Origin of the sequence: Paenibacillus cucumis (ex Kampfer et al. 2016) (assembly GCF_019748695.1) — a bacterium.
Classification (GTDB): domain Bacteria; phylum Bacillota; class Bacilli; order Paenibacillales; family Paenibacillaceae; genus Paenibacillus; species Paenibacillus polysaccharolyticus.
The window spans coordinates 1-57,671 of sequence record NZ_JACLIC010000010.1 but is presented as its reverse complement, the minus strand read 5'-3'; the positions used below and the strand labels follow the sequence as shown (position 1 = coordinate 57,671).

Below are 57,671 nucleotides of genomic sequence, written 5' to 3'. Positions count from 1 at the left end.
AACCTGTTACAATCATTGAAAATCATGAATAATGGCATTGATGTCTTCACACGGTATGCTGTCGAAGAGATGGAGGCCAATCGTGAGCGTTGCGAGTTGATTATGAAACAAAGCTTCAGTGTCGTGACTGCTCTGAACCCGCATCTTGGTTATAATGTAGCGGCTTCGATTGTAAAAGAAGCATTGAAAACTGGCATGACCCTGCAGGAAATCATCTTGGAGCGAGGTTTGCTGACTCCAGAAGAATTGGAAGAGATTTTACATCCAGAACAGATGACCACGCCGGGGATTGCCGGAGAACATTTCCTGCGTAACATGGAGCGCATGTAAACCACTGATCTTATGAGTTCAGATTAAAAATTCTAAAGAAGCCCCGTTATCCGTTAGTCAACGGATAACGGGGCTATTTGAAGTATAATTCGATACGATAAATTTCAGATTTATAAAGAGTCGTTCAGACTTAACGTGATAAGACGTATACACTTCAAGCCCAGCGTTTTCGTTCCAGGGATGACAGAATTCGAAGCTCCTCCCTGTATTTCGCAACGGTTCTTCGAGAAATGATGATGCCCTCGCCTTCAAGGAGAGCAGATAATTGGCTATCTGAGTACGGCTTGTTTAGTTGCTCGGTTCGAATGATTTCCTTCAGCCGCCGTTTGACAGCCGATGCAGACGTCTGCTCTCCAGACACGGTCGTAATACCGGAATCGAAAAAAGCCTTAACCTCGTAAACCCCATACGGAGTGTATATATATTTTCCGTTCACGGCCCGGCTAACTGTTGATTCATGCATCTGTACTTTCTCAGCAATCGCAGCCAGATTAAGCGGCACCAGTGCAGCGGGGCCCTCACTTAAAAAGCGCTTTTGCTCTTCCATAATGGCCGTCATCACACGTAACAATGTCCTGCGCCGCTGTTGCACACCGCGTATAACGGCTCTCGCCTCAGCTGCCCGAGTCACCCAGATCTCACCGGGAGACGACTCCTGTATCCAGTTGTTGCAAGCTTCATTTACGGTTACGCGTGGATTGCCTGTTGCAAGCAGCTTGAGCACCATTTCCCCATGAACCATATCCACAGTAGCATCGGGGACGATATAATGTGCACGTTCATTACAGCCTATCGATCGACAAGGCTTAGGGTCAAGACGAGTAATATACTCGTATGCTGCTTGTGCTTCCCGCGAAGTTATACCATACTTGCCTGCTGTCCGCCCGGGATGAAAAGGAACCAACACCTCCAGCCCTGCCCGCACGATACGCTCGGCATAAGGAATCGCTGCTGGGTCACGCTGAATCTGCAACAGCAAACATTCTTGCAGATTTCGCGCCCCTACACCCGGAGGGTCCAGGGACTGCAACAAATCAATTCCTGCGTTCAGTTCGCTCATGGACAATCCGAGTTCAACCTGTACTTCAGATAGCTCAACCTTCAAGTAACCATCAGCATTCACACATCCAGCCAAATAGACCGCCACTTTCTCCAGCCTATGCGGAATTTTCATCGTGCGAATTTGCGAAGCAAGGATTTGTTCCAGCGTAGGCGCTGTTCCTTTGGCTTGAAGCAGAGGGTCATAGGAAGGATACACCTGCTGATTGTTTCTTCTTGATGGCTTAAAAGAATAAACGGACTGCTCTTCCAATTCAAGAAGCGGATTATCCGCTGCGACATCCTGCAAATAACGAATCAGTTCCTGACCGGACAAGGTCAGCAAATGAAAGGACTGCTTCATTTCCGGCGTGATGGACAGCCGGAAGCGCTGTTCCTGCACCAACTGAACACCTAACATCCGATGCCCTCCTTATGTCAAGCTGGATACTATTCATTGCAACACTGGGATTTGCAGGAATAATACCATACAGTTCAGCCCTTGTCAGCATGTCAATACATACATGCGGTCTCAAACGCCATTTAATATTTTTCAGACACCAGCTTCGCTTGAGTAAACAGCAACAGATAATCCCTGCCTCCTGCTTTGGAATCGGTACCCGACATATTAAATCCACCAAATGGATGTGTCCCTACCAAAGCTCCCGTACACTTGCGGTTGAAATACAGATTACCTGCAAAATACTCATGTCTTGCCTGCTCCAGATGTGCCCGATTGCGCGAGATAACCGCACCTGTCAGGCCATAATCTGTATTGTTGGCAATATCCAGCGCATCCTGGAATGAATCGGCTTTGATGAAAGCCAGCACCGGGCCAAAGATCTCCTCTTGCGAAATCCGGGCATGCGGTTCCACATCTGCAATAATGGTCGGCTCGATGAAAAATCCTGCCGGATCTCCGGTACCTCCCCCATGAACCAGACGTCCTTCCCCTTTGCCAATCTCGATATATTCGGTGATCTTTGCATACGCCTTATCATCAATGACAGGTCCCATGTAATTTCCCACTTCAAGCGGACTGCCCATCGTCAGCTTCTTCGTACGCTCCAGCACCTTTTGTAATACTTCATCATATACATCCTTATGGATAATGGCACGAGAGCACGCTGAACATTTTTGTCCCGAGAAACCAAAAGCCGAAGCTGTGATCGACTCGGCTGCCAGTTCCAGATCACTGTCACTGTCAACCACAATGGAATCCTTGCCACCCATCTCGGCGATCACACGTTTGATCCACTTCTGACCCGGAGCGGTGCGTGCTGCACGTTCATTGATCCGCAGACCGACATCGCGGGAACCTGTGAAACTGATAAAACGTGTCAGTGCATGATCGACAAGATAATCCCCCACCTCACTGCCTGGCCCTGGCAAGAAGTTGACTACTCCATCTGGCAGACCCACTTCTTCCAGCAGTTCCACGAACTTTGCAGCGATGACCGGTGTAGTGCTTGCCGGTTTTAGCACCACCGTGTTGCCTGAAACTAACGCAGCCGAGGTCATGCCTGCCATAATCGCCAGCGGGAAATTCCACGGCGGAATCACCACGCCAACACCAAGCGGAATGTAAGTCAATTCATTATCTTCACCAACAATCCGTACAAGCGGCTGCGGCTCACTGAGACGTTGCATTTCCCTTGCATAAAACTCCATAAAATCAATCGCTTCAGCCGTATCTGCATCTGCTTCAGACCAGGTTTTGCCCGCCTCATAGACCATCCAGGCGGAGAACTCATGCTTGCGGCGGCGCATGATTGCCGCTGCTTTGTAGAGATAACGGGCCCGTTCATTCGGGTCCGTATGTTTCCAGGTATGGAACGTTTCCGCAGCCGTTTGGATGGCCTTCTCGGCCAGCTCCCGATCCGCTTGATGAATCGTTCCAATCACCTGGTCCTTAGCAGCCGGGTTCACGGAAGTTAACGTGCGGTTGCTCGTTATTTTTTTTCCACCGATAATCATCGGATATTCCTGTCCCAGTTCGGATTTCACCTTATGGAGCGCTTCCTCAAAGGCTTCCCGGTTCGCTTGCACCGTAAAAGCTGTAAATGGTTCGTTAACAAAAGGGATATTCATCAATGATTCCTCCTTCAGGATGTGGTTTCTACTCACTTTATAAGTCTCACAAAGATAATTTACACGAGCACTCCGAGGACAGAATAACCTTCCATTCGCTGTTATCCCCAGATTTTTTGGATTCCCTTCTCCTAAGGGAAAAATCCGGTGATAAATGCGACCGCTTCGCTTTTCCAGGTTTTTTCTGTCCTTTCCGTTATTTGTGTAAAAAAATGTTCAACTTATATCGATCGCTGCTCGGATTCACGCAGCACTTACGTCTCATTCAAATATATGAAGCAAGAAGCGTGCCAACTCCGCTAGAACATGAAATATTTTTTTGTTTCACGGAGATAAAAATGTTCATAAAAATAAATTAGGGCATCAGCAATCGCATTCAACAGATTTTGGCACGATTTTTGCTAGATATGTAAATATACAATCATGAATATTTAGGGAGGAACCACAATGAGTGTCGGAACGGAACTATATCGCAAAACGTTGTTAACCGTAGCTGGCAATAAAGCCGTAGAGAACCTGTCTCTCAAATACGGCAAAAAGCTGGCTGGCAAGTTCATAGCTGGTAATACGCTGGAAGAGGCGCTGGAAGAAATTCGCGTTTTAAATAGCAAAGGCATTATGGCAACACTGGATCATCTGGGAGAGGGCATCACCCATCTGCGCGAGGCGGCACTTTACAGAGATGAATACGTGAGGTTAGTTGAAGGTATAGCGCATAGCGGTGTGGACTCCAATGTTTCACTGAAACCGACCCAGATGGGGCTGGCACTTGATCCGGAAGAAGGGTACCAGAATATTCGTGCGGTCGCCGCCCGAGCGAAGGAACATGAACTGTTCGTCCGGATTGATATGGAGGACAGTCCGTTCACCCAAGCAACCATTGATATCGTACGTAGACTGCATGCGGAAGGGCTGGATAACTCAGGTACCGTATTGCAGGCTTATCTGCATCGAACGGAAGAGGATACCCGCGATATGATTCGGGAAGGTGTTCGGCTGCGTTTGGTCAAAGGAGCGTATAAAGAACCTGCAAGCGTCGCATATCAAAATACGTCCGAGGTCATTCACCAGTTCAAAACGATGATTCGTCATCATCTGGATCAAGGTGTTTATACCGCTGTGGCCTCCCATGATGATCACATCATTAACTGGACGAAACAATACGCGAAGGATCGGGATATCTCTCCTGAAGCCTTTGAATTCCAGATGTTATACGGTCTGCGTATGAGTGAACAGGAGCGTCTGGCACAAGAAGGTTATCGCATCCGTTGTTATGTCCCTTATGGCACGATGTGGTACCCGTACTATACCCGCCGTCTGGCAGAGAAACCTGCGAATCTCTGGATGGTTGTGAAGAACATGTTTCGCTAGAATTGATGTAAGAGATAGCCCTTCACGCCATGCAACCCAGTCATTCTGGAGTGCATGGTTTTTCCTTTTTCCGATGATGCAGCACTGCCAAACTTAAACGTTCACTCTAAACAAGAATATATGTCTAAAAAATAAGAATACACAAAATTTAATGTACAAAATTTTAGACAAATTCTACACTAATCATCTTGTATCTTACCCTCACATCGGTCTCCATCTTTACATATTTTCTTATATTTATACATTTTCACAAATAATGAGCGTTATATAAATTGACACAAAAATAAATAAAAAAACTGAAATAAGTTAGAAAATGTAGCTAAATCAACATTTTTTCATATCTTCAACTAAAGAAAACGTATACATAAAAACTACAAAATGGGTGAGCGTTATTAAAACAAAACAATCGAACAATCGATGTCAAAAAATATATACACAACTCTGTTGGAGCGATATAATAGTACTAATTCCAATCACTTTAATCCGTATGTTGTAATCGAGGTGATCCTGATGAGACATTTACTACCTACTCTAAAAGAACTGACACGAACAGACATGCACATTTACGATGAATCCTCCGTTCAGGAAAAGCTTCTTCCACGCCCGTATACGGATTCAGATATCAACGTAACTCGACCTGTTTTTGTACGTTCTGGTACAGGAAGCGCTTATCTCTATTGCTCCTTCCTGGATCAACCAAACTTGCCTGATGAGAAAGGCCTGCCTTCCGCATCTTCTGCTAAATCAACAGATCCCGACCCTTTTCCGGTTACCCCATCGTTCTTTGTCCCTGTCCCTTTGATCTCACTTTCTATGGAACTGGCACAAGTTATTCCATTGTTTTCCAAGAGCTCTGTTCTCATCATCAAAAATGATCGTGACGAATGGATCGGCTATATCACGGCATCCGATATCATGAACTCAATTCATCAAGCCTACCGACTGATGGAAGCCTATCTGGAAACTACGCTTGAGACAGTCGGTTCCGCATTATCTTTAATCGATGAAGAAGCCAAGGTGGCGTACTGGACATCCGGTGCGGAGAATATATTTTCTATTCGCAAAACCGATATTATCGGTCAGCCTGCCGCCAACTTTTTTCCACCCGAAAGACTTCAATCACTTAAAACGTTATATTCCGGTGAATCGGTCTACCGCAAACAGCATCAACCCAGGTCTGATCTGTTCGCTCTAATCAATGCCCGCCCTGTCAGGCTGGATGGTCGTATTGTTGGTGCAGTCGCTGCGGAGGTCGATATCACAACTGAAATTCGTCTTCACCAGGAATTATTGCATATGTCCTCCAAAATTCAGCATTTGGAAAAAGCCGTTGCCCGGCTTCATCCCGAGACCGATCCTTTTGCGCGTATCAAAGGTAGCAGTCCAATTATCCGGCAATGTCTGGAGACTATTCGCAAGATCAGCACCACCCCTGCTACGGTACTCATTATGGGGGAAAGTGGCACGGGCAAGGAACTCTTCGCAAAAGCCATCCATGATCTTCGTGAACCAGAGACTGCTCCTTTTATCGCGATTAACTGCGGGGCCATTCCCGCTTCATTGTTTGAGAGCGAGTTGTTTGGCTACGAGAAAGGCGCTTTCTCCGGGGCAGACCCTAAGGGGAAAAAGGGGAAAATCGAGCTGGCTGAGGGTGGCACTCTTTTTCTGGATGAGATTGGGGAGATGCCTTTTGAACTGCAAGTCAAGCTGCTTCGTGTGTTGCAGGAACGAAGTTATTTTCCGGTTGGGGGTACCCGCACCAAACAAGCTAACTGCCGAATCATTGCTGCAACCAATCAAGACCTTCCTGCCATGATTACGCGTAATCAATTCCGGGAGGATCTCTACTATCGACTGAATGTCATCAATCTGATTATTCCGCCGCTCCGGCTGCGTAAAGAAGATATCTATGAGCTCACCCAGACTTTTCTGCAAGAATTCTCGCTACTCTACAATCGTCATATTGAAGTGATTCCTCCAGAATTGTTCAAACATTTATTCGAGTACGATTGGCCGGGGAATGTCCGGGAACTGCGCAACGTGATTGAGCGCCTGACGATTCTAACGATGGATGGTGAGATCAAGCCGGAATACTTGCCTGATTCGCTGACATCAGCGAAAGTAAACGTACCTTCTGAGCCGGAACAGACAGTAGCCAACCTCAAGTCTGCGGGAAAAGAAGTAGCGCATGACCCCAATGTGACAGACTCTCTACAAAAGAGTCACGGACCTGACCATCTTGCAGCGGTTGCTCGGGAAGCGGCTAACCCAAGTGTTACATTCCCCGAACAAAGTTCCGGCTCCTCTTATCAGCAACAGATGGATGCGTATGAGGCTCGGCTTTTGCTTCAATACCTGAAGGCCGCAGGCGGCAACAAACGAACACTCGCCAAACAACTTGGCATCTCCAGAGCTACACTCTACAACCGTATGAATCGGCTTGGTATATAACCTATAACTCCCGCGGTGATTACCGCTTTCTTTTACAGTTGAACATAATGCACGGCTAGCAAACGAAGAACATTCCACCCTTGCCGTTGCAGGCGATAGAATACAGAGAATTTGAGGAAAAATCAGAGAAAGCTCAGCGCCGAGAGCAGAAACCAGCAAATAAGGTTTCTGGCGACTCTAACGATCACCACAAGCCTTATTTGCCCATTTAGGCGTGGTTTCAAAATCTAACGATCTCCAGTGACGCTATTCAGCTAATGTCCTGCTGAAAATGGGATGAAATGGGCAAATTGCTCGAAATAGCGTCCGTACGGATCGTTAGAATTTCAACATGGCGATTTTGTGCAAAATAAGGTTTCTCCTGATCGTTAGAGTTTGCGGGGATGCTACTTATGAACAGCTAGATGAATCAGCTAGAAAAACCCGCAGTTACGGATCTTTCCCGTTTTACTGCGGGTTTATTGTTTATTGGTTGTTGCTTTTCATTTTTGTTTTGGTTTTCATTTTTGCCTTGTTCTTGTTCTTGTTATTTCAACCGATGGCTTCTGCTATTTCTGTGCGACCATCTTTCTTCACCCTTTACAATATTCTCGCTAAACGAATCAGTGCAGTTCTAATATGACGATAAAAAGTAGCCCTGCTCATCGAACACACCTGCGCTGCGGCAGTCGGATTGCCAGCATGGGTCCAGTAAGCCGCATGTAACAGTTTCTGATCCTGGGGAGACACTCCATGTATCCTGCCTTCCAACAGATCCAGAACATATAATTGTAACTGAATGCCGTCCCTCACACCTGTAATTCTGTCTGCGTACTCTTGTAACTCTCCCGGTGAGCGAAGGTGTCCGAGCATTTTACGAACTTCCTGTTCAGACCAAACCCTGTTATTGGATCCCGTTATCTGGGGCTGTATTGCATTAGCTGGGAGGTCTGGATGCAAAAGGGACATCACCCAGGCACCGAATTGTCCGCTACGCAGATCAAGTTCCAGCACATCCGCCTGATCTTCATATCGATCACACGCACGTGTGGACGTTCTCCGCATCTGAAAGCCGATACTCCGCAGAAACAGCTTCAGATGTGGATTGGTCGCAACAAGAATGGCTCTCGCCCCATCTCCCAGGAGCGACAAACGATCCAGTGTCATATATCCGACAAGTTCCTCACGTGTATATCCAGGCACATCATCTCTCGCCGCAGCCAGCAATGCGAAGTGTGTATCACTCTCATCCGGATCATTCTGTAATTCCTCTGGCATAAAGCACTCTTTCATCTCATTCGGAAAATATTTCAAAAGTAAATCACTGATCTCCCGATGCACCAACACGGTAATAAACATCGCAATCGTTTCGCCTTTCATATCCCGCTTTATTACAATGCCTTCAGGATATCGGAGAGCCAGTTCATCCAGGAAGGGGCCATAGTTCACGGCCTGCCAGGGCTCAACGCTGTATTCACACCATTGCTCTAGCAGCTTGTGAAGAGATGGTAGGTCAGCCTGCTTCATTGGTTCAAGCGGCGAGAACAAAGAATCGCGTGAGACGTCAGCATACTTGCGAAACTGGAGCATAGATTCCTGACAGAGTAACAGCATCTTTCTCGCAATTTGACGCTTCCCAAGCGCACATGCCTGTTCATGGAGTGGTTTCAGCAACTCTGCAATCCGAATCCGCATGGACTGCATACGATGCGGCTCGCGTTGCCGGAAATCCCGCATCAAATGTACCCGGGCCATATCGTGCAAGGCCAGACCGTCCGGCGCGGAACGAATGAAAGACATCCGTCTCAGCATGTGATATTCTTCTTGTTTAACGGGTACATTCAGTACCGTGGATAAGAGTTCCTGGTTTGCTGTCTCCAGCAAGGTTAACACCTCCACCATCGGATGCAGACGTGGCGTGGTGAGTTCAAGTAACAGCCGGGCACTGATCATATGTGACAGTTCAGCCCACTCGGCATGAGGAAGATTCCGCTCCTGATCAGCCGCTTCCACTGCAAGAGCAAGTCCCAGCGGATGTCCATCCGTCATTCTCGTAATAACTCCAGCCATACTCGGCTTTAATGAACCTGCGGTTGCAATATACTCCGTAATCTCATCCGCGGTAAAATGTTGCAGCTGCAATTGAACCAGATGCTGATACAGCCGGGGATGCGTTCGCCATGTTGCTGAAAGCTCTGAACGAGATGCAAGTATGATGAGTATCCCACTTAGATGAAGTTTCGCTATGAAAACTTCCATAAACCAGCTCTCGAGCAATGCAAGTTCCTCGTAGTTATCTACTGCAATAACGAACCGTTTCTCTCTGGGCATGCTTTTCAACAACGATAGCAGAATGTTGCCCTGGCTATTCAACAGCCCAAGTTCCAGTCCCAGTGTTGAACTAAAATAATCCATAAACACGGAGGGCGTTGTGCCACATGCCCGTCCATCCATCCATATAGCGGTTGCTTCCTGCTCTCTAGCGATGGACAGCATTTCTGAAAGTAACGAAGACTTCCCAATACCACCCATACCCGTAACTGAAAATATAGTCATAGGCGCTTCATCATTTTCAAACCACTGCTCTAGGATCATCAGCTCTCTGGCTCGACCAACGAAACGCTTTTCGTCCCTGACAACCTTCTGTTTTCGAGATTCACTTCCGTTCCCCATATATATCCTCCGTACTAGATACTGGTACTTTTACTGTAGCTTACTTTTATATAAAAATGAGACTATATTGAGACGCGCAATCGCTTCCGAAATGTTAGAATCTTGATAAAAGCCAATTTATAGAAAAAGGCAAATCTGTGCCTCTTCTACATTTATCGAACCACGCCGTTTATGGATATCACAAAACGCAACACTCCGCCAATCACCCTGAGCAAGCCTGCACACACGATTTTACCGACTTGGTTTCATGCTTTCCTTTCGTATCCTACTCCAGCCCGATAATTCAGGAAAGGCGGATTTGTGTGAAAAAACATCTCGACATTTCTCATTTGAGCGGACAACTTGGCATCCATTCCAGTAAGCTTCAGGCATGGTTAAACCTTACCGGTTTAACTGTTGCAGATCCACAAGACAGACGGGAACGAAGGTCTGAGCGTATGACATTTCCATATCGCCTTGTAACACCTACCTCACCACTTCAGGCTACCTCTTCCCGTGCATTCGAACGCTATCGGAGCCGTTTCTCCAATACAGGGTCCCGTCGCCGGTCTCGTGCCTTACGAGGTATACGACGGATCAACAAGCTGTAAATGAGCAAAAAAACACCTTCTATTCAAGCACTGCCCATATCCAAAAACGTTGCTGTCATGACAATTGTCCATCTCCACCTTCAATCATGGCATTAGCTAACAATGCCATCTCCAAGCACACACGTTTTCCCTGTTGCATATAACCTGGTCCCAGCAGTTCTTCCAGTTTCTCCAGTCGGTTATACAAAGTCTGCCGATGAACGAACAGCTGGGCGGCCGCATCCCTTTTGCACCCGAAATTCGCCAGATAGGCATCCAATGTTTCGACCAATCGCAACTGATGGCTTCGATCATGCTCTATAAGCACACCCAGATGATCGCTCGCAAAGGATTGCAGGAAAGAAAGCGGCATGGCTTTTAACATTTGATATATACCCATACGATCGTAAAAGTGAACATGTTTCATTAATTTGACAGACCTCGCCACTTCAATAACCTGGACCGCTTCCTGAAGGCTATCCTTCAGAAGAGTTAGTTGATTTCGAAGTTTGCCGAAGCCCGCATGAATTTCGACTTGTTTCAGATTCGAGCGAGCGAACCGTTTCATATCCTGAGTGATGCTCTCTAACATTTGGATCAGTGGCTGTTCAGAGACAGTTTGTGTTTCTTCCTTGGCACAACAGAGGTAGATTTGATTATTTTTCAGCATGATGAGGCTGGTTAGATGATTTTTCTTCAGAAGTGAGCGAAGCAATACGAGAATGTCCTGATGATTCGCCTCCATTCGCTCCCGGCCCGTCCCCTTCATGCGATGTTCAATCTGCAATAGACCTCCCGCGAACCAGTATTGTCCCTTCACTAACAAGCGAAGCCCCATACGTGTTCTAGCCTGTTCCTCCTGCTGAATGTGGCCATTCATCAAATCCTGAATCAATTCATTCTGGTTGCGTACCATCTTCTCTTCAAGAAATTGTGAACGAAGCGTAAGCGTAGCTGCAGCTTTGGCTGTGTAATCAAGCAACAGCTTGAGATATTCTACCGTTGCCGACGGGTGCACAATCATACCTATGGCTGAAAATACTTGGCCAAAACAAACCACGGGATAACAGAGCAAAGCCCTCTCCTCATCCATATGAAACCACAGCTCCGTATCGGAGTCGTTCAGATTTAGCCGTTCCACTTCCTGGCTGTACCAGCTATAGATGGCCTGCTCCATGTCTGGAGCGAGTTCTGGCACAAAACTCCCGGCCTCCATCGACGAGATGTATACCACAGGTTTTGACGCATAGGCATGTAGCAGGTCGAGAACCGCCGACATATCTGTACGCTGCAACGTGCGTTGCTGAAGCTCACGGGAATACGTCTCCAGGCTCTTTAATAGCTGGTGTTGGTGGTTAATAAGTAGAGAATGGATATCTTGCGTAATCTCAACAAAACGCACGGGTTGTTCAAATACGATGAGTGGAAACTGATACTGGTTTGCCAGTTCGATCAATGACTCTGGTATCGCATGTATGCTGGTGCCAAACTCGACACATAATCCAGCTGCATCACGGTTGATCAGCTGCATCAGATAAGCTTCACGCCCTTCTTCAGACTGAAGCCATAGACCCGTGGATAAAATAAGATCATGTGGGCTTACAAAAGGGGACACATTGGTAATTTCCAGCACATGAACCCAGCCTACCTGACGTTCCAACCCTTCTCTCCCTGCCGCGAGCCGTGCTTGACTAAATACCGGACGTTGCAGGATATCTCTGACAGTAAACACACGGTCATTTCGCAAAGTCGATCCCTCTTAGTGTTATTTTTTCTTACATTATAATCCAAAGACATGTGTCCTGAACAGTCTATTTCGACGAATTGTTGAGTCTTGATCCTAAAAATTAGACATTGTGTAAGGTGCAAAACGACGCATGGAGTCATAAACTTGTAGTATAAGCTAACAACCAAAAAATGGACGAGGTGCATGGCTATGAGAATCGGGATTCCCAAAGAAATCAAAAACAATGAAAATCGTGTAGCGATGACTCCTGCCGGGACAGCTGATTTTGTGACAGCCGGGCATCAGGTCTTTATCGAACAAGGTGCGGGACTTGGCAGTGGATTTACGGATAAAGAGTATGTTAAAGCTGGCGCCCTGATTGTTGAAGAAGCCGCTCAGGTATGGCAGGATGCCGAGCTCATCCTTAAAGTGAAAGAACCTCTTGCCAGTGAATATGGTTATTTTCGCCCAGGGCTGATTTTGTTCACCTACCTGCACCTCGCCGCAGAGCCGGCCCTCGCCAAAGCACTGGTCGAAAAACAGGTGACTGCCCTTGCGTATGAAACCTTGGAAGTCGGCGGCTCTCTCCCGCTGCTCACACCTATGAGTGAGGTGGCAGGTCGGATGGCTGCGCAGATCGGTGCGCAGCTTCTGGAGAAAACAGAAGGCGGCAAAGGCATTCTGTTATCCGGCGTGCCTGGCGTGAGCCGCGGCAAGGTTGTCATTATTGGCGGCGGTACGGTAGGTACCAATGCGGCCAAAATTGCACTTGGCCTGGGGGCGGATGTCACGATTCTGGATCTGAATCTGAATCGGCTACGCCAGCTGGACGATATTTTTGGCAATCAGATCCAGACGCTGGTATCCAGCCCTTCCAATATTGCGTCCGCCGTCACCGGGGCGGACCTGCTGATCTGTGCGGTGCTGATTCCGGGCGCCAAAGCGCCAACACTTGTCAGCGAGCAGGTTGTGAAGACCATGGCACCCGGGTCGGTCATTGTGGATGTGGCGATTGATCAAGGCGGGATCGTCGAGACCATTGATCATATCACCACCCACGATGAACCCACCTATGTGAAACATGGTGTCGTGCATTATGCGGTGGCGAACATGCCTGGCGCCGTACCGCGCACGTCCACGGTGGCGCTGACCAATGCCACCATGCCTTATGCGCTGCAACTGGCGAACCATGGTGCAGCCACCGCGATTCGCGGTAGTTCCTCCATTCGCAGCGCGGTGAATGCGCTGAATGGACATATCACATATGAGGCGGTTGCCCGTGACCTCGGGCACGCCTACGTACCTGCAGGACAGGCGCTGGAAGATGCCGCCGCTGTCCAATAAATCTTCTGGCCGTTCCACCTGGAAGCAAATTGTCCAGCCTGTGGAACGCACACAAGCGCAGTGCCCATGGAGGATTCCTCCGGGCACTGCGCTTCTTTTTTTGACATACAGGACGCATATTAGGATGGATTATAGTACAGGTTACGCGCCAAGCTCATTAAACCACTCGTTCACTGCATACCTCACGAAAGTTGCAATCCCGGCATGCACGGTGCGAAGGCATTGGGGTGAAATAGGACATGTCCTTTGGACGGTTGTAATACTCATCGGCCACACAGGAGCGCATTTCCTCGATGTAGCGCCCAACGTTCTCCTCTACTTTGCAAATGTCCTCTTCGGTTGCAGCAAATTCTTTGTGTTTACCAGTCAACAGATACTCCACCCGAATCTCAATCTGCTCCAGTGGAACCTGGTAGTGCTCTCTTACATAGGAAGCGTATAAAATTAACTGATCGGAGAAGTCATCCTCCTTGCCCGTCTTCCAGTCCACAATGACAATATTACCGTTGCTGCGTCGATATAATAAGTCCATTTTCACATACACACGCGTATCATGTAGCTGCATCGTATCCCATTTCTCAATCTCCAGAATCGTTGTACTTGCACGGGACAAATCTTCCCACGTCAGCGTCTGATACAAGTTGCCTACACAGGCTCCTGCGCGTTCTTTAATGGTTGCGACCCGGTCGTTCAGTGTATCATCGCCATAATAAATTTCCGACAACATCGTATGATTTTTCGGATTGAGTCGCCATTGCTCCGGATTCATCGACTCTTTGTATGCCTGGTTCAGCAGATCACGTATCGTTTTCTCCAAAAAAACTTCACGTGGCTTCGGTTTTCCCTCTTCTCTGCTTCGTACTGCCGACTCACACATCCGGTGTGCAAGATCACCAAATACCAGATAAAGATTACTCAGTTGCTTCAGACGATACAAGCGTACCTGCATCTCATCCGCTGATTCTGTTTTCCAGCCGTTATGGGCACCATAATAATGATAATAATATTTGCGCAGGCACTCATCGAACATACTCGCCCGCGACTGCGAATAAGACCACTGCGGGTATTGTGCCATATGATAATCTGCCTTTCTGTATATCGGATCTACTCATACCAATGCTGCGTGCCGTAGGGTGAGTTTGTAGGGACGTATCGTAGGACTGATCTGTAAAACATAATATCTGAACTCACTCTATATATCCACCTTTAGCATACATCTGGCTGAACAATCCTTTTATTGCTCACAGTATAAAGCCCTGGCCGTCATGCCGCAACCCGGCTTCCGTTATTTTCTTGTGTACGCAACCGTTTGAGGAACGATACGTATCGTTTATATAGTTACATCAGGATGAAGAGAAGTGCCGCTCGTCTTCATAAAAAGGAGAGCATCCCAACCATTGCGAGGCGTTAGAATGTAGAGGTTATCTCGTGCGGAGGCAAGAGGTTATGACGCATAGGCGGCAGAATATTGAGGTGAGATTTTTCAGCAAAATTCTCTCTGGCGACGCTAACGATCACCACAGACCTTATTTGTCCATTTTGATGGAGTTTCAAAATCTAACGATCACCAGAGACGCTATTTAGCTGAATTTCAGCTGAAAACGGGATAAAACGGACGAATTAGCCAAAATAGCGTCCCTACGGATCGTTAGAATTTGAACGTGACTGTTTAGGACGAAATAAGCTTTCTCGTGATCGTTAGAAAAAGTTGAATTCGAGCACGAACGGTATTAATCTATTACGTAAATAACTACGGAAAATATGTACGGGCATATCCAAAAGGAGGCGCCACCCATGAAGCAGCCGGATTGGTTCCAGGCAGAAGTAGCATTACAACAAATTCAAGTCATCGGAAGCGATCGGAATGAGCTGGTGAATATCATCGGCGAGGCAGCAGGAGTGAACTGCATTGGTATTGGTACGGATGCGGCTGTATTTACGTATGACCAGCTGCCACAGTATGCCTTCAAAGTGTATTCGGATCATGCTTTAAATAAATTAAATAATGAAAAACAGGTCTACGCCCAGCTTCAGGGCCTATCTTACTTCCCAACGTATTATGGCAGCGGCCGAAATATACTGGTCATCAGTTACGAACCTGGAGACACTTTACTTGAATGTTTGGAAAAAGGAATCCCCGTCCCCGAGCAGGTCATGCTCGATGTAGACGCAGCGCGAGAAGCAGTTCGTCGCCTTGGACTGAATCCACGCGACATCCATCTCAAAAATGTGCTTCTCCAGAATGGACGCGGCAAAGTGCTCGACGTATCGGAGTATATTCAAGAGGGAGACGATCATCGCTGGGAGCATCTCGTGTGGGCCTATCACAACATCTATCCACGTATCAAAGGTACGCCCATCTCCCCACGGATGCTGCAAACGATCAAATGGGCTTATAACCAGCTCGATCAGGCCAATCTCAAAATGGAAGATCTCTCAAAGAAAGCTAATCGACTGTTCTCCAGGTTTCTGAAATAGACCGCACTGCAGCGAGCGATGAATCCAACCCTTCCCCCAACCACCCGAGTTTAGCCGATAATGGGCTAGATCAGGGTGGTTCTTGACTTCACATTCCTTTTCTTCAAGCCTTCTCCCCTTTCAACAGTATCTTCCTGCCCTTCCCACTCACCCTTCCTTCATTCCCCGTGCCTGCGAAGGCGTCACGCCCTTGTACTGCTTGAATAATTTTGTAAAATAGTTCGCATTGTCACATCCCACCTGAGCGGCTATTTCCGTGACTGTGAGGTTGCTACCTTGCAGTAGGCGCTCAGCCTCACTCATTCTGCATCCGTTTACGTATTCTACGAGCGTACGTCCGGTCAGCTTTTTGAACATTTTGCAGAAATGATATACGTTCACCCCCACTTGGCTTGCCGCTTCACCAACCGACAATTTCTCCTGGGGATCAGCCTCAATCTGTGCAATCAACTGTTTGAACCGCTCGCGGTTAGGAAAATACACTGCATTCGCTCGATCCCGCAACTGATGCGGCATAAACGTCCGGGCCATCAGCGTAAACAACGCGTGCAGCTTGGACTTCACTACAAGCTGGTACGCCGGAGGTTGCGTCGCCATCTCTTCCACAGCTTCATTTAATAAAGAATAATACCCGGCACAGGCCGCATTCTCTGCGGCTGGTTTGACCGGAAACCGCACACTGCCTTCCAGATAAGGCGCAACATACTGCTCATGCACTGGATCGCTCGCAAAATCGTGAAACAATGCTCGATTGACCACAACCGAGTCATAATGCACATCTCCCTCATCCAATGCGTATCCAACATGCAGAGCGCCACCCGGAATGATAATTACCTCTCCTGCTTCAATTTCATAAGGGCGGCTATCGATATGAAATACGGCTCTACCCTTACGCATGATGATCCACTCAAAGTGCTCATGCCAGTGCAAATATAAAATGCATTCTTCCGTTTTTTTCGCGGAACAACGATTTTCAAACAACTGAAACGGATGGGATTTATGATCTATTCTTGTATCTTCGTGAAGCGCTTTCAAGTCCAGCATGGTTTTTTCCCCCTTACCACAAAATCCGACTAATAAAGCACAAAATTGTTTAGAGCCTTCCCTTAGATCCAAGGCTATAATGAGTGTGTCACGAAGTACTATAAGCCAATATTGGAGTGAATTACAACCATGAATCCATCCATTCGTATCGGAACCCTTGTAGGCGGCCATGATGCCGTTCGGGTCATTCCGCAGATTATGCAACATGGCTTCGAATCCTTTAACCTGACGTTCTGGCAAAGCACGGGCAACCTTGATCTGGCAGAAACCGCCAAGCGTGTCCGCGATATCGTTGACGAACAAGGCATCACCATTTCGGCTGTAAGTGTATTTGGTAATCCGCTCACCGGCACAGGGGATAACGCTGACACCTTGGCAAGCTGGGAGCGAGTCATTGACCACGCACAGCTTTTTGGGGCAGATATCGTCTCCGGCTTTACCGGACGTCTGACCAATCAACCGATTGACGAATCGATTCCACGGTTCAAGGAAGTGTTCGGTGAACTGGCACGACGGGCGGCAGACCGAGGTGTACGCATTGCTTTTGAAAATTGTGATATGGGTGGAACGTGGCAGACCGGCGACTGGAATATCGCTCACAACCCGACCGCTTGGGAAATGATGTTTAATGCCGTTCCTGATGAAAATGTGGGGCTGGAATGGGAACCATGCCACCAGATGGTCAGCTTGATTGACCCGATTCCACAGCTTCGCAAATGGGCTCCGAAAGTGTTCCACGTCCATGGCAAAGACGCAACCATCGCCTGGGATATTGTCAAAGAACATGGTGTGCATGGACCGCATGAATTTGTCTGGCATCGCACCCCCGGCTTTGGGGACAGCAATTGGGCAGATATCATCACCATTTTACGCCAGAACGGTTACCAGGGCACGATCGACATTGAAGGCTGGCATGATCCGGTGTATCGGGACGAACTTGAGATGACTGGGCAAGTGCATGCATTGAATTACTTAAAACATTGCCGCGGGGGCAGCTTTGTGCCCAATCCGGTGTAAAGACATAACGGCATGAAGACTGAAAGACTCAGTTACTCATGTGCCCATAAAATACAAATGCTCGTCACAATCACATGCACTTCTCGCATGGAGCAATAACTTATAACATGGATCAATAACATCTATGCATCTATATGAGGGAGTTGAGCACATGACCTACCCTTATCGGGTTATCATCGCAGGTTGCGGGGCAATGGCAAACACTTGGGCGGACTATGCCAAAGAACGACCAGATACGGAAATCGTGGGACTCGTTGATCTCTACGAGGAAGCTTCGTCATCTTTTGCCAAGCGACACAATTTATCCTGTCCAACCTTTACGAATATTCGCGATGCCCTTGAAGCTGTCGATGCCAACATCGTATTTGATGTGACCATCCCTTCCAGCCATTATCATATTGCGATGACCGCACTACAGGCAGGTTGTCACGTCTTTGGCGAAAAACCGCTGGCAGAATCCTTCTCGGACTGTACGGACATTGTGCAAACCGCCCGCAGTACAGGACGTATTCAAGCGGTGATGCAGAACCGCAGGTTCGATCCTCGCATCCGTGCCTATCGGCAGCTCATTTCCAGCGGAACGATTGGACAGCCGGGATATGCAGGAGCGGACTTCTTTATCGGGGCACATTTTGGCGGTTTCCGCGACCTCATGGACAGCCCGCTTTTGCTGGATATGGCGATACATACCTTTGATCAGGCTCGTTATATCCTTGGTGCAGATCCGGTGTCGGTGTACTGTCATGAATTCAACCCTCCAGGTTCCTGGTATAAGGGCAATGCGATGGCGATATGTATTTTCGAGATGTCCGACGGATCTGTGTTCGATTATCGGGGGTCCTGGTGTACCGAGGGCGTGCCTACATCCTGGGAAGCAAACTGGCGTGTGACAGGTGAAAAAGGAACCGCCATCTGGGATGGTCATGACAACATCTATGCTGAAGTGGTCAACACACTCGCACTGGAGGCTGATGGCAAGCCATCTTTCCTCCAGCGCGCTGAACGAATCGAAGCGGAGCTGCCTGTAATGGACAAAACCGGACACCACGGCTGTCTTGAAGAGATGTTTGCTGCACTTGAAGAAAATCGACTGCCCGAAACGGACTGCAGTGACAACCAGTTCAGCATGGCTATGGTACTCGCGTCCCTCGAAAGCGCACGTACCGGACAAAAGGTACGGATTGCAGATTTATTGAAAACAACAGGTGAGCCATCTTGAATGAGAAAGGAAGTGAGACTTATTGGATAGCGAAAGTGAAATTATTATTTCTCCATTAAATGCGGACTTAGTAGATGATATCCATACGACAAACGATGATTTTACGTTATTCGGTAAAATCATCCCCAGTTTACAAGCTGGACAATGGTCCTATGAAGAAGTTCTTTTTGATGAACCGAAGGAAACTCGTTTTCCAGATGACAAACTGGATTGGGACGAATATATCAACCAGGACGATAAAATGTTGTTTTTAGCGTATATGAATCAGGTTTGTATAGGACAGATTAGAATCATTAAGGATTGGAATCGCTTCTGTTATATTGAGAACATTGCGACCAAAAAAGAGTATAGAGGTAGCGGAGTAGGAAGGCTGCTCCTCCATAAAGCAGAAGAATGGGCAAAACAAAAAAATCTTATTGGAATGTCCCTCGAAGCACAAGATGACAATCTGGGTGCATGCCGATTTTATGTAAAACAGGGCTTTGTACTAGGTGGGGCCGACACACTCAAACAGTCCTATACCCCTAATATTGATACCACTTTATACTGGTATAAGTTATTCAAGTAACGAAGACTCCGGCAACATAAGGAAAACAGCCGTTCCAACATTGGAACGGCTGTTTTTATTCACCTACAAAATACGCTTCTTCATCGCTTTGTACACCAATTGCGCAAACAAACTGTTGGACCATGCGAACCATGGACGCGTATACGTATGCGGATCATCGACATGAAAACCTTCGTGCATATACCCCGTTCCCGCGTCGGTGTTCTCCAGCAAATCAATCATGGCGAGCATCTCCGCGTCATTGTCTGCCGTCAGTCCTTGCATGGATAATGCCATATGCCAGATGTACCCTGGAGGGGTGTGCGGGCTGCCAATGCCCTTGGCTGCTGTTCCTTCATAATAATACGGATTTTCTTTACTCAAAATAAAACGCCGTGTATTCTGATACACCACATCATCCACGGATACATATCCGATATACGGAATCGACATCAGTCCCGGTGTGCCCGCATCATCCATTAGACAAACATTGCCATAACCGTCCGTTTCATAGGCGTAAATCTGTCCATACACCGGGTGACGATAGGTACCGTACAGGGCAATGCCGTGCCGGATTTCTTCCTCCAGACGAGCCATACGGCTCACCAGCAGTTCGTCACGGAACACCCATTTTGCAATCTCCCCCATCTGGCTCAGTGTCAACGCGGCGAACATATTGGACGGAATATTGTAGTGAAAATCACAGGCATCGTCGCTTGGGCGAAAGCCCGACCAGATCATGCCCGTATAGTTTACTGGCATCCCCATTCCCTCGTTACGCAGTGTATCGTGCGCCGGGCAGTTACGCCGCATGAATCGATACGGGGATTGCTCTACATGACGCTGTTCCGTTTCCCACAGGTGCACGATCTGCTCCATGACCTTTTTAAAACGTTCATCAAAGATGTCTGTAAGCTCAGTCTCACGCCAGTATGTATAAGCCAGCTTCATGGAGAAACACAACGAATCCAGTTCAAATTTCCGTTCCCATACCCAAGGTGACATTTCTGTCTCATCATTCGCGTCCCAGTGCCAACCATTGGCCGTTTCGTTAAAAGCGTTCGCATAGATGTCTATATCTGCATAGAACGTATGCCGTTTAATCAGCCCTCCGATAATCCGTTGCAACTGCGCGTCATGCTTCGCCAGCGGAACGTAATGGATCACTTGCTCCACCGAATCCCGGAGCCACATAGCGGGGATATCTCCCGTAATAACAAAGGTTGTACCGTCATCTAACAGCTTGGTGGTCGTTTCGAGCGTATTCGGAAAACAATTATGGAACTGAGCCAGCAGCTTCGGTCTGTGCTTCAAATGCTCATCCGCTTCAGCCAAAACATCACGAACAGCTTGGGGTAATTCCAAATCGGGCATCGGAATTTTAGGTAATCTGAACTGATCCATGGGAGTCCTCTCCTTTTTTATAAGTTAGCCCAGCTAAAGAGTTTACATCTGCACTCCAATGACAGAATAACCTTTCAATAGGAATATTGTTATTTTCGTTATTATAATTTATAATAACGTTATCATCCTGTAAGTTTACCTGTTCCATGTAAGCACGTCAATTCACAATTAATCAGTTTCCTATTCAATCGGCTACCCATATGACACAAGTCATTTACCTACTGATAAAATCAGGTTTATCCATCTGTACATCAAAGGAGTAATCATATGTCTCGAAAAGTATCGATCCAGACGCTGGCTGACCAGCTGGGGTTATCCAAATATGCCGTGTCCCGCGCGCTCAGCGGTAAAACCGGTGTCAGCGAATCTACGCGTGTACGGGTTCTGGAACTTGCCCGTGCACTCGGGTATCGCCAGAATATACCCGGCTCGGCGAGCCATACTGCCAATACCAATAAGGCTCATGCAATCGAACCTCCATTTGCCCTAATATGTATGAATCAGCTTAACCGCGGTGAGCCGCATTATTGGCAGCGTGTGCTGTCAGGCATCATCTCTGGCTGTAACGAGCAAGGCTGGCATCACGTCATTGTGTCACCTTCACTGGACTTACCGGGCAAGGAGATTTCACCTGAAAAAGCCATCGCACCTCATCTCGACTGGACACGTTGTGCCGGAATTATCGTTATGGGCGCTTTTCCGCATACCGTGCTGCAAACGCTGGTACAGACAAGCCACCCCATGATTTTGGTCGATCATCAGGAGCCTTTGCTGAACTGTGATACGATCAGTCATGATAATCTGGAAGCTGGCATTACTGCGGCCAGATATCTCCTGTCGAAGCAATGCAGACGCATCGGTCTGATTACCGATGACGGACGTGCCGCAAGTTTTGCACAGCGTAAGATTGGAATCGAGCTGGCTTTGAATCATTTTCATACCGAGGTAAGGGAAGAAGTAGGCTTTCAAGCTTGGAATGTAGCCTATGAAAACGGAGAATGGGTGAACAAGCTCGCTGACACCATCGAGCGACTTCCTGCTGAAGAACGCCCCGATGCGTGGATTGGCGCGAATGACGATATCGCCTTACAATGGATGCACAAACTTCAGCATATGGGATTATCCACGCCTAAGGATTGCCTGGTCATCGGAATTGACAATGTGTACACCGCTGCCACCTCATCTCCCCCGCTGACTACGGTACATTTGTGCAAAGAGGAACTTGGGCAACGAGCCGTCGAGGCTTTGAAGCGTCGAATCGAACGCCCAGGTACACCGAAAGAGACGGTTATGTTATCCACCACATTGATTCCAAGAGATTCGGCTTAATGGTTTATCTACGTCAAAAAAAGAGCCTCACATTCTTAATGTGCAAGGCTCTTCTCTTTATAATTCATAATTGAAGATGTTTATTGATCCCAAGGCATACTTGAATCACTCGCAAGTTTTACTTTCCAGTCCACATCCCCGAAATCACGATGCACCACGGTTCGTTTTAACGTCAATTTTGTCCCCTTATCCTTGTTAAAACCAATAACAATCAGCTTCACTTCATCGATAACATACTGTTCATTCAGATTGGCTGGGTTTCTAGTCCCCATGATCCCAACGGGATACTCCTTCCCTGTTGAGTCCGTTGCGACCCACTCATCACCATAAAACTCATTTTGGAACAAAGCGCTTCCTTCCAGCACTAGAGAAGTTTCATGCTCAGGTACATTTTTTGTTTGGTCATTCACTGACTGTCCACGCTGATAATTAAACCGGTACAATTCGATTTGATCCCCAATATGATTAAATGAAGCAAACGTATGGAAGTTAACGTCTTTCTTGGCCTTATCCAGATCAACGTCCATCGTCTGTCCCTCTTTCACAGGTATCGTGTAACCGTCCAGGACAAAGCGAATATTGTCTGCATTCAGTGTCACCAAAGACGGGTCCCACGTCTCCGATATCTTAAGCGGCCCCCCCGCACTCACTTGACTTAAATCTCGATAACGGAATTTGGCCTGACGCGCATTGGGTCTGCCCCCGTTGAAAATACGATACTCCCCCGTGTCCTTCACTTCAATATGATACAGAATATCCATGTCCCTCGCCCAATCTTCTCCTGCTTTAGCGCGAAGCTCGTCGTTCAGATTCACTTCCAGATCAAGCCGGGTTCCATTTGGCGTCTGCACCAATTGTGTCATAGCCAGTTCCAGCCCTTCCGGTGTTGTATAGGACGTATTCATCGGCGTTTCTTTGGACATTACTTTGGCTTGGGTCATATCCAGTTTGAACTCGAAGCTCCAGTCTACGGAGACCTTTTTATCCGTATAGGTTTTGGTATTCACATCATAGCCATAGCCATCTCCTACATCTAAATGCCCGAAATCTCCACGAACCGTGATTTCATCAGGGATGTCTCGATCTAACTGAAACACCAGCTTATTCAAAGCACCATTCCCTTGCCTTGTATCACGCGCAAGCTCAGCAACATTATTCCCCTTTTCATCTGTAATGTGGATATCCTCCACTTTCGAGCCCAGCAGATACATTCCTGTGCCATCAGGTGCCGTTTGCTGCAACATAAGTATAAGTTGGGAACCGTCTACAAGCACATCTTCAATCTTGAGTTTGTACCCCTGATCATCGATATCAATGTTCGGGTTCACGACAAGCCCAAGCGGTTGAAGCCGTTTGTAGTCGTCTGACAAGTTGGCATATCTCAGAACTTCCGGGACAGGAATATTAGGCAAAGGGGGGATATTTACGGCGTTTACAGGAGGCTGAACTGGCTTTTCCTTTGTTTGATCCCAAGCAGCCCAAGCTCCTCCTGCAATCAGTACCGCAACCGCTGCAGCGATTCCCGTTTGATAAATCCATGTCCTCTTATGCGACTTTTTGGTTTCCCATGGTACCTGCACATCAGGTTCTTCCATAGACACATGATCCAGCTTCTGCATCACTTGTAATGTAAAATCTACATCCGGCCCCTCGCGGAACAGCTCCTCTTCCCACTTGCGATCCTGCTTCTTGTCCTGCTCACTTGAAATAGGCTTCATAGGTCGATAAACCTCCTTTACGTTCCATCTGCTTTCTCAGCATTTTCTTCCCTCGATAGAGTGCATTACGCACTTGTGCGTCACTCATATCTGTAATTGTGGCGATCTCTTCATAGGTCAACTCATTGGTGTATTTCAAGAGCAGTACAAGCTTGTACGTTTCCGGCAACTGTTCAAGCTGAAGATGGATTTCCCGCTTCATCTCCTTGTGTAGCAAGCTTTTCTCTGGTGTGTCTTCACTGACGGATTCGATCTCCTGATCGGCGGTCATCATCGGTTTCTTTTTCCGCATATGATCCCTCATGATGTTCACTGCTATGGTATACACCCAAGCCGAGAAACTGCTGCCTTCTCTACGGGTCGGCATATATCGATAGATTCGAATAAATGTGTCCTGTGCGAGATCCTGCGCATCCGGGTGACTTGCGCCCATTCCGCGTATGATGCCGTAGACTTTATTTTTATATCGATCCACGAGCATGCTGAACAGCTGTTTATCCCCATCTATAATGCGCTGAATCAGTTCCTCCTCTGGTATCAGATGTGTCATGTAATCCCCCTTCTCTACAGCGTCCATGCATGGTTCTGTACTATATAGACGGAAGCTGTTCCCTAAATCTCTCACTTTATTGTCAAAAAAAAGAATCCACCCTCTCCGGCCATCACCGGAACGGGGTGAACTCAAATCTACGAATGATATCGTGAAGTACGCCGATTTTTCCTATTCTCCACCGTTCTTCTCAGCCACAAAATCCGCAAGCTGGGCATAGATTGCCACAATGTCATCCATCGACATGCGTACAAGTCCACTGGATGAAGGCGCAACGAACTCCTGAATCTCTTTCACAACCGGGTCATCCTGGAATCCCCATTCTACTTTGGAGCGTTTGCTGTACTGGGTGTATACACCTTTGCCGACAAAACAAGCGATATCCGGCCGGTATGTTTCCAGCTTTTTCCGCAAAATCTCGCGCCCTTCCGCATACTCTTCCTTCGTAATATCCTCAATGCCTTTCGTTGGACGGGCTACGATATTGGTGAAACCATATCCCAGCTTCAATAGTTCACCATCCTCTGTTGCATCATATAAACGCGGGGTTAACCCGGAACGCTCCAGAATGCGCCAGAAACGATTGCCTTTATACGCATAATGATGGCCAGTCTCTCCCGAGGTAATGCTGGGATTGAATCCAATAAACAAAATCGATAAGCCAGTATCCAGATGATCCGGGATCATAAGGAAACACCTCCTGAACTTTTTTGACCAAATGCCATTGCAGCTTTGTATAAAATGATATAATGATCGAAGTGTTTTCCGTAAAGAACTGAAATTTTCATGAAAAAGGAAGCTGAACCAATGATTGCAGACATCATGTTAGAAGTCGTCCTGCCCGTCTTTCTCCTGATTGCTGTCGGGTCCTGGATGCAAAAGGTGTTCAAGCTGGACTTGTACACCCTCGCCAAAATCAATTTCTATTGTATTACCCCCGCAGCCGTCTTTATGAGCATGTATCACTCAAATATGTCCGGTGAGCTGCTTGGCACGGTTACGCTTTTTTACGCGATCTATGTACTCATTCTCTATATTATAGGCTCTGTGGTATCCCGCTCGTTCCGTATGAACAAAGGCATGAAAGCCGCCTTCAACAATAGTATCATGCTGGATAACGCAGGCAACTATGGTCTACCGATTAACGCACTGGTATTCCGGGGTGACCCGCTCGCCTCTTCCATTCAGGCACTGGTCATGTCCTTGCAGGCTCTGCTCACCTTCACTTATGGTGTTTTGTCGATCCAAGGCGCGAAGCTAAAGGGCAACTACCGTGCGGTAATTATCGGCTTTCTGAAAATGCCAGTACCTTATGCGCTACTATTAGGCATTTTGTTTCAGGCGTGGAAGCTGCCTTTACCTACATTTCTGTCCATGCCACTCACCTATGCACAGCAAAGTATGGTTTCCGTTGCACTACTGACTCTCGGGGCACAAATCGTGAAATACCCGATTCGTTTATATCGTCTTGATGTGTATATTAGCACATTTTTGCGCCTGCTGATTGGTCCGGCAATCGGCAGGCGCAAAAATGTGCTGCTACTCGGACTGGAAGGCATAGCGGCTCAGGCACTCATTATCGCATCGGGCATGCCTACCGGAGTGAACTCTTCCATTCTTGCCGAGGAATATGACAACGAGCCTGATTTTGCTGCCCAGACGGTGCTGATCTCCACTCTACTTAATATTATTACGATTACGGCACTGATTTCGTATGCCAAAACGTTCTAAATAATTAACCTAAGCTCACATCCTTATTAGAGTTAGTGGGCTTTTTTCATTTAGCTTCATTCGTCCCGGTTATAGACATAAAGTCTTAAGGCCATATCATTTCTGATCCAACCTTAGAACTGTTTCGCGCGTCAAAAGGTTACTATTCGTTGTGAAATCCCGTTTCACCTCTGATTTTTTTCTTTGGGGAGGAACTATTGATATGAATAACCCTCTAACTGAAACTGGCAAGGATAAACAGGACAAAGTGAGCTGTAGAGATTACTTAATGTTGGATGAATTAAATCGATTAAGCAGGAAAAAAGCTTTGCTGCAGTACGTTGAAGAACTTCCGGATCTCCCACCTAAAGAAATGGCCAAAAGATTGATGGGTTATAGGTTAAATTGAATATTAGGTTTTCATCGCAGGATTGGGTGAAAGAGGTTGTCAGTATACCATTTATGATTCAGGAGGTTACTTTCAGATACAAAGAAATGAAACTTATTGGAATTTATGGAAAGGAACTGTAGATCAATGGATTTGAACAGTTTCAAGTTCATAAAGGTTATCCATATATAAAAATGAGTGAAAATAAGGGAGGTAATCATCAGATTTTAATATCTAATCTGACTGATGACAACAGAAGTATTCGTTATTGAGTAATCGTTAGTATATGAGTTTCGAGGTAAATGGCCTACCTTATACCAACGTGTCATTGATTCTTATGATTTTATGTATACTCTAAGTATGTGAAGAGTAGACAGAACAAATATCTTAGAAAAACAATTTAAACTATTCTGTCCCATTAATAACAGTCTATTTTTTTACAAGGATAGTCAAATACGAAGCATATCACATTCAACACAATTTTCATCACTTTTTCTGAACATTTTACACTATTAAACATATGTAATATTTGAAAAAATAAGTGAGAGTAAGGCTAGCGTTTTTTGCTCGATAGCCCTACTCTCATTTTCATTATTTTATAGATTATTTAATTTCAACATAATCATATTCTAAATAAGCATACTTCTTAGGGTAAATAACGTCCGTACTGAGTAATACTGAGCTTCCGACATCAGTGCTGTAAGTATATTGAGTAGCTTTGTACATCTGATATACTGGTCGATATCTAATTTTATACTTTTTACCATTAGGTACTTTAATAGAGTAAGAAGCCGTTGTGCTATTGGTTGCTGAGATACTAAAACCTACTGCAGCAGTAATATCATCAACTTTTGCAGTCAGTGTTCCGGAGTAAGTATTGCTCACTGAGACAGTTTTTGAGAGTGTTAATGTTCCTGGTCCGGGGCCGGAAACTCCATCAACCCATGCACCATATGATAAACCTTGGTATCCTTGATTGGTCACGACATTCCAAAGAGCGAGAGTTGTAATCTCTCCTCCCTCTCTCGTAGGAATGTTTTGTAAATTAATTGATTCTGACGTTGCATCTTGACTAGGTACCTCTTGAGCAAAAACAGAAGTTCCTAATGAGAGAGAGAATACAGCTGTTAAAGCAATTACAGTAATTTTTTTCTTCATTTGCTTGCTCCTTACATTATTATATGTCATTATACATATATAACCATAACATTGCTCCTTAATAATTACAATAGTGTAAAAGAAAGGAATTGATAATTTGTTTCTTATTTCTGGATTTGTATGTATTTCTTTTTCTGTCTCTATGTTTTTTATATTGAGGTTACTCTCTAATATTTATCCTATTGGTATTTTGGGGGCTGGTGGAGAAGAAAGTTTAAATTATTTCGCCTTTAAATACACCCTTTTCCCTGTAACTCTATTGATTATTGGTGTTTTACTGGTGCTTACTCAACTGTTCTTAAGCATAAGGGAGAAAAAATCCCGCAATTTCCAAAAGTAGTTTTTAGTCTGTCCATACAAAAATGTTCCAGATAAACAAGAGTTTCACCAATCACAACAAAAAAGTTCAATATAAAAATAACTCTTTCGTGGCCCTATTGAGCTAACGGGAAAGTTAGCTCGACAAGAAATATAAAGGCAGCTGATCAATAGGATTAGCTGCTCTTATTTAAATAATCAAATTTATAATTTGTATAATATTATATATTATTATATAAATGTAAAATATAGTTTGGTTGGGTTAGCACTCATGTCAGTTGTTATAGAATCATCTTCTCTGATAATTTCCAGACCCATGGTTAGAGCTTTAATACGAAAAAATGATTTAATTGACTTTCTTTTCAACAAATTATCCCCTCCAATTTTATGTATACACTATCTCCAATTACTTCCCAAAGTAAGTTCTTACAGCAAAAAACTCACATAACGTTAGTGATTCTTCGGTACACTCTCTCGTTCCATTTACCATAAATCACTGGTGAGCCACCCGTGATAGGATCCATTCCTAATGTTCATCTCTTCCAAATATGCCTTTTCGGTAATCCGATCAGCCACGAGCTTCCATCCGGTGAATCTATCAAGATCATCATCTTTAGCTGATTGCCTCATTTCTTTAAACAATTTAGAGCATTTCCAAACCATCCTTTCGTCATAAATTGCGGACTTGGATCGATCGCTTTGCATCCCCTGTCTCTCATCATTAAAGTATATCTAATACAAAGAAGTCCAAGCGCAGCGATGAGTCGTTGCACTTGAACTTCTTCTATGATACGCCAATTCAGTTATCGCCTGATACTATCCCAATGGTCTGTTGGCCTTTTTATGAGAAGACTTACGAAAGACTATGATTCAACCGTGGTTCGGTCTGGAAACTTGCCGCCTTCTCTGAACAAACATCTTACCAGCCACTGAGCTGCCTTATTGAAAAAAAAGCTGGGACTGATTCCATCCACTTGCACAGGCTCTAGTTCCTTCACACTTTCCTTGATCTTGTTCATCTCAATGAGTCCCATCTTCCGCTCATTCGGTCCGAATCGATAAATAACCTTTTCATCGTCCTCCGTCTGTTTCACTAGCAAAATCAATGACGCCATACAGGTTACCCCCTCGTTACGTAGTGAGATTCCAATGCTATTCAATTACTATTCTATCCTCTTATAATTATTACCTAGAATAGAGAGATAAGATATAGGGCTTTGGTTTATCAGAATGATTCAATAATCCCATCTTTCTTACAAAAAAAAAGAGGCCCTTAGGCCTCCATTTTCATCATACCAAGCAACTAGTTGATTCCAGACTACTAAAAAATCGCTCAACAAAAACATCACCATATATTTTCTTCATATGTGCCGTGTTAAAAATATATTGTTCCATACCGTCAAGCTTGCGCAGACTGCGTACCAGTATTTTCCGATCATCATCAGATAGATCAAGGTCATCATCAATCTTCATTAAAGCATTTTTCACACGTGCAGATACCTGTTCCATATACAGATGGTTTTTGGACTTCGGCGGAATACATTGCGTCAGGTCACAGCCTACAAAACGAACACCGTCAAGGATGCAGTTTTCTAAATTGACGATTAACTTCTGTTTGCCATTTCCCTCAAACGTAATATCCACTAACTTGCCGGTAAAGGAACAATTGACGATATTTGCTGCTTGTAAAATCCGATCATTGAATCTACATTTAACAAAGGTACAGTCGATAAACGTAGCATTCTCCAATGTCATGCCCCTCAGATCACAGGAGGTAAATTCACAATTGGTGAACACGGCTTCGTTCTTGCCAATGCCAACAGAGCGCAAGTCGGACCGAATAAATGTACATTGATCCACTGTGCTACCTTCAAAAAATCTCGCATTCGTAAGATCACAGGTATCAAATACAAGCTGATGCAGCGTGCAGTTCCAGAATATAGGCGAACCAACATTCGAGTTTGTTACGGTCGTTCCGCTTATCGTTTCGTTTTCATACCTTAAAATATCAGAAAAACATTCGTTGTCCACTGACATACCAGACTCAAGTCTTCTCATCCCGATCACCCTATCATTTCATCCAGAGTTTAACCCGTCACTTTTAGAAAAAAAACGTCTTGACCAAAAAATTCCTGTTCTTAACTCGTTATTATACCATAAAGCAATTTATATATTGAGATAAGCACTGTTGTCTGGGAACGAAAAAAAGTCGCTGAAATAGCGACTTTAATGAAAATATACACTAAACACAACAAAAATAATGTCGAATTAATGTTGTTATATGAATTTATTTGTATTTTTTTATCACATTATGTCTTGGATCAATGAGCCATGTAAACCGTTCCTTATTCATATATACTTCCCGAGCATTCACAATAGATGGGATCACATCCTCCCCCTTATAGAATACTCTTCCCCCGACTTTCTGAATCGGCACATGGTAAGAGATGCGCAAAGCTCTCATCAGCACCGGTTCAAGTAACATGGCATAATAACTAATCTGGTGCTTCTCTGCATAATGAACGATCGCAGATAATAAATCAGTAACATATCGCCCCCGAAAGGTAGATAAAATAGCAAGTTTATCGATTTCTGCAATATGCCCCATCTCTGCCTGAATCAATGGATGCTCCAGAAAGGGACCGATTTCGTTCATGGAACTATCTTCGGCGTAAGGTTTGATTTCAATCGAACCTACATAATGGCCTTCCTCCGTAACCACCACATATCTTTCCAGAAACACCTCTGAGAACTCAAACTCAAATCCTTTTTCATTCCATACCGTTGTCCATATCCCATTGAACATGGCAAACTCCAATTCATTTTCTACCCGTTTAAACATGGTCTTCGCTTCCTTTCTGAGTCCTTTTATTGGAAAACTCACCATTACTATCGGTGCATGCAAAGGTGCTATTTATACAAAAACACCAACACCAGGCTTCACCAAACAAAGAAAGAAAGCGAAGTACAAACGGTATATACCGATAAAACTGTACAACGCAAAAAAGGAATGGAACTGGATGGGAAATCATCCAATTACATTCCTTTTCAAGTTCGTTCATGAACCACGACCTACAAACGAGGATCTACGCGTTCCGATTCCAGCGATAATGTGGCGAGCACACATTCATGAATTCGTTCTACGGACTCTCCTCGCACAAAACGTTCGATCCCTTCCATGCCCAAAGCACTTTCAAGTAGAGCATGTCGTTCCTTTTTGGACGTTTTACGTTTGCGAAGACGGGACACATGCTCAGGAGCCAAATAATCCATGCCGTAGATGAGATGCAAATAGGCACGTCCTCTAACTTTGAGCGCAGGCTGCATCATTTTGTTACCATTCCAGCTGCGGAATGTCTCCGGTTTGATGACGATCCCCTCATGTCCCTCAGCCGTCATTTCCTCCCACCAGCGAATGACCTCTTCCTCATCCGTTTCATCCGCAATAATCCGGTATTCCGTCTCCATCATCAGCGACGACAACTGAGCCAGCTCACGGTTTTGTAGCATGTGCCACTCATGTGTACGCTCCCAGAAGGTTCCCGTACTGTGAGCCAGCGTATGAAACGGTGCAATGCGAATGTCAGCAATATCCTGCACATCCCAGCAATAATATTGAAACACATCCCGGAATGTCTGCGCATTCGCCAGTTTAACCTCTGTTTCCTGTAACCAGTCCGCAACGTGGCGGCCCGCGCTCATAGCCTCGCGAATTTTGTCCATCACAATGCTGCGATCCATCTGCGCTGCCTCAGCGACATGCGCATATTGAGATGCAATTAGCTCCCGCGCTTTCAGGTTCCAAGGTACAATCTCTGCATCCAGCAATACAAATTCGGTGGAATACCGTTCAAAATAACCACTTACGGTCAAGTCTGCATGTAATCTGGTGAGCACCTTCTGTTCTGTCTCGGGATCAAAAAAGGATCGGCCTGTACGTGTCACGATGCTCCCCAACATCGGTCTGCCTACTCGCTGCGATGAAGCCTGTTCGTCGCGGAACAGAAGCAGTATCGCTCGGCTACCCATATGTTTTTTCTCTGCTACCATACGCGTCACGCCCTGAGAACGGTAATAGCGGAACGCATCCCTCGGATGCTCCATAAAACCTTCTACCGAACATTCCCCCGGCGGCGGGCTCATCGTTGGCGGGATATAGACGAGTTCCTCCAGTGGCACGGTAAAATGAGAAAAGGTATCCAGTGCCGTCTGCGCCACTTCTCCCTGCACAGCAACGTTCAACCGCGAACCCGTCTGAACGGTAAAACCGTCCTTGAACTTGCGGATGTTGGGCGGTGCAAACCGTTGCTGATTCCAGCGTTTCAACGGACTGTCTGGATCTTGGGCATAGTCTTGCTTCGCCGGTACACTAACACTCTCCCGTTCCGGCATTCTCCACGCCGTGAGCATACCGCCAAACACAACCCCCTGATCGATATTCACCGTATCATTCACAATCGTAGGGTATGGCCTTGGATCATGTCCCCAGACAATACATTCACCGGACGTATGATCCACGTACCAGTCTTTACGTACGGGCCGCCCCTTATCATCCGTTCCTTCCACATCGCCATAGCGACAGTAATCCTGAATGCGTTTGGACTGTTTGCCGATAAAATGGTCCCGTATCCCGGCATGGGCGACAACCACTTGTCTTACTCCATTCCGTGTAAACACTAGATGAGAAGGTGCATTCAGCAGAAAATGCTTCAACGACTCCCGTACCCTGTTGGCCTCTTCACTACCTCGCTCCTGTTCAAGCTGAAGCAATTCAGCTTCCACCCGTTCATCCCCATGACTTAAGGTGACATCACGGCCGTCCAGATAACGTGCAATTTTCCAGCCATGGTTACTGTCAACCATATAAGCAAGACCAGCGGCACAGTGTTGTTGCCAGAAAAGCAAACATTTTAACGATTCCGGCCCGCGACTGCTTACATCCCCGACAGAAACGAGTTTCCGCCCTTCGGGATGGCGCATCAGGCCATCTCCTTGTTCATCGACGTAGCCCAGACGTTGCATGACTTCCATCATCTCATCATAACAACCGTGGATATCGCCAATGATATCAATCCCCGCTCCCATGTCTAACATGAACGGATTCGTTGTGCGTACAAAGGTCACAGGATATGGATGTTTCAGCACATAACTGGCATCGAATCCTTCATCACGGATCGCACGCAGCGTACGCTTGAATTGCTGTGCCTGTTGTTTTACGCGTTGACGGCCACGCGGATGTTTACGCTGATCATCACGTTCAAGTAATACATGCTCCGGTACATCCAGTACTACCGCGATAACGGGGACATGGGATTTGCGTGCCAGCTCGATTAACCGTCCGCGATCTTCTGGATACAGATGAGTCGCATCCACCCAGGTCAGCTTGTTCAGACGACAACGTGTGGCGAGTATGGCTTCCATTGCTTCAAATGCTTTGGCCGATACTTGCTGGTAATCTGCATACAACACATCAGCTTCACTACGAGGCCGATGCCTCCATTCCACATACTCGTCGTCGCCTACCAACATACGGAACTGATCGGACGAGACGACCTCGGTAGCGCGGATGACATCCTTTTCCACAAGTTCTGCAAGCAGTGTACTCTTTCCGCTGTTCGATGGACCAATCAGCACTACGATGCCTGCATGCGGCAGTTGGATCTCTCGCTGTCTATCCTGCGTATGGCTTGCGATTTGTCGCTGCACTCCATCTGTTCCGTAGTGCGAACGATGGTGATCACCCGCACCTGTTTGCCTTTCGTTTCTCATTCATGCTCCTCCTTTCCCCGTGTGAACATCGCCAGTTGTGTCGGCTGTCCGTAGCCTTCCTTTTCCTCACCAATACCCCTGATCTCGTAAGCATAATTGCCTTTCTCTGCCCACTCCGCACATCGGCCATTGAATTCCTCCCGTGTCCATTCGAAGCGGTGATCATAGTGACGGAACTGTTCTTGCTCCATCGCATACACTTCGTTATATTCCTTATTCGGAGTAGTAACCAGTAGCACTTGCGGCCGATACTCCTTCAGAATCGTTTCCATAATGCCATTCAGACGATATGCCTCAATATGCTCAATCACTTCACACAAGATCATGACATCCTGATGCTGTAATTGCTCGTCAAAATAAAACAGAGAACCAAGCGTCGGTTCCGGCATAGCTTGAACCCCTGCCCGATCCTGCATCTTGGCGAAACGTTCCATCGCCCGCAAACGTGATTGACCCGATGGCTCAACAGCAAGGATTGATTCCACTCCCGGAATATAAGCGAGACGTGCAGACAGCTTCCCCTCACCTGCCCCCATGTCCACAATACGGCGTTTTTCAGGCAAAGAATCCACAATGTCCGTGATCGCGCGGTAACGTAGATCATTTAATCGTACAGGTATTTCGGACGAGTCATCAGCTCGATCTGCACTTGTGGCCTGAACTGTGTCTGCATTCGGATTCTTATCCTCATGCCTGGATATTGCCGACTCCGATTTTAATGTTTTTTTCAGATCACCTTCTGCTTCCTCAGCTTGTTGTTCTAATCGTGAAGGCCGATCATCCAACGCGCCATGCTGACGTTCATACGTCCGAATCAGTTCGGCAAAATGAAGCGTACGTCTAACGATAAGTCCCTTAAGGGGGTGGGAGTCTAACCAGCCCTCACCATAACGGTTGATTTTATCAATCTCATCCTCACTGATGAAATAATGCTTGTAGTTATCCAGCACCGGAATGAGCAGAAATAGCTGACGTAAAGCCTGTTGTATCGTTTGCTTACCTCGCAGGGTGATGTGACGAACTGTACTTCGATTTTTCAGGTCAAACGAATACGCCGACTCTCCCCGTTCCACAGTAATGTCATATCCCAAACAGGAGAACAGCTCCTCCACCACACGGTCAGGCAGATCAGAGGCAACCGGGCCAAACTTCAGCTCCAGTTCGAAAGCATGATTCACCCATCGCATATAGTCTTCCTTCGGTTTGCCATTCAGAGCTGTGCCCAGCGCATTCCGTATGTAAGAGCAGAATAAACTGCTGGTCACAAACTCACGGTCATTGATGTATTGTGTGATATCATATCCATCCGGTGTGCCTCTAACGAGATCGACCGGATCAGGCTCGGCATGAACCAACACCTCCGTCTCTTGCTCACTCGCTTTGGTGTAGACCATCCGAACACGCACACCTTTATCTGTCCGGTCATACACATTATTCGGATTTTTGGCGAGCAGATGGGATACAACCCCTGCGTTCACTCCACTTGCTTTTAGAATCAAATGCATATCTTCTCCTCCTTTCGTTGATCTTTAACCCATTTTGTGAGTTCTAATCCCATCCATTCATTTATGCCCAAACTTCTTGTACAGCTGATTGAAATATCCGATTTAAGACCTCAATCTCCACAGTCGCTTGTCCTTGAATCTCGGTAGCCAGTTGCTCTACATGTGCAATTTGAGCCGTAATATACGCTTGAATGGCCGGAAGCTGCGGCTCCATATCCAGTTCGTCTCCGGCTTTTTTCCGGCGTAACAGATCATGAATTTCCGTATACAGAGGTGTGCCCGCTGGAACCAAGGTCTCAACGAGTTTGTCAAAAGCCATCGGCGGCATGGTTTCATAACGTTCAATCCAGCCACAGGCCAGCAAAGGACGCAACACATAAAAGTATTTTTTGATCTTCACCTGCTCGCCCTGCAAGTAATCACGGAAGTTTCCCTTAGCCATGTTCAGGTAATGGTACAAGCATGATTTCGGTGAAAACGTTAGCGGCGACAGACTCCGAATCTGCCCTGCTACGCTATATTGCTCATCGTATTGAATCGGGGACTGTAACCACTCCAGCAGCGGCGGGTTGGACTTGCGGAACAGCTTCAACGCTTTGCGTATATCCCATCCGTTAATATCCAACTGGTCACTGATCGGACGTTCAATCACATCCCGTTGATCTTCAATCGACAGATACCACTCCAACGGTCTGACATAAATAAAACGCACATCGTAGTCACTGTCCTGCGAAGGAAATCCCCACGCCCGGCTGCCTGACTCACAGGCATAAATAATGCGAACTTGCTCTTCCTGCTCGATCTGCGTTAGCTGCTTCGCGATGATCTCTCTCATCGCCTGATCTACATCGGTCATATCTGGGATCCCCTTTCTCTGCCTTGATTTAAAGTGTTATTTTTCGCACACGCTCGGCAATCGTCTCATACCCTGTTGCTGTCTCTGCAATATATGTCAGTACGGCTTCGCTCCAGCCATAGATGTAAAAAGTCTGACCATCCCGCGGCGGAACCATGGCCTGCCGGTAAGGGGTAATATCTACAATGAATGCCTGCAGCCCCGGATTCATGGCGCGTCGGTATCGTTCTAACTCGGCATACATTGGACTCCCCTCATTCTGTTGCTCATCCGTAATCATAACGATGCGACCCACCATCTCTTGAGACTCTCTTAGCTCTCGTACAGGTCTTCCTGTATCGGTTCCGCCTTGTGCACGAATTCGATATGCCTGCGCCAGAATACCCTCGTCCAGCTTGGGGCGGGCATCTTCGACCTGTTGATCGAACAACCAGAACAAGGAGTTGCCCTGAGTTCGTTTGTATAGCGCCAGTGCAAGCACCGAACCGATACGTAGGTAGTCTCCCTGCATTGAGCCTGAGCGATCAAGGAAAATAGCCGTTCTTCCCGGCAACCGTGGCAGATTGTGCACGGATAGCTCCACGGCCTGTTGCAACGCTTCCCGGAGTTCTGACCGCTCAACCATCTCATACGCTTTGACGAAGCGAAAAGGCAATATCCGCGATTGACGCAGTGCCTCGGCATCCGTCAGACGACGTGTGACGTAAGCGATATTTTTCTTTTTGGCAAAAACTCCGGCACGATCCATCGCATTTAAATGACGCAGGAGCGCAAACATCGGCATCTGGAGCATCAAAGCTTCCCAAATCGGACGCGTCGGCTGAAGGATCGAGGTCACGACCGAATAAGGTAGTTTCCCTTTTTCAATCTGGTGAAGCTGACTGGCAGGGTTACGTGTCGTTTTCAGTTTCTCCAGTGCCTGAAGTTGCGGAAGGTCCACCAGACTGGTCTCATGCCCCCGCAAATAACGGAATAAAGCTTGTTGCTTCTCATCCTTTGGCTTAGGATGTGCAGTAGCGATCATATCTCCCAGACTGTATCCACGCCCACGTCCATTATATTTGATCGCCCAGTATTCGCTGATTTCGTTCAGAAACCGATTGACTTGACGCTTCACTGCACGCCCTCCCTCTCCCCGCCCGCTTCCTCTGAGGATGGTCAGAAAATCGGCCAGATCCGCTGGCGTCTTCACTACATGAGCAAACACTTTTGCGAACTGCTCTGGATTAATCTTGGATAATACGGCGAGCCCATACAAAGGCTGAAGCCGCATGAAACCTTCATTTCGAGCATATACCAAAGCCTTCGCCATGAAGTTTGCATCCAGTTCCGCCATCTCCTGATGGCTGCTCCCCGCTTCTTGCATCAGCTGTTGTTCATCCGCATAAAACGTATTGTTAAGCGTATTCGTCGTCAACATCTGTACATATTGTTCCTCGACCAATCGCTCATAAGCTGCATATCCATCATGATTATGTACTACAGATTGAGGTGTATTAAATAATGATTTGGCTCTACTCATCGCACATAACCTCCCTACGCGTAAAATGCTGTGCTTCATCTATGTGGAACATCTAACGTTGTTGATCAACGTTTCTTCGTTTCTAATAAAAGGTTTCCGAGGAAAAAGGGGGAAGGTTTTACCTGCTCTACCGCTGAGCTACACCGCCATAACCGGCGGCGATTGGATTCGAACCAACGACCTGGTCGATTAACAGTCGAAGTAACCCTCCCAGGCGCCTCGGAAATCAGATCAGCCGAGCTAATTCACTGCCCCGCTTCACATCCTTATTATGCATGGAAACCATCAACCACGAACATGGTGAAAGTATGGCGACTTGGTGTGAATTAGAGTGAGTTGCAGTAACTTGGCGTGAATTGACGTAACTTAGAACAATTTCAAGCAACTTTGCCATGAAAACAGGCGTTTATCTTGATACAATGAAAAATACATAGTTCAATCGGGAGTGAGACACATGGCTAAAGAAAGCTTTGATAAAGAAATTCAGTTCCTGCGTATGCTGTCTCTGACCAGCGGCGCATATAACCGTCAGCAGTATGCCAAACGGCTTGGCATCTCTGTACATACCTTTGATAAAACACAGCGCAAGCTGCGAGATATTCGTCAGAGCTTGACCAATCAACGCACAGACAGTGAAATGGGCTCAGAGATGACCGACCTTGTTCGTTTCCAGTACGGTGAGTCTGCCGAGCCTCTGCTACTATTTCTTTTCCGTGCCAAATCCATGAAAGAAACCGAAGTGGAGCGCTTATCCGTCATTTTACATACCCTTCAAGACTCCGCTCTGACCGCGATGGAATTACTGGATGCCTGCTGTGCCGATTTGCCGGAAGAACTGGCCCTGCCGGATGAGAAAACGATCCGTTCGGATCTCAAGTATTTGGAGGAAGTCGGTGTTATTCGTAAAGAGCCGGGCGGACGTCCTTATCGTTATTCGTTACAGCAGGATGTGCTGACACGGCTTACCCCGGAAGAACAGCTGGAGTTATACGACTTCGTTGATATGATGGCGAACACACAGGTTCCATCGGTGCAAGGATATCTATTGCGGGATAGTATGAAAAAAGTAATTAAAGCCAGTTATCCGCAAGAAGAAGCGACGGAGCCATATATTTATAAGTATCATTATTACTCACGCATTCTGGACGAAGCCCATCTGTACACCCTGCTTGGAGCGATCCGTCAGCGAAGACGTGTGCAGTTTCAGTATTTTTCACCGAAGAAACCGTCCAGCTATAGCTCGCAAAATACGAATCCAAAGTTTGAACGCGAGGCTGGCGGAAGCTCCAATCGGATCATCCCGATTGAAGTCGTTTATGATCACCAGTATGGGCGCTGGTATGTCATCGGTTATCAGAGTCGGCGGAGATTCGTGAAGTTTCGGATGGAGGGCATCACCCAGCTGGAGGAGCTTCAGCCTATTGAAGAAGAGCATATGCTTGCATTGAAAAAAGAATGGGCTGACATCAGCCAGTACAGCTGGCTTGTCGATACAGGCCGCACCATAACGGTGCAAGCACGCTTTTTTCACCCGGGAGATGGTCAACGCAACTTTATTCTGGATCGCGTCCAGCTGCAAGGACAATGGGGAACCATAACGCCCGAAACGGATCATAGCTTTTTGTATGAAATTCAGGTCAACGGAACAACAGAGATTAAACCTTGGCTACGCAGTTTTGGCTCAAGCTGTGAGATTCTGGCTCCGCGTAAGCTACGTGAGGAAATGATCGAAGAATGGAAGGAGATTGCGGCGTATTATGAACCTGTTCGAGAAAATGTTCAACTACCAGATCATGACGAGACTGAATGAAACCGGACTGTTCACCTGGACTTCGCAGGAGCGAGCCTGGCTTCGTATGATGATGGAACATCCGGCTGCACAAGAAGCGCTAAGCCCGCCAACGTTGACCAAACTAAACCATATGCTGGACGGGGAAAAGCACTTGAATCTGCAAGATTACCTGACGGAAAAAGCCAAAAGTGAGGAGAGCAGCGTCTCTCATCCCCTGCTGAGGCCGTTACGGCAGATGATCCTGAACGGTGAAGGTTTTCAAATGACAGGTCGTATCCGTAGCGGACGCACAAGCCAGGAGCAGTTCGGGTTCCCGTATAAGCTGGAATATTCCATGGTCAAAAAGGAATGGTATGTGCTCTGGTATGCCCCGCACTTTGCCAGGTTAATGTCTACCAAGCTGCATAGCATCACCAAGCTTGAGGCCAGATCCATTAAACCGGAGGCCGCATCACGATACAAAGCTAGCATCGCCCTGATCACGGAAAAACGTAAAACGTCGATCACCATCGAGGTGTTGCCTGAGTTCAATGCGGAGTTGTCCCGAATACTGTATGCCTTCTCCTGCTTTGAGAGAGAGGTTATATATAACGAAGCAAACCATATCTACCGGATTCTGCTGACGATTCCGCGAAACGAGGTCGATTACGTGTTGTCCAAAATGCGTTTTCTCGGCAAACGTGTTCGGATCATCGATCATTCGGCCCTGCAGGAGCGCATGTCCGAGACTGCTGCCAAGGTACTGGCACGATATGCGCATTCCGAGTCCATACAGCCGGGTGGTGAAACGGCTGCGCAAGGTGATTAGCACGAACCAGCGCTTTAAGAGCTATCACTTAGCAAACTCCTCGATCTCATCTTCTCTGTTGGATGCACGATACACAGTAAAAAGGACGAAATGATGTAGGCATTCATCTGACCTGACCGCTACTCCATCGGCATGGAACAGATCAATCGCCTCAACTTCGTCCTTGTAGATGAACGTAATTTTGAGAGCTACATCCCTATACATTCCGGGTCTACGAATTACTGCTACTGGCTGCGTTCCGTCTTTTGTTAATCGCGTGCACGCCCATGACCACAGCAACCAATTCATAAGTGTCCAAGTATTCGGATTGATTATCCAGCACAAACGCTCCTGAACTAAACCAACCGCTGGTACGACGGAAGCTTACTACAACGCGGCCCGATCCATCAGTCACATCATATTCCTGCGAAAATGCCGGAGCAGATACATCATATATGCCACGTGAGCCCGCATCGTACTCATACTTTTTGCTAAAAAAGCTGAATCTCGCTCTTAGCACCCCCAGATGTGTGCCATCTGCTGCGGTCACGTCCCAGCGATTCGTCAACATGCGGAATTTGCCGCTACAGACCAGGCCATTTTCATCCGATACATCGAGTGATGATCCAAATACACTTTTTAAATCCAGGTGTCCTGCCCGATCCTGATCGGCATTCATGATTTCCGTATATCCGGCGTTGAAAAAGTTATCTCTGAAGTACAATTGCATATCGCTTTCCCCTTCCCGATGTTGTAATGTCTAATGATGCTCATCATGCGAATCCATCTTTAATTACCCTATTCGCGGTTATTATACATATATTTACGTATTCAAACTGGAATAGGGTGCATATATCCGTTCATTTCTGCCAAAAGAAAAAACGAGCAGCTCTGCCACCCGTTGTATCCATTCTGTATTCTTTTGCTAAAGCAGGGATCAGACTTCCACTTTTTTCGTGTTCATATAAATAATACCCCATACGAGAAGCGCGGCAAGTGCCATTTCAAACACCGTGGTCCCCCACCGTCCATCCGACCATATAACACCGTTGGCTGAAAATGAGATGCCCGTGCTTTCTTCGGTGAACTGAAACAGATCATTCGGACTGAACTTTCCTGAAAAAATAACATTTTCCAACCAGCTAAGCAGGTTAATCAGAACAATGAACGTGACAATCCCGATCCATGGGCCTGTTTTCCAGCGGAACGTTCCCGCTACACTAATGGAGAAAAAGATCATGATCGTCATAAACAGAACAATCCAACCTGCAAAAAACAAAGTACTCCATATCTCAGCTACACTTATGTTGACACCAATATAAGCAGACAGATCAAGCCCCAGTTTCATCGTAATGTAGAGGTAAGCGTGGAGGAAGCCTATCAGCAGCAAGCCCAGTCCGCAAATTGTACCAAAAATGATAGGTGATAACACATGAGACAGACCCGTGACTGGGATCAGACGACGATTGTAGGAGCGGATATTGGCAGCGTAGGTTTTTATCGTCTTCACATAGATGGCTACTCCTGCTCCGACGTATGCCATGATGCCAAGCACATTTGCAGTGACACCGGACAAAAATATCATCAGACCCAGTTGAACAATAATCAGGATGACTAGCCCTGCCAGCAGGGTGTTCCAGCTTCTTCTAAAATCATACTTCAACAATGTCATCATTCTGCATAGACCTCCTTGAACATCTCATCCACACTTTTTCCATGCTTCAGCCTGATTGTCTCGACTTCCTCATGCATAACTACCTTGCCTTCCCGAATAAAGACCACTTCATCGAAAATGCGTTCAATATCATTCACCAGATGTGTAGAAATGATTAGACTGCTGTCTTCATCGTAAAATTTAACGATCGCGTCCAGAATCTTACCTCTGGCTACCGGGTCCACGCCGCCGATCGGCTCATCCAGCAAATAGAGCCGTGCCTTGCGAGACAATGCCAGTGTTAACTGCAGTCGTTCATTCATGCCTTTGGACAAATGACTAACACGCTCATCCACTGAAAGATTCATAAACTCCAATATCTCCCGTGCCTTTTCTTCATCAAAATCGGCATAAAAATCACGGTAGTACGCGATCGCATCACGAACCTTCATCCACTTCTCGGTTAACGGACGATCCGGCATGAATGAAACGATTGACTTCGTCTCCAGTCCAATCGCCTTACCTGTAACCTGAATGCTACCGCTAGCGGGATGTAGCAAACCTGCGACCAGTTTCATTAGTGTACTCTTTCCACTTCCGTTGCTACCTAGGAGACCTACAATTCGTCCTGGAGCAATATTCAGGGAGACATTGTGTAACGCCTGTTTACGCCCATATGTCTTGTTGACCTGATTAAGTTCAAGAATGTTACTCATGTGTCTTCTCTCCTTTCCTCTGACTACCTTCTGCCAAAGCATCCGTCACGATGGACACAATATCCTGTTCTTCGATTCCAAGCTCTTGCATTCCGGTCAGGAAACGATCCAGCAATTCGCCGGCCATTTCTTTCTTGATCATCATGATTTTCCTCTCCTCACTTGTCACATATCTGCCCAAACCCCGCTTCGTCTCAACCACTTCTTCACGCTCCAGCTCCTGGAACGTACGCTGTACTGTATTTGGATTAATCTGCAGTTCGGCAGCCAGTTCACGAACCGAAGGAATTTTATCTCCTGCCTTGAGGGCGCCGGTTACAATCTGTCGTTTGATATATTGCATGATCTGCAGATAGATCGGTAAATTGTTATCAAATTCGATAGGCACGATGTTCTCGCTCCTTTCTGTATCGGTGTGTTAGTTACATAGTACACTAGGTAGTTAGTATTGTAAAGCCTATTTTCAGTTGTTATTTGAGCACACAAAAAAACAGGTCTCAAAGACCTGCCGTTCTAAGCCATATGTATTATTTCCTCCCGTTCAAAACGTAAATCCTGCCGCCTTTACCATGCTGCCAATGATTCATCATCATAAGATACAGTTCGTCGATTGGCAAAGTGATACTACTTTGCGCAATACTGATGGTTGCATCCACCATATTGCTATTCGCCGCCATCAGCTTGCGCTTCATCCCGTTATGACGTTCCATAAATGCTTTCTCATCCTGCAGTTTAACCCCAATCATTTTTTGCCCCATCAGCTCATACATAAACATATGTTCAATTTCCCTCCAGGCCACTGCCCCGCCTGAGGTATAAGAGGAAGAATCGACAAACCCCTGTTCATTAATGACAAAGGAAGGTTCTTTTCGGATCATCTTTACCAGGCTATAGAAGAAACACGTGCCAAAAAAGAGGACAGACAACAGACCAAGAACACTGGATATGATGGAAGTACCTGCACCTGAAGATCGGTCAAACATCAGAAAGAATCCGGCACTCACAAAAAGCGATGCCCCTGCCGTAATCAAAGCCATTCGTTTCCTGCTCGGATATTCCACATGCTGTTCATAAGATGTATTCAAGCAAAACTTCCTCCTTCTTGTGACTAAATCATGTGCAGTTCAAAACAGGAATTGCATTGTACATTAAACCATTCGGGCTAGGCCTAAACATTTCCTGTGCGTCTATTCCTTCCTTGTAAAAAAACTTAACGTCATTTCATTCGGCAAGTTGTTGTCCTGTACTTGTCTTTCCGTTAATATAAATGGAAAGCTTAGGAAATTATCCAATCTGAATACTAGTGGGAGGACAAGCGATGAACGAGCAACGTGGCATGACATCGGAAGATTTGTACCAGCTTACATGGGTTAATGATCCGGTCCCTTCTCCTCAAGGTGGACATCTGGTGTATGTTAGCCGGCAAGTAAATGAAAAACACGATGGTTATCGCTCACACCTGAGACTACTTCATCTGGATAGTCGAAAGGACAGACCTTTCACTTCTGGAGAAAATGATCATTCCCCAGCTTGGTCGCCGGATGGGGCTCAGCTTGCTTTTATACGCGAAGTGCAGGGAAAATCCCAGGTATGGCTCATGGCTTCGGATGGCGGAGAAGCACAGCAGATCAGTCACCTGCAGCATGGCGTCAGTTCCTTCTTATGGGCGCCAGATGGCAGGACACTGCTTGTAAAGTCTTCGGTGGAAATGATAGATAAAAAACCAGATTCAACGTCCGCGGAAGGCTACAACACAGATCATAAGGAAAACTCACTGCCTCAAGAAATCATCGTGGACCGAATTCTCATGAAATCGGATAGTGGCGGATTATGGAATGGCAAACGCTCTCATCTCTTTGTTATCGCGCCAATCAGCGCAGAGGCTATTCCTGTTACGACGGGTCACTATGATATCGGGGACTATGCTTGGTCTCCGGATGGAAAACGCATCGCCTGGATTACTGAAATGCCTGAAGAGGGCGCAGATCATAGCGACTTTACGTTGACCAATCATGTGTATACATCCAGACCTGATGGATCAGATCTACAGCAACTAACCCCGGAAGGATATACCTTCTATCGGCTTAGTTATGCACCTGACGCGCAATCCCTGGCCCTTCTCGCCAGTGACCGCTCTTATGGCAATGCTACCTTGACGAAGTTGTATACACTCCCGATATCGGGTGGAACACCTGAATGCCTAAGTGCAGATTGGGATGTACAGTTGAATCATAGCCTTGTTGGTGATATGCGCTCTCACCTCGTCACGACAGGTCCGCTATATTCACGGGATGGCTCTTCCATTCTGTGTCTTGCTACGATACATGGCAGCGTGCGTATAGCTAGATTCGCATTAGATGGAAGTGGTGCCGATTACATTTTGCCAGATGAGTGCGAGATCTATCAGTTTGCAGAGCTGGCACAGGGCCAGATCGTCGCGGCTGTTGCGAATACACAACATCCCGGTGACTTGTATCTGTATGAACAACCAGGAGACCCCGGAATCGAACCTGTCCGTCTCACGAACAGTAACCCGCAGTTAGAACAGGACATTTGGCTTAGTACGCCAGAAACCTTCTGGTTTGACTCGTCGGATGGGCTACAGCTGCAAGGGTGGATCATGAAACCTCATGGCATCGTTGAGGGTGTCAAGGTTCCGACAATTCTTGAAATTCATGGCGGCCCGCATATGATGTATGGTTTTACTTTTATGCATGAGTTCCAGCTCCTTGTTGCTCAGGGCTATGCTGTGATGTATCTCAATCCGCGTGGAGGATTAGGATATGGTCAACAGTTCGTGAATGCTTGTCGGGAAGATTATGGCGGTGGGGATTACCGAGACCTGATGGAGTCTGTGGACTATGCTTTATCCCATTATGCCTTCATCGATCCATCCAGACTGGGCGTAACCGGCGGTAGCTATGGCGGGTTCATGACGAACTGGATCGTGGGACATACGAACCGCTTCAAAGCCGCTGTTACCCAGCGTTCCATCTGCAACTGGTTGTCATTCTATGGCGTCAGTGATATTGGATATTTCTTTACGGAAGATCAGATTGGCGGTAATGCATGGGAAGACACGGAAAAACTGTGGAAACATTCTCCGCTGGCTTATGTGGGCAATATGCAGACCCCACTGCTTATTCTTCATGGCGAACAGGATCTCCGCTGTCCCATTGAGCAAGCCGAGCAATTATATGTTGCACTGAAACGGCGCAAGCAAACGACCCGACTCGTTCGTTTCCCTGGAGCCAACCATGAACTATCTCGCTCCGGTAATCCACATCTGAGGGTGCGACGTTTAGAGCATATCGTCGGGTGGTTTAACGAGTATCTGTAAACCTCCCATGGAAGTTGAACGAAAAGATTGACCTAAAGACTGTTACATGGATACTCTGCACTTTGAACGCAAAAAGCCGATATGCCTGTAATCACGAATCATTACAGGCATATCGGCTTGCTTTATTTTAAGAATTAGAAAACATATGAACTTGCTTATTCTTCTCCCCAGATGACCGTAACTTCATTCAAATCCTTATCGCTTGAAGATGCGTTACCTGTGATCGTTACAGCGTACTTGCCTTCCTCACGACCTAAAATGCTGAATTCGTCAGCTTGAATATCCTCACTGTTTTGAGTCAGGTTTTTATTCTGATAATAGTTTTTGTAAGATGAAGCGAGAGTGCTCAGACTCTCCTTGGATGTATAGATCAGCACTACTTTTTTGTTTCCATCTACAACATTCTCAATCAAGCTGGTCGCTTTTGCATCCTTAGGTAATGGGAAATCTGCTGGCAAGTACTTGGATTTCACGCCTGGAGCTTGTGTGTTCGTACCTGTCGATGGAGATGTGGATTGACCGCTTCCAGTGGATGCAGACCCGCCTGATGAGCTTGAAGCACCGATGCTTACCTTATTATTCTTGGCGTCATATTTCACTTCTGTATTTAAAGCTTCAGCAATGGAGCGAGCCGGAAGGTATGTACTGCCTTGATACGTAATAGGCGCAAGTTTTTTGCCCTGATCACCTGTCGGTGTGAATTTTTGTCCGTTTACTTCAATGGCAAGTCCGTGATTCAGATAGGCTTTGATCGTTTCCAGTTGCGTACCTGCATAGACACCTGCTGATCCCGTTAACACCATCCCAAATACGCCTGCTGCAATCAACCACTTTTTGTTTTTCATGTTCCTTCGCCTCCAAAGTTCAGTATAATAAAAGATGAATATTACATATTGAATTGAATCATGAGGTTATGAAAGGTATAGTGCAGATGAATTTAGTTCATATAACAATGAACTGTATCGATAATCCTTCAACTCCCACCTCATGTTAGCCATATCATAAGTACTTGATGGCAGGTTGTAAACGATATCTCGCTAAATCAGGACTTGGGTCATATAAAAATGGTTTAGAAGTTGCGAAAATACAAGATGTATTAGATAATGATGTCTTGTTTGTAGGACGTAACAACGAATCAATGAACCAAGGAGGACTTCTTTGTTATGATAGATCAATATTTGTTTGATACACCGATTGACCGAATATCTACCGCTTCCGAGAAATGGGACGGGCTTGAGGCATTATTCGGTGTAGCAGATGCACTTCCTATGTGGGTAGCCGATATGGATTTTGCTGCTCCTCCATCTGTTATTGAAGCTTTACAGGCCAGGATGGGACACGGCATCTTTGGTTACACTCTGCGAACCGAGGCCTATCATGCAGCCGTCACAGATTGGATGCAACGCCGTCACAACTGGAAAATCCATGCGGACTGGATCGTATTCACGCCAGGGATCATACCTGCGCTCAGTATAGCGGTACAACAATTTACTTCACCAGGGGATGCTGTAGTCATCCAGACACCCGTATATCCTCCCTTCTATGATGTCGTGAGAGATCAGGACCGGGAACTCATTACGAATCCACTGATCGAAGAACATGGGAAATACACCATGGATCTGAATCATCTGGAGAGAAGTTTCCAGAATGGAAAGGTCAAAATGCTGATCCTGTGCAGTCCTCACAATCCGGTTGGACGAGTATGGAGCCGTGAGGAACTGGAGGCTCTTGCATCACTGTGTCTGAAATATAATGTGCTCATCGTATCGGATGAAATCCATGCTGATCTGGTGTATGAACGTGGAACACATACACCGCTAAGTCTGATCTCGGAAGCGATCGCAGCTCGCAGCATCATCTGCACAGCACCAAGCAAAACGTTTAATATCCCCGGATTAAGTTCATCAAACATTATCATTCCTAATGCCCAATTGCGGGAACAGTTCGCCAAAGGCGTGCGTACCATGGGGTTATCCAGTATTAGTACACTAGGAGCCGTAGCAACCGAGGCCGCTTATAACGGTGGCGAAGATTGGCTTGATCAATGTCTTGCTTATATTCGGGGCAACATGGAATACGTGCAGCAATTTATTGGGGAGCATCTGCCAGGTATCCGTCTGTACCTTCCTGAAGCCACCTATTTGTTATGGGTCGATTTCCGGGAATTAGGATTGACTCATGCGCAATTAAGCAAGAAACTGCTTCATGAGGCAGGACTCGCATTCAATAGTGGGGTTGTCTTCGGCAGAGAATATGCCGGATTCATGCGCATCAACGTAGCCTGTCCACGTGCAACAGTTGAAGAAGCTATGCTCAGATTATTAGTTCTGGCCAATAAATAAATAAATAAATAAATAAATAAATAAATAAAGGGTGTCCCAGTCGTATGTCATGTTTTTTTCATGGTGAATCGCTGTGATACCCTTTTTAAAGTGCCAATTTAACTTGAATTCTTTGTATCTTTAGTTTTCTTTTTTATGAGCCTGAATAAATTGCACGGATGCCTGTAGCGCCTGCTGCGCTGCTTCACTCCCCAGATCGAACTGGTAATCATGTCCCAGCTTCTCCGAAGATGATTGAAAAAATAATGTTTCTGTCGTGACACCTTGACGCTCTAACACTTCTGCAAGTTCAATCGATTGTACGGTCAAAGGATCATCATTACCAGAAGTAATAAATGATGGTGGAAAGGTGGCTGTGGCCTGAAGGACCGTTGACATTTCATCCAGATGTGGATCATTCTCGTATGCCTTGCTTCCCGTATATGACCATAGAAACGTTCGTATAAACGGAAAGCCTGTACTCTCGACAGTACGCAATTGATATGGCCCACAGAACAAAAGTGTACCTCTTAACTGTTCAGATTCCACTGATGGCGTTATATTCATTTGTTTTGCCAGATTGGGATTCGTAAGCAACGCCGCAGTCTGACTTGCAATCTGGGCACCAGCCGAATTACCAGCAAGAAACAGGTTGCTCGGATCACCTTGATATTCACTCACATGATCTCTGATATATGTTAGAGCCTGATTGGTTTGCATTACGGGCACAGGGTATGTCGTATTCGGCGCAAGTGCATAATTCATGCTGACCACCACATGACCACGTTTGCTTAACTGCACCGCATAATCGGCTATGTCTTTTTTATCACCCATAACCCAACCGCCGCCATGAACCCACAATATGACTGGCAAGGGTTTAGTTGCTGCGGAAGGATAATAAATGTCCAGCGTACTGTTGTTACGACCTCCATCTGCATAGGCCACATCGGTAACACGGGTTATCCCTTCCGAAATAAACGATGCCTTGTCGCTTTCATTTGTAGTAAACAATCCATTCCCTGTCTTTAGCAAAAGTACTGTTATTCTGGGTGTGAATTGTGAGCCTACTCCTACAACACCGATAATCAGGAGCAATAAACTGATGGGAATCCAGTAACGCTTTCGTTTCAAACCCGTTCTGCTCTCTATCTGCACCAGCCTGCACCTCGCTCCATGTTCAATGAATGGTTCTGTTATAGAGGTGTACGCACCAGAAAAAATCTAGTTTCTCCCATGCAATTTTCTTGCAGGATCAGGCTCATTCATTTGGATCTGTTGTGGATTTCTTGGCTTACTGTAACGTAGATCGTAGACACCTTTTGCTCTAACGTGTGAATATGTTGGCTCGCAACCGTCCATCTCTCAGCAGAAGAAACCAGGGAATTCAGGCTACTCAGCACACGTGAAGGCTCACCTTTTTTTAGGGTTTGTTTAAAGTTACGAAGCGCATCCGAGTACCGTTCTCTGGACAAACTGACTTGTTTCTTGGCCGTTTGTATCTGCTTTTTTACAGCATTTGTGCCATTTAACATCGCTCGCAGCCGCTTCACCTCCTTATTTTTCCGCTTCCGTGCTTCAGCAAGGCTCAATTTCTTCGCACGAATATCCTCACGTGCCAATTGCACCAAGGGTTTTAGCGTGTCAGCCTGTGTACGAATGGCCGAACTCCACTCTTTGCTCTGGAGAGCCTTGGAAGCAGACAATTGTTTGTTCAGTGAGCTATAAAGTTTGAATAAAGGTTCATAACGTGCCTGTGTAAGTTCCACTGACTTCTGAAGAGCAGCCAGCTTCGCTGCATCGGTATTACTGATTGCCTTTCGAAGCTGCACCAACTCAGTAGCGTTCGTTGTATGTAGTTGCTTGATCTTTTGTTCCCACATCTCTTTTTGGGAAATCCATTTCCCGGCACTTTCGTATGTCTGTAGTAAGGAACGTTCCGTTTGCGCATCTGCCTTATTCACTACTGTATTCCAGGCTTTCTGCGCAGTAACATTCAGCTCAATCCCTTCACCGTGAACTGTTGTTGCACTACATATCATTCCAATGCCGTACGTTGCAACAAACATCACACTCAATCTTCTTAAAACCGAATGTCCAACCAGTAGCTTTAACCAAAAATGAAAAAACTGCACCCACGTTGACTGCCTCTTCCACGTTTCCATTGGTTGTCGAGGCAACGTAAGTTGCTCTACCAATCGTTTCTTCTCCGGTCTTAAATACATCATCCTTCTGCACCCCTTTTTCTCAAAATTAGTATGGAAGTCCGCGACACTATTCACCCTGTATATATCCAACAATTGTTCCGTACAGCGTCCAGAGTAAGACTCCCTTGCAGTTCAAGATTCAACATCAGCGATCCGTTCGGCGAACGACAAAAAAGCACCCGCAAGTCAGGCATGTGCCTGCTCTTACGGGTGCTTCCCTCTTGAGCCGTTCCATATAAGATTCGGTGATTCAACAAATCGCTTGGATCTTCACTTTTTCAAATATATTCCACATCTTTCATTTGGTCAAGCTGAAGTAAAGAAAAATTTAAAGATCGATTAGAATGGCTCTCATACCCTCGGTAAGATCATCCTCTTCTAACATCATATAGACGTTCTGGCCTTTATTAAAATTAAGCTTGATCTGATAGAAGATACCCTGATCGGTGTAGTAACCTGATCTTTGCCGCTGGAGCAACTGGCTGATAATTTCTTTGTTCTTGGTGGCTACCTTCTTGTTTCCTTTTAGATTTTCATCTATGAATTGCGGGTCAGGATAGACATATATAGCTTTACCCGGGCTGTTAATCTCTTGTTTAATAAACTGGGCAGAAGCAACTTCATCTACAGAGACCTGCAACTGATCATACAATTTGTTCTCTTTGAGCCATGCAATTAAACGGGTGTAGGTTGGTTTAATCTCATATGTGGAGCTAAGATTAGGTTGATCCAAAATCTGCTTGGACGATAATCCATCCCGGTAATCTTGATAAACCTCAGCTGATGCATACGACTCCCAATGGGATTTTTGATCTTCATACGTTTGATCTAAAATTTCTGCTTTCAAGAGTGCCTTGAATTCACGAATGAGCTGCGGGTTACTGATGTATACAGCGCGATCACTAGTTAATCTTGACCGGATACCAATGCTGCGAACGTCATTGTCGAGTGCATAGGTTCCATAACTGACTGCTTTATAATCTTCGAAGTTTTTCATATGCTCAAACTCTTGTTGAAAACGGCTCTCTTGAACGATATATTGCCGTGATATTGTCTTTCCATTCTTCAATTTATAGTCAACCCTGACGCTCTCTTGGTCAGGTATAATCCGGCTTTGTCCCTTCTCATTCAACGTCTGACGGAAATCTACAATTTTCTGATGAAGTGCAAGAACAGCATCAATATATCCCATGTCATTAGAGTAGAATTGTTCATCATCCAGCTTTACAATCTGATTATCTACATAGATCGTATGGTCCCCGCCAATTCGAACCTTCTCGACGTTGTCTTTCGATGGCACATTTGTCGCATAACCATTCCAGTCTGCCACAGGCACGTAAAGAATAAGTGCAGTTGCAATTCCATATACAGCAAAATGTGGTAATAAGCTACTGTTCCAGATCAGCCAGGTTTTGCGAATGATCATCTCAGCTCCAATATAGCCCGCAACGCCTCCGATAATATACCCTGCAACGCCCCATATCCCGGAATCGCCTGGGGAAATCATTGAAAAATATGCACCACTAAGCAACACAACCGTGAACATAAATCCAAAACGGAAGATTGGTTTTACAATGCGAAATGCGATGGCTTGGGTTGCCGATTCTACATGGCGCTTACGGTAAAAGAGATACGATAGAACGATCATAAGTACGGTCATCCCAGCGTAAATACTCAGTTCGCCCCATCCAGGAATCGCATAACTGAAACTGCTGACGCGGGAAATAGGAGAAATCGTCTCGATTTTGAATCGGAAAATGTTTTCCGGATAACCAAACAGATAATGCTTCAGATGCAGTCCAAAGACTCCCCAGAAAATCAAAGGAATCAGGCTGATGCCATATACAGTCAGACCCTGTAGAATAGATTGCCCGATACACATCCCTACCGCAACTGTCAGCGTAAACATGAAGAGAGAGACAATGCTTATGGTTACTCCCCACATCCAGATTGCACTGTCGTTAAAAACATAAGCGGGTTCATTCAGAGCTACGGACACCCACTTGGTAACTCCAGCCGTAATCCAGATGGGGACCAGAATCATTACATATCCGGTCATCAGGTTCATCGTGAGCAAATGTCTACGCTTCAGCGGCAGGCTGTGATATACATCCGCAGGCCCCCCTGCTTGAATGTAACGGAACAGGAACAAAGCCATCACAACCGGCACCGTAATTGCAAGAAACCAATGAAACTCCCCGTTTACTTTAAATAGAGTACTAATGTCCTCCGTATAATCTCGATACTCTGTGCCGATAAATAGCGGAAGCGTTAATAATAACAAGAGATAAACAATACCAAGCCATCCGTGCTGCCTGAAATTTTGGTACAGGATACCGCGGTTAAAGTATAATCGGTTGAATGTCATACCCGGCACCCTCCATTTCATAGATAAAAATCTCCTCCAGTGTCAGCGGCAACACATCCAGCAGATACGGATCATGCAAACGAAATTGCGCCGTAACATCTTCACGATGACCTTTAACAATATACAAAGAGACACTTCCTCTTTTTTCTTCATGCATAATATGAACCTGTTCTTTCAATAAATCAGCATGATCCGGGTGGCGGAAGGCAACCTGAATCTTGTGTGTATCAGCCTTAAGGTCATCCAGATCCTTCTGCACGATAATTTGGCCTTTGTGCATAATGGCTACATGATCACAGAGATCTTCAATCTCCCGCAAATTGTGGGAGGAGATGATAATCGTCACCTGACGCTCCGCCGCTTCCTGGAACAAGAGGTTTTTGATCTGCTGGCGCATGACAGGGTCGAGTCCATCAATCGGTTCATCCATAAGCAACACCTCAGGCATACAGCTGAGTCCCAGCCATACCGCAGCCTGACGGCGCATGCCTTTGGACATGCGATGAAGCTTGCGTTTTACATCTAATTTGAAGACAGCCCCGAGTTGGTTGAAACGTTCCTCACTCCAGCTTGGATAGATTGAGCGGTAGAATGCAGCCATATGCGTAATCGAAGATTGCGGGAAAAAGTTTGGTGAATCTGCCATGAAAATAGTGCGGCCTTTCAGGTCTAAATTTTCGTATACCTCGGCTCCGTTAATGCGCACTGTTCCACGGTCTTGACGATAAATACCGGCAATGATTTTGAGCAACGATGTTTTGCCTGCCCCGTTGGAACCGAGTAAACCATAGATCGACCCCTTATTTATGTACATTGTTACGCCATCGACAGCCTTTTCCTGTTCAAAAGCTTTAACGACTTGATTCAGCTCAATCATGGGGCACCTCCTTCTCTATACGGGCCATCGCTTCTTCGAATAAAAGAGTCATCTCCGCCTTGGATAAACCGGAAAACGAAGCTTCGGCAATCAGTTTCACCAAGGATTCTCTGATCTCGTCTTTCATAGCCTCCTTCGGATGTTCCACAGATGGTGATACGAAACTTCCTTTACCCTGCACGGAATAAATATAACCTTCTCGCTCAAGCTCACGGTATGCCTTCTGAATTGTATTCGGGTTCACGGTGAGCTGTGTTGATAATGACCGAACGGAAGGAAGCTGCTCATCGGGTTTCAGAATACCGTATACGATCATTTCTTTGACTTTATCCACCAGTTGCTCATAGATCGCCTTCCGGCTACGTACATCCAATTCGAACATCCCGCACCTCCTTTCTTAACTTAGTATGTCGCCTTGCTTGTTTTGCTGTTAGTGTACTCTCAGTGTACTACCTGTACTACTATTAATAATACAGTTAATACAGTTTGTCAATCTTTAACTTTAACTCCATGCCTGAATTCGGGAATAGCAAAATGTATATAAAACCAATCCATATGGTATAGTTGACATATAAAAAGAACGCAAAAAAACGATCATGTTATTTTTTAAAAAATCAGAGGGATATTCCTTTGGGCTGGTGCGAACATGTTCTAAACTGGACTTGGTACGAATAAGCTCGAAAGATTGTTTTGCACCTGCTCCTTCGTTATGATGAGTTACAATGGCTTAGTATGAGTTAGGATGAATTAAAGATGAGGTATGAAAAGGTATGACGAGATATGAACAAGGTCAGTGAGGGTGAGATAGAGAGGTAGTTATGAGTTAGAGAAGTGATGAGTTAAAATGATAGAATGAGTTAGGATGAGTTAGGGTGGGTTAGTGTGAGGTGGGAAGAGCTAAGATGGGATGAGTTAGAGTCAGTGTGAGTGTGATGAGTGAGTGTGAGTAATAGTAAGGTGGAAAGTTTTCATTTTGCTATTCGCTATTCGCTGTTCCGGCTTTCGGAAAGGACATGATCGTGTTTGTAACTTGTCCACTTGTCGTGTACATTTGGGGATTTTGTTTATCAAAAGGTGGACACTTTTCTTAAAAGAACACACTTCACCTACCAACCTACATATAGATCAAAAATAACAATTTTGATTTTCCCATCTATATATGGTGTTACAATCATTAGCGGAGGGACATGCTCTTTTGGAGAGTACTGTCCACTCTTTGAAAGACAAAAAGAATGAATTTGTTTCCATACAGTGGACATTTATATACGTATAAGTGTATGGTTACGAGTTTGAGTTCGGGTTATGTGTGTGTATGCAAACGAATGATGAATTTTTGCAAAATACTAAAGTAGATAGCCTTCTAAACACTATCCGTATGCATGCTGGGCTTGGCAACGCCGATCTATCTACTATTACAATTAAAATCGAGGTAAACAACTCATGAACATAACAAAAGGTACGATTTCTGATAAGGCCGCTTCTACAGCCGCTCTCTCCGCTTCTTCACGCATACTGATTGTAACGGCTGTGGACGCGGAAAAAGACGCCATCCTTCGAGGCTTGGGTGATCATGCCGCAGCACAGTTTGATGTTATTGCAGCGGGCGTTGGCCCTGCCTCGGCCGCTGCCGGAACTGCCGCTGCGCTAGCTTTCGCTTCAGCAGCGGCACGTGAACTGGCGCACGGCAAGGCCGCGCCAGAGGAACTTGATGCGGCGCAAGGCACTGCCGCATCTTCAGGGCCGGGGCCCGTTGCCGGGACCGGCGCCAGATCATCAGCCTATGGGCTGGTGATCAGTGCCGGCATCGGCGGCGGGTTCCCCGGCCGGGCGGACGTCGGCTCCCTCGTGGTAGCCGACGCCATGGTTGCAGCCGATCTGGGCTCGCAGACGCCAGACGGCTTCCTCTCTGTGGACGAGCTCGGATTCGGCTCGTCCCGTGTGGCGGCGGACGCGGTGCTTGCCGCGCGCCTGCGCCATGAGCTGCAGCGGGCAGGGCTCGCTGTCAGCGGAGGCACTGCGGTCACCGTGTCCACGGCGACCGGAACCGCGCAGACGGCCGCGGAGCTGTTGCGCCGCGTGCCGGATGCTGCCGCCGAAGGCATGGAAGGCTTCGGCGTAGCAACAGCTGCGCAGCAGTTCGGCCTGCCGGTGCTCGAACTGCGCGGCATATCTAACGCGGTCGGTCCACGCGACCGCGACGCTTGGCGCATCAAGGATGCCCTGGATGCGCTCCAGGCAGCAAGTTCTATTTTACGGGAGGTTATCACATCATGAATATTGCTTTTTCCCCTTGTCCTAACGATACTTTTATCTTTCACGCTTGGGTACACGGTCTAATTCCTGGTGCACCTGAGCTTGAAGTCCGCTATGCGGATATCGATATAACGAACGGTCTTGCTGCAAGTCCAATTGGACCAGACATTCCGGAAGTGATGAAAATCTCTTATGCGGCGCTACCTTATGTATTGGAAAACTATGCTTTATTACCTGCTGGCGGTGCTCTGGGCAGAGGCTGCGGCCCTTTGGTTTTAACAGCTGATGGAACAACTGACCCGTCATACCTGTCTGGACGACGTGTTGCCGTACCAAGCGAGCGCTCGACAGCCTATCTGTTATTCCGTCTATGGGCCGCGCAAAATGTTCCCGGCGGTGTAGGTGAAATTGTTGTCATGCCTTTTGATAAAATTATGCCTGCCGTTCGTGATGGTCAAATCGATGCCGGGCTGGTTATCCATGAAGCACGTTTTACGTACCAAAACTATAACTTGCAACTGATGACTGACCTTGGTAACTGGTGGGAAAATGACACAGGCTTGCCGATTCCGCTCGGTGCCATTATTGCCCGCCGCGATCTGGATGCTCACGCTTTGGCGGGCTGGGCACGTGCCTCTGTGGAGTACGCTTGGGCTCATCCTGAAGAATCCCAAGCATATGTCATGGAGCATGCACAGGAGATGGATCCCAACGTAGCCGCTCAACATATCGACCTGTACGTCAACGAATTCAGTGCTAATTTGGGTGAAGACGGTTATGCTGCGATTACGGCCCTGCTTGGTCGTGCCATGCAAGAAAAACTGGTTCCTGAATTCGACCTGAACTTGCTAAAAATCTAACCTTCACGTTGCAATGCTCTCTATCGGCTGGTATTGGAATGTTTCCATGTTGTTTAACTCTGAACTTAGCCGGAGCTACTACTCCTTAAGGTTTTGACCTATCTTTTATGTACCGTCTATCTCTAACGATCCTGACAGACCTTATTTGACTCATTTTTGCAGTCTGCAAATTCTAACGATCACCAGAAACCTTATTTAGCCGAAAATGGTCCTTTTTCATCTCAATCTGGTCTATTTCGGTGAAATAGCGTTCCTACTGGACCAATGTCAAGAAAGTAGACACTTACGCGACGGATTTGTCCGTAAACTTCTTCGCAAAACGAGTAGGGGAAAGATAACCTAGCGCACCATGCATTCGCTTGTGGTTGTAATAGAACTCAATGTACTGGTAAATG

The 57,671-nt window shown here is 46.4% G+C and carries 48 protein-coding genes and 1 tRNA gene (1 of these 49 running past the window's edge); 18 read left to right on the top strand and 31 right to left on the bottom strand.

What is annotated here, in order from left to right; genetic code table 11:
- Positions 1–330, top strand: partial view of an aspartate ammonia-lyase gene (locus H7T88_RS06640; protein ID WP_221787739.1) — the 3' portion only. Its footprint begins 1,104 nt before the window's first position; the window shows 330 of its 1,434 coding nt (coding positions 1,105–1,434); its start codon lies off the left edge, out of view; it ends in the stop codon at positions 328–330.
- A gap of 154 nt (positions 331–484) precedes the next feature.
- Here the strand turns inward: H7T88_RS06640 and rpoN are convergent, their stop codons facing one another.
- Together rpoN and pruA are read right to left on the bottom strand one after the other, a co-directional pair.
- Complete coding sequence (gene rpoN / locus H7T88_RS06635; RefSeq protein ID WP_154890752.1) at positions 485–1,789, bottom strand: RNA polymerase factor sigma-54; 1,305 nt, start codon at positions 1,787–1,789, stop codon at positions 485–487.
- A gap of 122 nt (positions 1,790–1,911) precedes the next feature.
- On the bottom strand, positions 1,912–3,459 hold the full coding sequence (pruA, locus tag H7T88_RS06630; RefSeq protein WP_154890751.1) for an L-glutamate gamma-semialdehyde dehydrogenase: 1,548 nt from the start codon (positions 3,457–3,459) through the stop codon (positions 1,912–1,914).
- Between the two features lie 447 nt (positions 3,460–3,906).
- Between pruA and H7T88_RS06625 the strand changes: the two genes are divergently transcribed.
- A complete protein-coding gene (locus H7T88_RS06625) occupies positions 3,907–4,830 on the top strand; it encodes a proline dehydrogenase family protein (protein WP_154890750.1) in 924 nt (307 codons plus the stop codon).
- Between the two features lie 510 nt (positions 4,831–5,340).
- Positions 5,341–7,281 (top strand): sigma-54 interaction domain-containing protein, encoded by a 1,941-nt coding sequence (locus H7T88_RS06620; protein ID WP_154890749.1) that lies wholly within the window; start codon positions 5,341–5,343, stop codon positions 7,279–7,281.
- A gap of 579 nt (positions 7,282–7,860) precedes the next feature.
- Here the strand turns inward: H7T88_RS06620 and H7T88_RS06615 are convergent.
- On the bottom strand, positions 7,861–9,933 hold the full coding sequence (locus tag H7T88_RS06615) for an nSTAND1 domain-containing NTPase (RefSeq protein ID WP_221787738.1): 2,073 nt from the start codon (positions 9,931–9,933) through the stop codon (positions 7,861–7,863).
- A 302-nt stretch (positions 9,934–10,235) separates the two neighbouring features.
- Between H7T88_RS06615 and H7T88_RS06610 the strand changes: the two genes are divergently transcribed.
- Complete coding sequence (locus H7T88_RS06610; RefSeq protein ID WP_221787737.1) at positions 10,236–10,523, top strand: hypothetical protein; 288 nt, start codon at positions 10,236–10,238, stop codon at positions 10,521–10,523.
- A 55-nt stretch (positions 10,524–10,578) separates the two neighbouring features.
- Here H7T88_RS06610 and H7T88_RS06605 read toward each other — a convergent pair whose 3' ends face one another.
- Positions 10,579–12,249 carry a PucR family transcriptional regulator gene (locus H7T88_RS06605; protein ID WP_221787735.1) on the bottom strand — a complete coding sequence of 557 codons (1,671 nt, stop codon included), beginning with the start codon at positions 12,247–12,249 and terminating at the stop codon, positions 10,579–10,581.
- Positions 12,250–12,438: 189 nt separating this feature from the next.
- On the opposite strand from H7T88_RS06605, the gene ald reads away from it, so the two are divergent.
- The gene (gene ald, locus H7T88_RS06600) at positions 12,439–13,572 is read left to right on the top strand and encodes an alanine dehydrogenase (RefSeq protein WP_154960574.1); all 1,134 of its coding nucleotides are present in this window, start codon (positions 12,439–12,441) and stop codon (positions 13,570–13,572) included.
- 157 nt (positions 13,573–13,729) lie between these two features.
- On the opposite strand, the gene H7T88_RS06595 is transcribed toward ald, so the two are convergent.
- Complete coding sequence (locus tag H7T88_RS06595) at positions 13,730–14,647, bottom strand: PD-(D/E)XK nuclease family protein (protein WP_221787733.1); 918 nt, start codon at positions 14,645–14,647, stop codon at positions 13,730–13,732.
- Between the two features lie 719 nt (positions 14,648–15,366).
- Here H7T88_RS06595 and H7T88_RS06590 point away from each other — a divergent pair.
- Positions 15,367–16,050, top strand: coding sequence for a protein kinase family protein (locus H7T88_RS06590; protein WP_154890744.1), 684 nt, complete (start codon positions 15,367–15,369; stop codon positions 16,048–16,050).
- 147 nt (positions 16,051–16,197) lie between these two features.
- Here H7T88_RS06590 and H7T88_RS06585 read toward each other — a convergent pair whose 3' ends face one another.
- Positions 16,198–17,094 (bottom strand): helix-turn-helix transcriptional regulator, encoded by an 897-nt coding sequence (locus H7T88_RS06585; protein WP_154984538.1) that lies wholly within the window; start codon positions 17,092–17,094, stop codon positions 16,198–16,200.
- Between the two features lie 129 nt (positions 17,095–17,223).
- Between H7T88_RS06585 and H7T88_RS06580 the strand changes: the two genes are divergently transcribed.
- The 3 genes from H7T88_RS06580 (at position 17,224) to H7T88_RS06570 (ending at position 19,898) form a co-directional block, all read left to right on the top strand.
- Positions 17,224–18,111 (top strand): sugar phosphate isomerase/epimerase family protein, encoded by an 888-nt coding sequence (locus tag H7T88_RS06580; RefSeq protein ID WP_154890742.1) that lies wholly within the window; start codon positions 17,224–17,226, stop codon positions 18,109–18,111.
- A gap of 151 nt (positions 18,112–18,262) precedes the next feature.
- Positions 18,263–19,330 (top strand): Gfo/Idh/MocA family protein, encoded by a 1,068-nt coding sequence (locus tag H7T88_RS06575; protein ID WP_221787731.1) that lies wholly within the window; start codon positions 18,263–18,265, stop codon positions 19,328–19,330.
- Between the two features lie 22 nt (positions 19,331–19,352).
- Positions 19,353–19,898, top strand: a complete 546-nt coding sequence (locus H7T88_RS06570) for a GNAT family N-acetyltransferase (protein ID WP_221787729.1) — start codon at positions 19,353–19,355, stop codon at positions 19,896–19,898.
- A 63-nt stretch (positions 19,899–19,961) separates the two neighbouring features.
- Here H7T88_RS06570 and H7T88_RS06565 read toward each other — a convergent pair whose 3' ends face one another.
- The gene (locus H7T88_RS06565; RefSeq protein ID WP_221787727.1) at positions 19,962–21,281 is read right to left on the bottom strand and encodes a glycoside hydrolase family 125 protein; all 1,320 of its coding nucleotides are present in this window, start codon (positions 21,279–21,281) and stop codon (positions 19,962–19,964) included.
- Positions 21,282–21,548: 267 nt separating this feature from the next.
- On the opposite strand from H7T88_RS06565, the gene H7T88_RS06560 reads away from it, so the two are divergent.
- Positions 21,549–22,610: a LacI family DNA-binding transcriptional regulator gene (locus H7T88_RS06560; RefSeq protein ID WP_221787725.1), complete on the top strand. Its 1,062-nt coding sequence runs from the start codon at positions 21,549–21,551 to the stop codon at positions 22,608–22,610.
- Positions 22,611–22,690: 80 nt separating this feature from the next.
- Here H7T88_RS06560 and H7T88_RS06555 read toward each other — a convergent pair whose 3' ends face one another.
- The 3 genes from H7T88_RS06555 to H7T88_RS06545 all read right to left on the bottom strand — a co-directional run bounded on the left by H7T88_RS06555 (position 22,691) and on the right by H7T88_RS06545 (position 25,565).
- On the bottom strand, positions 22,691–24,328 hold the full coding sequence (locus H7T88_RS06555) for a hypothetical protein (protein WP_221787723.1): 1,638 nt from the start codon (positions 24,326–24,328) through the stop codon (positions 22,691–22,693).
- Complete coding sequence (locus H7T88_RS06550; RefSeq protein WP_221787722.1) at positions 24,309–24,878, bottom strand: RNA polymerase sigma factor; 570 nt, start codon at positions 24,876–24,878, stop codon at positions 24,309–24,311. Before H7T88_RS06550 ends, H7T88_RS06555 begins: the two co-directional genes overlap by 20 nt.
- A gap of 171 nt (positions 24,879–25,049) precedes the next feature.
- Entirely contained in the window at positions 25,050–25,565 is a 516-nt protein-coding gene (locus H7T88_RS06545; RefSeq protein WP_154890735.1) for a mismatch-specific DNA-glycosylase, read from the bottom strand.
- A 120-nt stretch (positions 25,566–25,685) separates the two neighbouring features.
- Between H7T88_RS06545 and H7T88_RS06540 the strand changes: the two genes are divergently transcribed.
- Together H7T88_RS06540 and H7T88_RS06535 are read left to right on the top strand one after the other, a co-directional pair.
- Entirely contained in the window at positions 25,686–26,609 is a 924-nt protein-coding gene (locus H7T88_RS06540; protein WP_221787908.1) for an AEC family transporter, read from the top strand.
- A 202-nt stretch (positions 26,610–26,811) separates the two neighbouring features.
- Positions 26,812–26,997, top strand: a complete 186-nt coding sequence (locus H7T88_RS06535; protein ID WP_221787721.1) for a hypothetical protein — start codon at positions 26,812–26,814, stop codon at positions 26,995–26,997.
- 582 nt (positions 26,998–27,579) lie between these two features.
- Here the strand turns inward: H7T88_RS06535 and H7T88_RS06530 are convergent.
- The 9 genes from H7T88_RS06530 to H7T88_RS06490 all read right to left on the bottom strand — a co-directional run bounded on the left by H7T88_RS06530 (position 27,580) and on the right by H7T88_RS06490 (position 38,357).
- Positions 27,580–28,134, bottom strand: a complete 555-nt coding sequence (locus H7T88_RS06530) for a hypothetical protein (protein WP_221787720.1) — start codon at positions 28,132–28,134, stop codon at positions 27,580–27,582.
- Between the two features lie 1,181 nt (positions 28,135–29,315).
- Positions 29,316–29,567 carry an RNA-binding protein gene (locus H7T88_RS06525; RefSeq protein WP_090917806.1) on the bottom strand — a complete coding sequence of 84 codons (252 nt, stop codon included), beginning with the start codon at positions 29,565–29,567 and terminating at the stop codon, positions 29,316–29,318.
- Positions 29,568–29,742: 175 nt separating this feature from the next.
- On the bottom strand, positions 29,743–30,510 hold the full coding sequence (locus tag H7T88_RS06520) for a pentapeptide repeat-containing protein (RefSeq protein WP_221787719.1): 768 nt from the start codon (positions 30,508–30,510) through the stop codon (positions 29,743–29,745).
- Positions 30,511–30,739: 229 nt separating this feature from the next.
- Complete coding sequence (locus H7T88_RS06515) at positions 30,740–31,294, bottom strand: GNAT family N-acetyltransferase (RefSeq protein WP_090917803.1); 555 nt, start codon at positions 31,292–31,294, stop codon at positions 30,740–30,742.
- Positions 31,295–31,524: 230 nt separating this feature from the next.
- Positions 31,525–34,221: a polynucleotide kinase-phosphatase gene (locus tag H7T88_RS06510; RefSeq protein ID WP_221787718.1), complete on the bottom strand. Its 2,697-nt coding sequence runs from the start codon at positions 34,219–34,221 to the stop codon at positions 31,525–31,527.
- Positions 34,218–35,726: a methyltransferase domain-containing protein gene (locus H7T88_RS06505; protein ID WP_221787717.1), complete on the bottom strand. Its 1,509-nt coding sequence runs from the start codon at positions 35,724–35,726 to the stop codon at positions 34,218–34,220. Before H7T88_RS06505 ends, H7T88_RS06510 begins: the two co-directional genes overlap by 4 nt.
- 61 nt (positions 35,727–35,787) lie before the next feature.
- Positions 35,788–36,582 (bottom strand): nucleotidyltransferase domain-containing protein, encoded by a 795-nt coding sequence (locus tag H7T88_RS06500; protein WP_221787716.1) that lies wholly within the window; start codon positions 36,580–36,582, stop codon positions 35,788–35,790.
- A gap of 28 nt (positions 36,583–36,610) precedes the next feature.
- Positions 36,611–38,104 (bottom strand): TROVE domain-containing protein, encoded by a 1,494-nt coding sequence (locus tag H7T88_RS06495; RefSeq protein ID WP_221787715.1) that lies wholly within the window; start codon positions 38,102–38,104, stop codon positions 36,611–36,613.
- A 153-nt stretch (positions 38,105–38,257) separates the two neighbouring features.
- Positions 38,258–38,357 (bottom strand) — tRNA-Asn (locus tag H7T88_RS06490).
- Positions 38,358–38,558: 201 nt separating this feature from the next.
- Between H7T88_RS06490 and H7T88_RS06485 the strand changes: the two genes are divergently transcribed.
- Both H7T88_RS06485 and H7T88_RS06480 read left to right on the top strand, forming a co-directional pair.
- Positions 38,559–39,914, top strand: coding sequence for a helix-turn-helix transcriptional regulator (locus H7T88_RS06485; RefSeq protein ID WP_221787713.1), 1,356 nt, complete (start codon positions 38,559–38,561; stop codon positions 39,912–39,914).
- Positions 39,898–40,704, top strand: coding sequence for a WYL domain-containing protein (locus H7T88_RS06480; RefSeq protein ID WP_260510756.1), 807 nt, complete (start codon positions 39,898–39,900; stop codon positions 40,702–40,704). Before H7T88_RS06485 ends, H7T88_RS06480 begins: the two co-directional genes overlap by 17 nt.
- 24 nt (positions 40,705–40,728) lie before the next feature.
- Here the strand turns inward: H7T88_RS06480 and H7T88_RS06475 are convergent, their stop codons facing one another.
- From H7T88_RS06475 to H7T88_RS06450, 6 genes are all read right to left on the bottom strand, one after another.
- Positions 40,729–40,908: a hypothetical protein gene (locus H7T88_RS06475; RefSeq protein WP_221787709.1), complete on the bottom strand. Its 180-nt coding sequence runs from the start codon at positions 40,906–40,908 to the stop codon at positions 40,729–40,731.
- Between the two features lie 7 nt (positions 40,909–40,915).
- Entirely contained in the window at positions 40,916–41,413 is a 498-nt protein-coding gene (locus tag H7T88_RS06470) for an LURP-one-related/scramblase family protein (protein ID WP_221787708.1), read from the bottom strand.
- 207 nt (positions 41,414–41,620) lie between these two features.
- Positions 41,621–42,358 carry a hypothetical protein gene (locus H7T88_RS06465; RefSeq protein WP_221787707.1) on the bottom strand — a complete coding sequence of 246 codons (738 nt, stop codon included), beginning with the start codon at positions 42,356–42,358 and terminating at the stop codon, positions 41,621–41,623.
- Positions 42,355–43,053: an ABC transporter ATP-binding protein gene (locus H7T88_RS06460; protein WP_221787706.1), complete on the bottom strand. Its 699-nt coding sequence runs from the start codon at positions 43,051–43,053 to the stop codon at positions 42,355–42,357. Before H7T88_RS06460 ends, H7T88_RS06465 begins: the two co-directional genes overlap by 4 nt.
- A complete protein-coding gene (locus tag H7T88_RS06455; RefSeq protein WP_221787705.1) occupies positions 43,046–43,441 on the bottom strand; it encodes a GntR family transcriptional regulator in 396 nt (131 codons plus the stop codon). The genes H7T88_RS06460 and H7T88_RS06455 overlap by 8 nt, the downstream gene beginning before the upstream one ends.
- 139 nt (positions 43,442–43,580) lie before the next feature.
- Positions 43,581–44,138 carry an STM3941 family protein gene (locus H7T88_RS06450; protein WP_221787704.1) on the bottom strand — a complete coding sequence of 186 codons (558 nt, stop codon included), beginning with the start codon at positions 44,136–44,138 and terminating at the stop codon, positions 43,581–43,583.
- A 233-nt stretch (positions 44,139–44,371) separates the two neighbouring features.
- Here H7T88_RS06450 and H7T88_RS06445 point away from each other — a divergent pair, with 233 nt between their 5' ends.
- Complete coding sequence (locus tag H7T88_RS06445) at positions 44,372–46,393, top strand: alpha/beta hydrolase family protein (RefSeq protein WP_221787703.1); 2,022 nt, start codon at positions 44,372–44,374, stop codon at positions 46,391–46,393.
- A gap of 155 nt (positions 46,394–46,548) precedes the next feature.
- Here the strand turns inward: H7T88_RS06445 and H7T88_RS06440 are convergent, their stop codons facing one another.
- Entirely contained in the window at positions 46,549–47,238 is a 690-nt protein-coding gene (locus tag H7T88_RS06440; protein ID WP_154890726.1) for a stalk domain-containing protein, read from the bottom strand.
- A 318-nt stretch (positions 47,239–47,556) separates the two neighbouring features.
- Here H7T88_RS06440 and H7T88_RS06435 point away from each other — a divergent pair, with 318 nt between their 5' ends.
- The gene (locus H7T88_RS06435) at positions 47,557–48,735 is read left to right on the top strand and encodes a MalY/PatB family protein (protein WP_221787702.1); all 1,179 of its coding nucleotides are present in this window, start codon (positions 47,557–47,559) and stop codon (positions 48,733–48,735) included.
- A 120-nt stretch (positions 48,736–48,855) separates the two neighbouring features.
- Here H7T88_RS06435 and H7T88_RS06430 read toward each other — a convergent pair whose 3' ends face one another.
- The 5 genes from H7T88_RS06430 to H7T88_RS06410 all read right to left on the bottom strand — a co-directional run bounded on the left by H7T88_RS06430 (position 48,856) and on the right by H7T88_RS06410 (position 54,545).
- Positions 48,856–49,845, bottom strand: a complete 990-nt coding sequence (locus tag H7T88_RS06430) for an alpha/beta hydrolase (protein ID WP_186809740.1) — start codon at positions 49,843–49,845, stop codon at positions 48,856–48,858.
- Positions 49,846–49,976: 131 nt separating this feature from the next.
- A complete protein-coding gene (locus H7T88_RS06425) occupies positions 49,977–50,939 on the bottom strand; it encodes a hypothetical protein (RefSeq protein WP_154890723.1) in 963 nt (320 codons plus the stop codon).
- Between the two features lie 307 nt (positions 50,940–51,246).
- The gene (locus H7T88_RS06420) at positions 51,247–53,307 is read right to left on the bottom strand and encodes a hypothetical protein (protein WP_221787701.1); all 2,061 of its coding nucleotides are present in this window, start codon (positions 53,305–53,307) and stop codon (positions 51,247–51,249) included.
- Complete coding sequence (locus H7T88_RS06415; RefSeq protein ID WP_154890721.1) at positions 53,261–54,163, bottom strand: ABC transporter ATP-binding protein; 903 nt, start codon at positions 54,161–54,163, stop codon at positions 53,261–53,263. Before H7T88_RS06415 ends, H7T88_RS06420 begins: the two co-directional genes overlap by 47 nt.
- Positions 54,156–54,545: a GntR family transcriptional regulator gene (locus H7T88_RS06410; protein WP_090917764.1), complete on the bottom strand. Its 390-nt coding sequence runs from the start codon at positions 54,543–54,545 to the stop codon at positions 54,156–54,158. Before H7T88_RS06410 ends, H7T88_RS06415 begins: the two co-directional genes overlap by 8 nt.
- A 1,058-nt stretch (positions 54,546–55,603) precedes the next feature.
- Here H7T88_RS06410 and H7T88_RS06405 point away from each other — a divergent pair.
- Both H7T88_RS06405 and H7T88_RS06400 read left to right on the top strand, forming a co-directional pair.
- Positions 55,604–56,437 (top strand): futalosine hydrolase, encoded by an 834-nt coding sequence (locus H7T88_RS06405; protein ID WP_221787700.1) that lies wholly within the window; start codon positions 55,604–55,606, stop codon positions 56,435–56,437.
- On the top strand, positions 56,434–57,276 hold the full coding sequence (locus H7T88_RS06400) for a 1,4-dihydroxy-6-naphtoate synthase (protein ID WP_221787699.1): 843 nt from the start codon (positions 56,434–56,436) through the stop codon (positions 57,274–57,276). Before H7T88_RS06405 ends, H7T88_RS06400 begins: the two co-directional genes overlap by 4 nt.
- The last annotated feature ends 395 nt before the right edge of the window (positions 57,277–57,671 follow it).

Bases quoted from the DNA above. Each gene is read 5' to 3' on its own strand.
- H7T88_RS06515 (WP_090917803.1), bottom strand. From the start codon at position 31,294: ATGTTTAAACGGGTAGAAAATGAATTGGAGTTTGCCATGTTCAATGGG.
- H7T88_RS06460 (WP_221787706.1), bottom strand. From the start codon at position 43,053: ATGAGTAACATTCTTGAACTTAATCAGGTCAACAAGACATATGGGCGT.
- H7T88_RS06595 (WP_221787733.1), bottom strand. From the start codon at position 14,647: ATGGCACAATACCCGCAGTGGTCTTATTCGCAGTCGCGGGCGAGTATG.
- H7T88_RS06540 (WP_221787908.1), top strand. From the start codon at position 25,686: ATGATTGCAGACATCATGTTAGAAGTCGTCCTGCCCGTCTTTCTCCTG.
- H7T88_RS06555 (WP_221787723.1), bottom strand. From the start codon at position 24,328: ATGAAGCCTATTTCAAGTGAGCAGGACAAGAAGCAGGATCGCAAGTGG.
- H7T88_RS06425 (WP_154890723.1), bottom strand. From the start codon at position 50,939: ATGATGTATTTAAGACCGGAGAAGAAACGATTGGTAGAGCAACTTACG.
- H7T88_RS06585 (WP_154984538.1), bottom strand. From the start codon at position 17,094: ATGCTGGACTTGAAAGCGCTTCACGAAGATACAAGAATAGATCATAAA.
- H7T88_RS06495 (WP_221787715.1), bottom strand. From the start codon at position 38,104: ATGAGTAGAGCCAAATCATTATTTAATACACCTCAATCTGTAGTACAT.
- H7T88_RS06470 (WP_221787708.1), bottom strand. From the start codon at position 41,413: ATGCAATTGTACTTCAGAGATAACTTTTTCAACGCCGGATATACGGAA.
- H7T88_RS06580 (WP_154890742.1), top strand. From the start codon at position 17,224: ATGAATCCATCCATTCGTATCGGAACCCTTGTAGGCGGCCATGATGCC.
- pruA (WP_154890751.1), bottom strand. From the start codon at position 3,459: ATGAATATCCCTTTTGTTAACGAACCATTTACAGCTTTTACGGTGCAA.
- H7T88_RS06530 (WP_221787720.1), bottom strand. From the start codon at position 28,134: ATGAAGAAAAAAATTACTGTAATTGCTTTAACAGCTGTATTCTCTCTC.
- H7T88_RS06565 (WP_221787727.1), bottom strand. From the start codon at position 21,281: ATGGATCAGTTCAGATTACCTAAAATTCCGATGCCCGATTTGGAATTA.
- H7T88_RS06525 (WP_090917806.1), bottom strand. From the start codon at position 29,567: ATGGCGTCATTGATTTTGCTAGTGAAACAGACGGAGGACGATGAAAAG.
- H7T88_RS06615 (WP_221787738.1), bottom strand. From the start codon at position 9,933: ATGGGGAACGGAAGTGAATCTCGAAAACAGAAGGTTGTCAGGGACGAA.
- H7T88_RS06520 (WP_221787719.1), bottom strand. From the start codon at position 30,510: ATGAGAAGACTTGAGTCTGGTATGTCAGTGGACAACGAATGTTTTTCT.
- H7T88_RS06560 (WP_221787725.1), top strand. From the start codon at position 21,549: ATGTCTCGAAAAGTATCGATCCAGACGCTGGCTGACCAGCTGGGGTTA.
- H7T88_RS06620 (WP_154890749.1), top strand. From the start codon at position 5,341: ATGAGACATTTACTACCTACTCTAAAAGAACTGACACGAACAGACATG.
- rpoN (WP_154890752.1), bottom strand. From the start codon at position 1,789: ATGTTAGGTGTTCAGTTGGTGCAGGAACAGCGCTTCCGGCTGTCCATC.
- H7T88_RS06485 (WP_221787713.1), top strand. From the start codon at position 38,559: ATGGCTAAAGAAAGCTTTGATAAAGAAATTCAGTTCCTGCGTATGCTG.
- H7T88_RS06475 (WP_221787709.1), bottom strand. From the start codon at position 40,908: ATGTATAGGGATGTAGCTCTCAAAATTACGTTCATCTACAAGGACGAA.
- ald (WP_154960574.1), top strand. From the start codon at position 12,439: ATGAGAATCGGGATTCCCAAAGAAATCAAAAACAATGAAAATCGTGTA.
- H7T88_RS06625 (WP_154890750.1), top strand. From the start codon at position 3,907: ATGAGTGTCGGAACGGAACTATATCGCAAAACGTTGTTAACCGTAGCT.
- H7T88_RS06505 (WP_221787717.1), bottom strand. From the start codon at position 35,726: ATGCATTTGATTCTAAAAGCAAGTGGAGTGAACGCAGGGGTTGTATCC.
- H7T88_RS06535 (WP_221787721.1), top strand. From the start codon at position 26,812: ATGAATAACCCTCTAACTGAAACTGGCAAGGATAAACAGGACAAAGTG.
- H7T88_RS06420 (WP_221787701.1), bottom strand. From the start codon at position 53,307: ATGAAATGGAGGGTGCCGGGTATGACATTCAACCGATTATACTTTAAC.
- H7T88_RS06415 (WP_154890721.1), bottom strand. From the start codon at position 54,163: ATGATTGAGCTGAATCAAGTCGTTAAAGCTTTTGAACAGGAAAAGGCT.
- H7T88_RS06500 (WP_221787716.1), bottom strand. From the start codon at position 36,582: ATGACCGATGTAGATCAGGCGATGAGAGAGATCATCGCGAAGCAGCTA.
- H7T88_RS06545 (WP_154890735.1), bottom strand. From the start codon at position 25,565: ATGATCCCGGATCATCTGGATACTGGCTTATCGATTTTGTTTATTGGA.
- H7T88_RS06440 (WP_154890726.1), bottom strand. From the start codon at position 47,238: ATGAAAAACAAAAAGTGGTTGATTGCAGCAGGCGTATTTGGGATGGTG.
- H7T88_RS06550 (WP_221787722.1), bottom strand. From the start codon at position 24,878: ATGACACATCTGATACCAGAGGAGGAACTGATTCAGCGCATTATAGAT.
- H7T88_RS06510 (WP_221787718.1), bottom strand. From the start codon at position 34,221: ATGAGAAACGAAAGGCAAACAGGTGCGGGTGATCACCATCGTTCGCAC.
- H7T88_RS06405 (WP_221787700.1), top strand. From the start codon at position 55,604: ATGAACATAACAAAAGGTACGATTTCTGATAAGGCCGCTTCTACAGCC.
- H7T88_RS06465 (WP_221787707.1), bottom strand. From the start codon at position 42,358: ATGATGACATTGTTGAAGTATGATTTTAGAAGAAGCTGGAACACCCTG.
- H7T88_RS06590 (WP_154890744.1), top strand. From the start codon at position 15,367: ATGAAGCAGCCGGATTGGTTCCAGGCAGAAGTAGCATTACAACAAATT.
- H7T88_RS06575 (WP_221787731.1), top strand. From the start codon at position 18,263: ATGACCTACCCTTATCGGGTTATCATCGCAGGTTGCGGGGCAATGGCA.
- H7T88_RS06400 (WP_221787699.1), top strand. From the start codon at position 56,434: ATGAATATTGCTTTTTCCCCTTGTCCTAACGATACTTTTATCTTTCAC.
- H7T88_RS06445 (WP_221787703.1), top strand. From the start codon at position 44,372: ATGAACGAGCAACGTGGCATGACATCGGAAGATTTGTACCAGCTTACA.
- H7T88_RS06410 (WP_090917764.1), bottom strand. From the start codon at position 54,545: ATGTTCGAATTGGATGTACGTAGCCGGAAGGCGATCTATGAGCAACTG.
- H7T88_RS06435 (WP_221787702.1), top strand. From the start codon at position 47,557: ATGATAGATCAATATTTGTTTGATACACCGATTGACCGAATATCTACC.
- H7T88_RS06480 (WP_260510756.1), top strand. From the start codon at position 39,898: ATGACGAGACTGAATGAAACCGGACTGTTCACCTGGACTTCGCAGGAG.